We start from the raw sequence: 57,344 nt of genomic DNA, 5'->3' as shown, positions 1-57,344 counted from the left end.
TGCACCGAACGTGAACGCCGCCTGACTCATCGTCCAGGCGGCGTGTCGCGACCGGCTCAGCCGGCGATCTGCGTCTGCTTGCGCCAGCGGATGCCGGCCTCGATGAACTCGTCGAGCTCGCCGTCGAAAACCGACGAGGGATTGCCCGTCTCCTGCTCAGTGCGCAGGTCCTTGACCATTTGGTACGGGTGCAGCACGTACGAACGCATCTGGTCGCCCCAGGAGCCCGTGGTGTCCTGCTTGAGGCCGGCCATCTTCGCCTCCTCCTCCTGGCGCTTGCGCTCGAGCAGCCGCGCCTGCAGCACCCGCATGGCGGACGCCTTGTTCTGCAACTGCGACTTCTCGTTCTGACACGTCACGACGATGCCCGTCGGGATGTGCGTGAGTCGCACCGCGGAGTCGGTGGTGTTGACGCTCTGTCCACCGGGTCCCGACGAACGGTAGACGTCGATCCGGATCTCGTTCTCCGGGATCTCGATGCTGTCGGTCTGCTCGACGACCGGCATCACCTCGACGCCGGCGAAGCTCGTCTGCCGACGACCCTGGTTGTCGAACGGGCTGATCCGGACGAGGCGGTGGGTTCCGGACTCGACGCTGAGCGTGCCGTAGGCGTACGGCACCTTGACGGCGAAGGTCGCCGACTTCAGGCCCGCCTCCTCCGCGTACGACGTCTCGTACACCTCGGTGGGGTAGCCGTGGCGCTCCGCCCAGCGCAGGTACATCCGCAGCAGCATCTCGGCGAAGTCGGCGGCGTCCACGCCGCCGGCGCCGGCCCGGATGGCCACGACGGCCTCGCGGGAGTCGTACTCGCCGGAGAGGAGGGTGCGGACCTCCATCTCCTCGATGGCCTTGTGAAGCTTCACCAGCTCGTCGCCGACCTCGGTGACGGAGCCGGCGTCGCCCTCGGCCTCCGCCATCTCCAGCAGCAGGGTGGCGTCGTCGAGGCGCGAACGCAGCCGCTCCATCTTCGTGATCTCGCCGGAGACGTACGACAGCCGGGAGTTCACGTCCTGGGCCCGGGCCTGGTCGTCCCACAGATCGGGGGCGGAGGCCTCTTCCTCGAGCTCCGCACGGTCCCGGCGCAGCTTGTCGAGGTCGAGCACGTTCTCGATGTTGCGCAGGGTGGCGTCGAGGGCCTTGAGCTGTTCAGGAAAGTCGGCTGCACTCACGACGGTTAAGAGTACGCCGCCCGGCCCCTGTCGTGGCCGGGCGGCCCGTGGTGCGTAGTTCCGCCATCACTCCGCGGGTGCGGCCTTGAGCCAAGTCAGGGCCGCCTTGTGGTACGCGACGGCGAACTCGAGCGCGGCGGCGCCGTAGGCGTCGCCCGCCTTCTTGGCCTCCTTGGCCTGCTCACGAGCCATCGCCAGGGCCTCCGAGTGATACTCGTTGGCACCGGTGTAGAGCGTCTTGAGCTGGCCACCCGCGTGCTGCTGACCGAAGGCGACACGCAGGGCGACCGGGTTGCGGATCGCATCGCGGCCGGGTGCCTCGGCGAGCCACCGGCTGAATGCTCGCTTGCCGGCGGCGGTGATGGCATAGGGCTGGCTGGACCGTGGTCCGGGCTTGCCGAGGCGGACGAAGCCCATCTCGGCGAGGACCGGCAGTTCGCGGTAGACCTGGCTCCGCGTCATCGACCAGTAGGGCCCGAGGCGGCGTTCGGCAGCCGCCATGAGCTGTCCGCCGGTCATCGGCCCATCGTGCAGCAGGCCGAGCAGTGCGGCAGCCGTGGGATTGATTTGAGAGTCGGGCATGCCTTCTAAGCTGCCACTTTGTGGCTCTGGCGTCCAGGATTTCGCCCGATCCGTCCAATTTGCGTCTCCACAAGCGACTGTCCCGCACAGACAGTCCGACCACGAGGGTCATGACCGGGCGTTTCGCCCTTGAGGACGGGTCTCGCGGGGTAGAATGGAGCACGAAAACGGTCAGACGGCGCTCGAAGTCGGGAAGCGCCGCAAAGGCCTCGGATCGTCGCCCTCTCTTCTCTGAAGAAAGGACGACGACCCGTTTACCGGACAATCAGCCCATGTGGGGATACTGCCAGGCCGTCGGCGGTTCGAACGTTTCCTTGATCGTCCGCGGCGAGACCCACCGGAGCAGGTTCAGCACCGAGCCGGCCTTGTCGTTCGTGCCGCTGCCCCGGGCACCGCCGAACGGCTGCTGCCCGACGACCGCGCCCGTCGGCTTGTCGTTGATGTAGAAGTTGCCCGCCGCGTTGCGCAGGGCCGACGACGCCCAGTCGACGATCGTGCGGTCGTTGGCGAAGATCGAACCGGTCAGCGCGTACGGCGAGATCGACTCGGCCTGGGCCACCGCGCCCTCGAAGTCGGCGTCGTCGTAGACGTGCACGCCGAGGATCGGGCCGAAGTACTCGGTCGTGAAGACCTCGTGAGCCGGGTCCGTCGACTCCACCAGCGTCGGGGCGACGAACCACCCCTCGCTGTCGTCGGCCGTACCACCGGCCAGAACCGTGCACGAGGCGCTGTTCTTGATCCGGTCCAGCGCCTCCGCGTGCTTGGCGAACGCCCGGCCGTCGATCACCGCGCCGCCGAAGACCGACAGGTCGGTGACGTCGCCGTACTTGATCGAGGCCACCGTCGCCGCGAGCCGGTCCCGCAGCCCGCCCTCCCAGATGCCACGCGGCACGTACGCCCGCGACGCCGCCGAACACTTCTGGCCCTGGTATTCGTACGCACCCCGCACCAGCGCGGTGTGCAGCGCGTCCGCGTCGGCGCTGGCGTGCGCGAAGACGAAGTCCTTGCCGCCGGTCTCACCGACCAGCCGCGGGTACGACCGGTAGCGGTCGATGTTCGAACCGACCTCGCGCCACAGGTGGCGGAACGTGGCCGTCGAGCCGGTGAAGTGGATGCCGGCCAGGTCCGGGTCGGCGAGCACCACGTCGGAGACCGCCAGACCGTCGCCGGCGACCATGTTGATGACACCGGGCGGCAGCCCGGCCGCCTCGAACAGCCGCATGGTGAAGTGCGCCGAGAACTGCTGGGTCGGCGACGGCTTCCAGACGACAGTGTTGCCCATCAGCGCGGGCGCCGCCGGCAGGTTGGCCGCGATCGCGGTGAAGTTGAACGGGGTGATCGCGTAGACGAAGCCCTCGAGCGGCCGGTGATCGAAGCGGTTCCAGATGCCCGGCGCCGACTGCGGCTGCTCGCTGAGGATCCGCTCCCCGAACGCCACGTTGAAGCGCAGGAAGTCGATCAGCTCACAGGCGGCGTCGATCTCGGCCTGGTAGGCCGACTTCGACTGGCCCAGGATCGTGGCCGCGTTGACGGTGTCCCGCCAGCCACCCGCGAGCATCTCCGCCGCGCGCAGGAAGACGGCGGCGCGCTCGCTGTAGGGCAGGGCACGCCAGCCCGGCGCGGCGCGCTTGGCGGCGGCCACGGCGGCCGCGGCGTCCTCGTGGGTCGAGTTGCCGGTCACGCCGAGCACATGGTGCCGGTTGTGCGGCTGCACGACGTCGATCCGCTCGCCGCCGCCCATCCGCTGCACGCCGTCGATGGTGTTCGTCAACTCGAGACGCTCGGCCGCGAGAGCCTCGACCCGCGCTTGCAGGGAAAGTCGCTCGGGGCTACCGGGCGCATAACCGCGTACAGGCTCATTCCGTGGCACTGGCACGGAAAAGTGGGCGTCCATCACGTACTCCTCGACCTTGTGGGTTCTGCCTCGTGGGGTTCTGCTGAGTCGACATGGTGTGTCGCGGGGTCCATCCTCGCACGCTCGGGCCGCCCCTCCCGGGGCGTCGAGGTGGCCTGTGGATAACGCGTACGCTGATGCCCATGAGTGAGGCGGACAGCGAGGTCACCGGGGTTGAAGCAGCCCAGGAGCGACCGGAACGGGCGTCCTCGCCCGGCATCGTCCTGGCGGTCGCCAGCATGCTGTGGACGGCCGCGATGCTCTGGTCGGCGCGGGTCACCATCACCGGCCACGCGAACGCCGAGATGGAGGTGACCTCCACCGCCTACGCGATGCCCGGAGCGGTCTCCGCGAGCCTGGTCGCCGGCGCGGCCGTCGGCGTGGCGGTCCGGCGATACCTCACCCGCGGCGGGCGCGAGCCCGGCCCCACCGTGCGCTTCGCTCTCCCGATCGGAGCCGGCCTCGCGGTCGGCCTCCTCGGCGCCCTGGCGATCTTCACGATCAACACCGAGGGCTGGATCTACGCGGTCGTCGCCGGCACCATCGCCGCGGCGGCGACGATCGGCGGCACGCTGGCGAGCTTCCGCCACCCCCGCGTCATCGCGGCCGCCTGCGGCGGCGCGCTCGCCGTGTTCGGAGTCCAAGCGCTGCTCAGCTTCGCCCAGGACTCTCTGCTGCCGGCGCTCGGCGCGGGCAACACCGCGGCCTCGCAGGCCAGCGCCGCGGGATACTTCGGATTCGTGCAGGGCGCGCTCGGCGGCCTGGCGGCCGGCCTCGTCGCCTACCGGCTGATGCGCCACGCACGCCGTCGCGGCGGCAGCGACGTGAGGTGGCCGCTCTACGCCCTCGCGGGCGCCGGCCCGGGACTGCTGCTCATCGTCTCCGAGCTTTTGACGCGTACGGCGGGAGCGCGCGTGCTGGAGCTTGCCGGCAAGGTCAGCGAGCTGGAGTTGACCGTGCAGCGGGTGCTGAGCGGGACGCGGCTCAATATCGGGCTGGTCGTGCTCTTCGTGGGGGCGTTCACCGCGATGGTGGCGGTCGGGCGGACCCTCGGCACGCCCGTTGCGGCTACCGAGTCGTCCCCCGAGCCCGTTTCCACGGCGCCGTCCGCGCCTGCGCAGGCCTCTCCCGCGCAGGCGTCGGATTCGGTCGGCACGCGCAAGGACGACTGACCGGTCGGGCGGCTCAGGTCAGCTCGTCGATCTCGCTGACCGCGTACCACTCGAGCTCGTGGTCCTCGGCGCCGTCGACGGTGAACTGGGCGTCGGGATCACCGGCCAGGGCCTCCTCCACCACGTCCGCGGCCGCGGCGACCGCCTCGGCGGCGTCGGTGCCGTCCACGTGGATGGACGCGACCTCCTTGACCGAGACCGGGTGCGGCAGCCGCACGGTGCTCGACCCCAGCTCGACGTCCTCGCGGATCAGCCCGGCCGCGGGCACATCGGCCGACACCACCACCCTGCGGCGTGGCGCCTCCGGCTCGTGCCGCAGCAGCTGGAGGGCGGCCTGGGCGGCGCGGGTGAAGGCGACGTACTCCAGCTCCTCCTCGTCGCCCTCGGCGTACCACTCCCGGAGCGCGGGGGTGACGGCGTGCGCGACCACCGGGCCGTCACCGAGCCGGCCGGAATCCCGGAGAGCGGCCAACATCGGCACAGTGGCGGGCACGTAGACCCGAACCAGATCGGTGATCGGCACTCTCATCCCCCTGGAGACTCAACCGTCCCTGTAGTACACCGCCGCGCACGCTACCGGAAGGCGGTTTCCCGGCCGAACCCTCGGGACCCTGAGCCACTCCTGGGGATGCCGAGGCCCTATCGCAGGCAAACGATGGCAAACTAAAGGTCAGTCCATGCCGCCCCGACGACCGGAGGACCCGTGGAGGCCAGGTTCATGCTGCTGTCCGACGTGGCGGCCGAGCTGAACGTGTCCGACTCGCAGGTCTACCACATGGTCCGCAGCGGAGAACTCCCCGCGATAAAGATCGGCGGACGCGGGCAGTGGCGGGTGGAACGGACGAAGCTCGAGGAATACATCGAGCAGAAGTACGCCGAGACGGCGGCGTGGGTGCACCAGAACCCGCTGACCGAGCGCGAGCAGGACTGAGCCCGGAGCTCCCGCTTCTCGCGGTTTTCCACAGCATCCGAACCTGGCATTGACGCTCCCCCATGTCCTCGAGACACTCCACATCGAAGGCAAACAAAGGCAAACGCAAGGATCGGGGTGCAACATGACGGTCACTGAGGAGAAGCGGACGGCACCACCCCTCCGACTCCGCAGAGCACACCGCGGCGACCCGCCCTTCGACGACGAGCGCGAGCCGGAGCGATGGTGGTCCCCGCACCAGTTGGCCCTGGACTGGTCCCGCCCCACGGTTGAAGTCCCGCCCCTGGGCCGCGACGCCCCGCACGCCTCCTCCGCGCCGACCCACAGGACGGTGGTCTCCGGCGCGTCCGCCGACGCCAAACTGGCGGTCCGCACCTTCGTGAGCTCCTGCGTCGAGGTCCTCAACGGCTACCGCCCGGCAGCTCACCTCCGCAGGCTCGCCCAACCCCGCGAGGCCGCCGCCGTGGTGGCCCAGGGCGTGGCCGCGGCCCGCAAGGTGGCGCAGACCCGCCTCAGGGCACCCGGACTCTTCCACCCACCCGGCAACGCGCGGCCCCGACGCCCAGCCCCCGTCGCGGTGGTCAGATCCACCCTCTGCGAACCCCGCCCCGGCGCGGTCGAGGCGGCCGTGGTGCTGATGATCGGCGACAGAACCCTGGCGATGGCCTTCCGCCTGGAGCAACACAACGAAGCCTGGCTCGCGACCGTCCTCCGCCTGATCTGACCACCTCCCCCCGAGCCGGTCGCCACGACGAAAACACCCACGCCAGGCAGGACAGATTGTCGCGACATCCGGAGCTAGCCCCCGGGGCGTCCGCTGAGCGGTAGAGGCGGCGGCCGTCCTGGGCTCCAAACCGCGTTCCGCGCGGGACCGCATGCACAAGCACCCGGCCTCCACGAACGAGCTCGTGAAGGCCGGGTGCGAGAAAGCGCGATGGGTCAGGCGCCGCCGGGCGCGCCGTGGCAGCGCTTGTACTTCTTGCCCGAGCCGCAGTAGCACGGGGCGTTGCGGGATGGGCCGTTGCCCGCTTCCGCCTGGCCGGAGCCGCGGCCGGCGCGGTGGGCTCCGGTGTGGGCCGGGCCGGCCGGGACCACCGGGGAGCCGAGGCCCAGGGCGGGCGCCTGCGGGCCCTCCTGGATCTGCGGGGCGCCCGCGCCGGCCTCGCCGTCGATGGTCGGGGCGGTGTACTGAAGGTTCTGCGGCCGGCGCCCTCCGCCCAGGCCCTTGGCGCGGACCTCGACGTGCTGCTCCGGCTCGGCGGCGGTGGGCATGGCGCGGGCCTGGGACGGGTCGACCGTGACCGTGGGGGCCTCCTCGACCTGCACCTCCAGGTTGAAGAGGAAGCCGACCGCCTCCTCCTTGATGCCCTCCATCATCTGGTTGAACATGTCGAAGCCCTCGCGCTGGTACTCGACGACCGGGTCGCGCTGGGCGTACGCCCGCAGGCTGATGCCTTCCTGCAGGTAGTCCATCTCGTAGAGGTGCTCACGCCACTTGCGGTCGATGACGGCGAGCAGGACCTGGCGCTCCAGCTCGCGGACCGCCTCCTCGCCCAGCTCGTCCTCGCGGGCCTGGTACGCCCGCTGCGCTTCCTCCTTGACCTGCGCGACGAGGAAGTCCTGGTCGACGCTGTTGCGCTCGCCGCCCGCCTCTTCGACGATGTCCTCGATGGTGCGGCCCATCGGGAACAGCCGCTTGAGGCTGGTCCAGAGCTGCTCGAGGTCCCAGTCCTCGGCGTACCCCTCGGAGGTGGCGGCCGTGACATAGTCGGCGACCACGTCGTCGATCATGTGCTGGGCCTGGTCGTGCATGTCCTCGCCGTTGAGGACCCGCTTGCGCTCGGCGTAGATGACCATGCGCTGCTTGTTGAGCACCTCGTCGTACTTGAGGACGTTCTTGCGGATCTCGGCGTTCTGCGCCTCGATCTGGGTCTGGGCGCTGCGGATCTGGCGGGTCACCATCTTCGACTCGATGGGGACGTCCTCCGGGATGTTGAAGCGGTCCATGACCGCCTCGACCGCGCCGGCACGGAAGCGCTTCATCAGGTCGTCCTGCAACGACAGGTAGAACCGGGACTCGCCCGGGTCGCCCTGGCGGCCGGAGCGGCCCCGCAGCTGGTTGTCGATGCGGCGCGAGTCGTGGCGCTCGGTGCCGAGCACGTAGAGACCGCCCGCGTCGATGACCTCGGCCGCCTCCTGCTCGCAGGCTTCCTTCACCGACGGCATGACCTCTTCGAGCGCCTTCGCGTACTCCTCCGGGCTCTCCACCGGGTCGAGGCCGCGGTGGTGCAGCTCGGCCGCGGCCGCGAAGTCGGGGTTGCCGCCGAGCAGGATGTCGGTGCCACGGCCGGCCATGTTGGTGGCGACCGTGACCGCGCCCTTGCGGCCCGCCTGCGCGATGATCTGCGCTTCCTGGGCGTGGAACTTCGCGTTCAGCACGCTGTGCGGGATGCCGCGGCGGCGCAGGAGCGTCGAGAGGATCTCGGAGTTCTCGACCGACACCGTGCCGACCAGGACGGGCTGTCCGGTGGCGTGGCGCTCGGCGATGTCCTCGATGACCGCGTTGAACTTGGCCTTCTCGGTCTTGTAGATGACGTCCGGGTGGTCGACGCGGATCATCGGCCGGTGCGTCGGGATGGACACGACGCCGACCTTGTAGACCTGGTTGAACTCGCCGGCCTCGGTCTGCGCCGTACCGGTCATGCCGCCGAGCTTGTTGTAGAGGCGGAAGTAGTTCTGCAGGGTGACGGTCGCCAGGGTCTGGTTCTCCTGCTTGACCTCCACACCCTCCTTGGCCTCGATGGCCTGGTGCATGCCCTCGTTGTAGCGGCGGCCGTGCAGGATGCGACCGGTGAACTCGTCGACGATCAGCACCTCGCCGTTGTCGTCGACGATGTAGTCCTTGTCGCGCTTGTAGAGCTCCTTGGCCTTGATGGCGTTGTTCAGGTAGCCCACGAGCGGGGTGTTCACCGACTCGTACAGGTTGTCGATGCCCAGGCGGTCCTCCACCCGGGAGACGCCGCGCTCGGTGATGGCGACCGTGCGCTTGGCCTCGTCGACCTCGTAGTCGCCCTCGCCGTCCTTGCCCTTCTGCAGGCGGCCGACCAGGGCGGCGAACTCGCCGTACCACCGGGCGGAGTGCTCGCCGGGGCCGGAGATGATCAGCGGGGTACGCGCCTCGTCGATGAGGATCGAGTCGACCTCGTCGACGATGGCGAAGTTGTGCCCGCGCTGCACGAGCTCGCCGGCCGACCACGCCATGTTGTCGCGCAGGTAGTCGAAGCCGAACTCGTTGTTGGTGCCGTACGTGATGTCGCACTCGTACGCGGCGCGGTGCTCGGCGGCGGGCCGGTTGGGCAGGATCACGCCGACCGTGAGGCCGAGGAAGGTGTGCACCCGGCCCATCCACTCGGCGTCACGCTGAGCGAGGTAGTCGTTCACGGTGATGATGTGCACGCCGTCGCCGCTGAGCGCGTTGAGGTATGCCGGGAACACACCGGTGAGCGTCTTGCCCTCACCGGTCTTCATCTCCGGGATGTTGCCGAAGTGCAGCGCGGCGCCGCCCATGAGCTGGACGTCGTACGCCCGCTGGCCGAGCACCCGACGCGCGCCCTCACGAGCGACCGCGAAGGCCTCGACCAGCAGGTCGTCGAGCGACTCGCCGTCGGCGACGCGCTGTTTGAACTGCTCCGTCTGCGCGCGCAGCTCGTCGTCGGTGAGGTCGGTGTAATCGTCCTCGATCGAGTTGACCGCATTGGCGATCGCCTTGAGGCGGCGCACCAGGCGACCCTCGCCGGCACGAAGGACTTTTTCCAAAATCGACACGGGTCAACGCTCCCCTAGACAGTCTGCCGAACCATCGTAGGCGTCTTGGTTCGGGCGGCGTGACCCGAGCCTCCCAGTAATCTCGCAAAGAGGACGAAATGGGGCTGAGAGTTCGCTGACAGCGCATCTTCTTCCACGCTGCAACCGAGCGGCGCTCTCGTGCGTCCGGACGAAGGAAAGATCGCCTGCGGCGCTCTGACCTGCGCTTCGACGCAACACGGGCCCGTACCCGGCAAACCGGGAGCGCCGGCCGGAGTCCCGGGCGTGTCCGGGGACGGCCCGGCAGCGGCGAGGCGCCGACCGGGCCGTACAGGATCGATGTCGGCGAGATCGCACCGCGTGGCGGCACGCTGGGGAGGTCCGGCACCTGAAAGATCTCACGAGGCCGGCGGCATCGCGTACCGATGGGCGGGCACTTGCTCGAAGGCCCGCCGAGGCGGGCCGTGACGTCGCTGCGGAGAGGTGGCTTGGTGTGATGGTGCCCGCGATCGCTGGCAACGGCGTACGGCTGCGCGGCCTACGTCCCGACGACCTGGACGACCTGCTGGCCGGCTACAACGACCCGGACCTGCGCCGCTTCGTGGCGGTGCTCCCGGTGCCCTTCACTCGCGCGCACGCCGAGGAGTACATCCACGACCTGGCGCCGAAGCTGTTCGCGTCGGGCGGAAGTTTCTACGCGGTGGCCGACCCCGTCACCGACCGGCTGCTCGGCGCCGTCGGCATCGACCGGGTGCAGCCGGGTCGGGCACAGGCGGAGATCGGTTTCTGGACCGGGCCGTGGGCCCGACGCCGAGGCGTGGCGACCGCGGCCGTCCGCGCGCTGTCCGAGCACGCGTTCGGCACCGGAACGGCCCGGCTGGAGCTGCTCACGCACCGGGAGAACGCGGCGAGTCAGCGGGTCGCGCTGGCGACCGGCTTCCGGCCCGAGGGCCTGCGCCGGGCGGCTCTGCCCGGCCCCGACGGCGTCCGCGACGACGCGCTGGCCTACGCCCGGCTGGCCGACGACCCGCCGGGACCTGTCGAACGGCTGCTGCCCGACCTGCCCGGCGGCGAACTGACCGACGGCGTGGTGACCCTGCGCCCGCTCGCCGGCTCGGATCTCGACTTCTACGCCGAACTCCACACGCAGGAAGACGTCGTCGCCACCACCGTGCCCCCCGTCCCGCCCAGCCCCGACGAAATGCGGCGGCGCTGCGCGTTCGCCCCGTCGCACTGGCTGGCCGGCGACCGCGCGGACCTGGTCATCGTCGACACCGCCACGGGTACGCCGACCGGCGAGATCGGCCTCTACTACCAGGAGCCGCGCACCGGCCAGGCGATGATCGGCTACAGCATGATGCCCGCCTGGCGGGGCCGCGGCTATCCCACGCGCGCGGCCCAGCTCCTGTCGCTATGGGCGTTCGCCGAGACGGGGATCGCCCGCCTCATCGCGGGCGCCCTGCCGACGAACCTGGGATCGCAACGGGTCCTGGAGAAGGCCGGCTTCAAGCGAGAGGCATACCTACGCTCCCGCCTCCCCGGCGCCGAAGGCCGCCGCAGCGACGACATCCAGTTCGTCCTCCTGGCCGAAGACCTCCTCACCGACGGCCCCCGCCTAGACGGCTAACACCCCCGCCAGCCCAGACAACCAGCCCCCGCCAGCCCGGCTCCTGAGCCCCGGCGGCTGACCCGGCTCCTGAGCCCCCGCAGCTGGCCCGGTTGACGAGCTCAGCCACGGCTGGCCCGAGCTCTAAACGATGACCACAACGGATCCCGCCCGTCGGTGTCGAGGGCGGCGAAACGAACCACGGCTGAGCCTCGTTCGTTTCGGTGTCCTCGACACCGACCTCCAGGGGCGGGATCCCCGCCGACCGAAGGAAGGCCATCAGCTCAGCCATCAGCTCAGCCATCGGCTCAGCTCAAGCGCTCGCTTCCAAGCTGAGGATGCCGTAGTCGTAGCCCCGCCGTCGGTAGACGACGCTGGGCCGACCGCTCTCCTTGTCGTGGAAGAGGTAGAAGTCGTGGCCGACGAGCTCCATCTGGAAGAGGGCGTCGTCGACGGTCATCGGGTCCGCGGGGTGCTCTTTCTCGCGGACGATGCGCCATGGCTGGCTGTCGTCGTGCTCCGCCAGGTCGATGGCGGAGGCGGTGTCCTCGACCTGCGGCGTCAAGCTCGGCAGGTCGGTCGGCAGACCGGCGGTGGCGGCGGCCACGGAGACCGGCGCGTGGCGTCCGCGGTGCACGCGCCTGCGGTCCGCGGCACGGCGCAGACGGCCGTCGAGTTTGGTGATGGCGCTGTCCAAGGCGCCGTAGAAATCTTTCGCTGTGGCTTCGGCCCGGATGACGGGCCCACGGGTCACGACCGTGATTTCGACTCGCTGGCAGTTGTCAGACTGCCGTGGGTTGCGCTCGTGGAACAGCTCCACGTCGACCCTGATCAACTTCTGGTCGTAGCGCTCCACTTTTGCCAGCTTGTCGGCGACATGTTCCCGGTAGTGATCGGGAACCTCTACGTTGCGGCCCTTGACGACAATGTCCACTCGTGACCTCCCCCAACGTTTGCACTTCGACGCGGTGTGCTGGTGTCGGCGACGCCGGGAACCACGGAGCGATCCCGCGAACGTGACCGAAACGGCTTGCGAGGACACTCCTTTCCGGTGCGGCGGGTCAGAATCTGGTCGACTTCGCTCCGGTGGCGGGTAAGCGAGTTCGCTTACCCTCGTCACCAAGACGCTAACCTGCCGACGGCCGCCCGTCACCCCTCGTTCGGGGAACGGATCCGGGGACTTTCGGCCGTGACGCCGCTGCGGCGCGGGCCTGGTTCCGCGCCGGCCCACGGACCTTGCGCAGCCGGGTCGCCGCCAGCACTGCAGCACCCGCGACCTGCATGTCCGCCTCCCGGAGCCGTCCCGTCACCGCGGCCAGTGTGGCCCCCGTCGTGACGATGTCGTCGACCACTATCAGGGTGCCTCCGATCGTCCGTCGCCGCCGCGAAATGCGGATCCGGGTACCCCTGATTCGCAGGGAATTCTCAGCGGAGGTCGCCCGTTCGGCTACCGTCAGTGACGCGGAGTCAGGACGCGGGAGCGCGCGAAGCATCCGTCCGACATTCGCCTGCCAACCGGCTGCCCGCAGCCGACTCGCCGCGTGTGCCGCGAGTCGCGCCATGTGGTCGCCGCCGCGCTCGCGTGCCGCCCTTCCGGTGGAGGGAACCGGCACCAGGAGCAGCGGTGAGCGGTGGTCGCTTCCCGCACGGATCGCCGCGTCCGCGATCGCGGTGGCAAGCAACGAGCCCAGCGGACGGGCGAGCCTGTGCCGGTTCCGCTCCTTGTAGGCCAGCAGCACGCCGCGGAGCGCCCCGGCATAGCCGCCCACGGCCACGCAGGCGGGCATTCCAGGCGGTGGGGGCTCCGGCATCGTCGGGTACGGCCGAAGCGCCTCCAGCACCGCCACACAGGCCTCGCAGGCGCCGTGCCGCAACACCACCCGCTCCGCGCCACAGCCGGCACAGGCGCTCGGCAGCACCAGGTCGGCGAGGTCGGCGCCGAGTCGGCTCATCCGGGGCTCCGGAAGCGCCGAGATCTCGCCCGCCGGAGTTCCAGACCGGGAACCCCATATCCTGCCCGCCCGAATCCGAACCGCCATGCTGAAACCGCGCGTCAGCGGAGGAAGAACGGCGCGACTGGCGCTACTCCGGGGACCGGGTCGGGCACCGGCTCCGCCAGGTCGTTCACTTCGATGCGCCCGGGACCCGACAGCGCGTCGAACGCCGCGCCGTTGGCCATGTACTGGACGACGTCCGGTGACCCCTTGCTGCTGACCGGGCTCACCGGGTACGCCGCGAGGTAGGTCACCGCGTCGGTGCCGATGTCCGGCTTGAGTTCGTTGTACTGGGTTCCGTCGATCGTGGTGTCGATGATGGCGACGCGGTTCTTGTCGGCGCGCGTGCCGGCCACTATCAGGGAGGTCTCGGTCCCCCAGTCGACGGCCGACACCAGTCGTAGCGCCGGCACCTGGACCTGCGAGACGTCGGAGAGCTGTGGCCCGTCGGCGCTGGTGTTCAGCGCCGCCATGTACAGCTTGCCGCCGATCGCCAGCGCGATCCGGCGGCCGTCGGGCGCGGCCGCCACGGCCGAGATGAAGCCGGTCGGGCCGGCCAACGGGACCTGCCGTATCGGGGAGCCGTCCGCCGAGAAGCTGTAAAGCCGCCCGCCGATGGTGATCAGGCCGATGGCGCCGGTCTGCGCATCGTCGGACGAGATGGCCCAGACCGGCTGGCCGGTCGAGCCGCCGCGCAACTCCACCCGGTGCAGGCCAGCCTGTTCACCGAGGGGCGCGCTACCCACCCGGAGCACCTGGCGGTTGTTCTCGACGGTGACCAGGGCCGCATAGCGACGAGAACCGGGACTCTGCCCCACGCCGTGCGCTATCGCCGCCGCCCTCACGTTGCGGTTCGCCTCCGGCCGGATCACCGGGATGGCGTCCGTGGCACCCGGCGACCGCGACATCCGCCGGATCTTTCCCTCGTACACGACGAAGCGCTCGGGCGGGTCTGACAGGCGGTATGTCGGGTTGCTGGTGAGGTAGTCGCTGCCGTCGTAGTCCGTCTGCTCCTGGTTACCGATTCTCAGTTCCAGAACGCTGGAGAGGTTGGGCTTGAGCGACCACATGAGCTGGCGCCGCAGCCAGTCCAGCGCCTTCGGATCCTCCGGGGGTTGCACGGATTGCGCGCTCAGGCTGATCTGAAGCTTGTCGTTGCTGACGGCGGGCACGTTGCCGAGCAGGGCGGTGCCCTCGGGCAGCGACACCACCGAGTGGTCCAGCCAGGGCGCCGGTCCCTCGATGAGCCACTTGATGATCTGCTGCGGTTCCTGCTCGGACGGCATGTCCCTGGGCAGGTAGCGCACGTCCGGCACCAGGGCGGTGTGGTCCTGGTTCCAGAAGTAGATCGTGCGGCGCTCGAAGTAGGTGTTGAGCGCGTCGTCGCTCAGCAGCAGGCCTGGCGGCGGCTTGGTGACGTAGAGGCCGGTCTGGTCGGTGATCGTCTTGACGGTGAGCGTGAGCGTCTCGACGCCCCGGTCGGGCTTCGGGTCCAGAACGCCGTTGTGCACGAGCACCCCGACCGTCCGCACCTTCAGGGTCACCTCGTCACTGCCGGGGTTGACCAGCGGGTCCTCGGCCAGGTGCACGATCTTGATCTCGTTGGACGCCCGGAAGGTGGTCGCGGCGGAAGGCGAGAGGAAACTCTTCACCCGCGCGAGCGCGCCGTCGGGATCACCACCGGCGGCCTCGAGGTAGTGCTTCACGAACTCGGCCGTGTCGGTGGTGGACGTCCGATCATGGCGCGGCGGCGCGGCGTCGTCGCCGGAGGCGAAGCCCCGGGACGGGCCCGACCCGATCTGAACGATTTCCGTGTTGTCGGGGATGCCGCAGCCGCCGAGCACCAGGGCTCCGGCCAGTGTGGCGGCCACCAGCGCGGCGGACCGGCGCCGGATGCGCGCCGCGGTCCGTGTCAGGCTCTGCTTCATCGCCCCACCTCCGCGGGCTCGTCGACGTCCTTGCCGTCAGCATCCCGGTCCCCCGGCGGAGCGTCACCCTCCGCGTGGCCGACGGCGGCCTTCGGCGACGTCGGTTCCACGGGCTCGGCAACAGGGTCGGCCGGATCGTCGCCGCCCCCGCCAGGATCAGCACCAGATGCGGCGACGGAAGCGACCGGATCCCGGTCAGACGCCGCAGCGACGGAAACGGCCGGATCCCCGCCAGACGCTGCGGCAACGGAAGCGACCGGATCAACGGTGGGCGACGCGGCGACGGAAGCGGCCGGATCCGCGTCAGGCGCTGCGGTGACGGAAGCGACCGGATCAACGGTGGGCGACGCGGCGAGGGGGGATGCGGAGGTCGCGGCCACCGCGCGGTAGTCGGAATTCGGTGACGCGGTGATCTCGTCGACGGCGCGGTCCCGGGGTATCAGGGGCAGGGGGGCGGCGACCAACCGGTCGCCCGAGCGCACCGGCAGGGTGAGCCGGAACTGGGCGCCGCCGCCGGGTTCTCCCCAGGCCTCGAGCCAGCCGCCGTGCAGGCGGGCGTCCTCGACCGAGATGGACAGGCCGAGGCCGGTGCCGCCCGTCTGGCGTGCGCGGGACGGGTCGGCGCGCCAGAAGCGGTTGAAGACCAGGCGTTCCTCGCCCGGGTGGAGGCCGACGCCGTGGTCGCGCACGGTGATGGCGACCGCCGCCTCGTCGGTGGCCAGGGTGACCTCGACCGGCTTGCGTTCGCCGTGTTCGACGGCGTTGCCGATCAGGTTGCGCAGGACCCGCTCGACCCGGCGGGGATCGACCTCCGCGATGACCGGTGTGTCCGGCAGGCGTAGGTCGATCGTCACGCCCACCCGCTCGGCGAGGCCGGCGAGGCGCTCGGCGACCCGCTCGACGATCGGCACCAGGTCGGTGTGCTCGGCGTCGAGGGCGGCGAAGCCCGCGTCGAATCGGCTGATCTCGAGCAGGTCGGTCAGCAGGCTCTCGAAGCGGTCCAGCTCGGCCTGGAGCAGCTCGGCGCTGCGCGCCACGGCCGGGTCGAACTCGTCGCGCTCGGCGAAGATCAGGTCAGCGGCCATGCGGACGGTCGTGAGCGGCGTCCGCAGCTCGTGCGACACGTCGGAGGTGAACCGCCGCTGGAGCCGGGACATCTCCTCGAGACGCACGATCTGGCGCTGCAGGTTGGCCGCCATCTGGTTGAAGGACGCGGCGAGCAGGGCCAGGTCGTCCTCGCCGTCGACCTTCATGCGCTGATCGAGCAGGCCGGCGGAGAGCCGCTGGGCGGTGCGGGCGGCGACCCGGACCGGCGTCACCACCATGCGGGTGACCAGGCCCGCGACGACACCGAGCAGGACGACCAGCGCGATGCCGGTGACCAGGACCGTCGTGCGGATCTCGTTGGCGGCCTGGTCCTCGGTGGTCAGCGGAACGAGGTAGTAGAGCTCGACGTGGCCGAAACTGGTCGGCACGGGTGAGCCGTACACCAGGTATTTGGTCTGGACGCCGCTCACCTGGGCGGTGCGGATCTGCCGGACCACCAGGCTCTTGCCGGAGACGTCGCGGATCAGCTCCGGGGTGATCAGCGACGTCGTGTCGATCTTGGTGGACGTGACCGGCTTGAGGTCGGCCGGGAAGGTGTCGGCGCGCAGCGACACGATCGCGCCGCCGCTCTCGGCGGGGTCGCCGTCGGCGAGCCGGGTCACCGTGTCGTTGATGGTCGTCCGCAGCTTCGGGTCGCGCACCTGTCGGTGCACCGTGAGCTGCCTGTACGCATAGTCGACCTTGCGCTGCAGCTGCGAGTAGACCTCGTCCTCGGCGCGGTCGAGCAGGATGTCGGTGCTGCGGCCGGCGATGAACCAGCCGAAGCCGCCGACCAGCAGGCTCGACGCGACGAGGGTGAGGGTGACGACCCGCAGGTGCAGGGAGCGCCGCCACGCCCGGCGGGCGGGGGCGGAGACCCTCATCCACCGGCGCACGGCGGCGCGCCAATACCGTCGCACCACCCTGAGGGCGCGGCGGATCGGCATCGGGAGCCAGGCGGGAGCACGCATCGGGGGCAAGGTTAGTCCCTTCGGGGTTTCAAACCCGCCCCACGCCGCTTACCAGCTTCTGACGATTCTCCGGCCACCCAACGATCAGCCGGTGCCGGCCTTGTAGCCGACCCCCCGTACGGTCAAAATGATCTCCGGCCGTTCCGGATCCGGTTCGATCTTGGCCCGCAGCCGCTGGACGTGCACGTTGACCAGCCGCGTGTCGGCCGCGTGCCGGTAGCCCCAGACCTGCTCGAGCAGGACCTCGCGGGTGAAGACCTGGCGCGGCTTGCGGGCGAGCGCGACCAGCAGATCGAACTCGAGCGGCGTCAGCTTCACCTCCTCGCCGTCGCGGGTAACCGTGTGCGCCGGCACGTCGATGGTGATCTGGTTGCCGGGCGGGCCGATGGTCAGCAGCTCCGGCGCGGCGTCCTCGCCTCGGCGCAGCCTGGCGCGCATCCGCGCCACGAGCTCCTTGGGCTTGAACGGCTTGACCACGTAGTCGTCGGCGCCGGACTCGAGGCCCAGCACCACATCGACCGTGTCGCTCTTGGCGGTCAGCATGACGATCGGGATGCCGGACTCGGTGCGGATGGCCCGGGCGACGTCGATGCCGCTCATGCCGGGCAGCATCAGATCGAGCAGGACGATGTCGGGCCTGTTCTCCCGGAAGGCGGCGAGGGCCCGCTCACCGTCGGCCACGAAGGAGGGCAGGAAACCTTCGCTGCGCAGGACGATGCCAAGCATCTCCGCCAGCGCTGGGTCGTCGTCAACGACGAGTACGCGGGCTCTCATGCGATCCAATATTGCACTGTCCCCTTCCGGCCCGTGTGACCGCCCGTCGATCAACTCGGGTGGCGCCGCACGATAATGGCCCGGCGGACGACGGAAATCCAGGCCTCACCGCCGGTGCCGGCCCCCGAATCCGCCGGTGCCGGCCCCCGAATCCGCCGGTGCCGGCCCCCGAATCCGCCGGTGCCGGCCCCCGAATCCGCCGGTGCCGGCCCCCGAATCCGCCCGCGGAAATGTCGGGAGCCGGGCCGAAGTCACCCGCGAGTGCGTGAATCCGCTGCTCAGGCGAACAGCGTCCTACCCCAGAAGTCGTCCGTGCCGGAGACGCCCGGCGGGCAGGCGAACAGCGCCAACGACATCGGCTTCAGGTATTCGTTCATGTCGTCGTGCCGCGCCATGTTGAGCTGCACCGGCACGAACTGCTTGCGCGGGTCGCGCTGGTACGCCATGAAGAACAACCCGGCGTCGAGCCGCCCGAGGCCGTCGGAGCCGTCGACGTAGTTGTATCCGCGACGCAGCATCCGGGCCCCGTTGTTCGTCTCCGGGTGGACGAGCCGCACGTGGGAGGTCTCGGGGAGGGTCTTCACGACGGGCTCGTCGAACTCCCCGGCCATGCCCAGCGGCGCGCCGCTGCCCTTGTGCCGGCCGACGATCGCCTCCTGCTCGGTCAGCGACGAGCGGTCCCAGGTCTCCACGATCATGCGGATCTTGCGAGTGACCAGGTAGGAGCCGCCGGTCATCCACTCCGGGCCGTCGCCGGGGCGCGCCCAGAGGTGCTGCTCGATCAGCTCGGTCTCTTCGGCCTTCAGGTTGGCGGTGCCGTCCTTGAAGCCGAAGAGGTTGCGCGGGGTCGCCTGGCTGCGCGAGGTCGACGACGTACGCCCGAAGCCGAGCTGCGACCACCGCACGCTGACCACGCCCATGCCGATCCGGGCGAGGTTGCGGATGGCGTGCACCGCGACCTGCGGGTCGTTGGCGCAGGCCTGCACGCAGAGGTCGCCGCCGGAGATCGCGGGATCGAGGACGTCGCCGGGGAAGTGCGGCAGGTCGTCGAGGGCCGGCGGGCGCTTCGCGGCGATGCCGAAGCGGTCCTTGCCCTGGGCGTCGCGAAACAGCGTCGGGCCGAAGCCGACGGTCAGGGTGAGGCCGGACGCCGGCAGGCCGAGTGCCTCGCCGGTGTCGTCCGGCGGCGCCTCCGGCATGCCGTTCACGGCCCCGATCTCGCCGGCGTCGCGGCCGGCCGTCATCCGCGCGGCGGCCGCCGTCCAGTCCTTCAGCATGCGGACGAGGCGCTCGCGATCCTTGGTGATCACGTCGAACGCGACGAAGTGCAGGCGGTCCTGGGCGGGCGTGACGATGCCGGCCTGGTGCGCGCCAGTGAACGCGATGGCGCCCTCGGCGCCAGTGCTCACGTCCTCCTGCGTAGCGCCGCGGGCAAGAGCGCCGCCAACTGCGGCGGCACCAGCGATGCCGGCGACGCCGACGCCGGCGAGCGCGATGGCTCGCCGGCGGGACACTGTGCTTTCTCCCATGAGGGGTCCCTACTTCTTCGAGACGACCGCGGCGACCTTGGAAACCGGCTCCGCCAGCGCGTTGATCGCGTCGGAGAGAGCCTTGAGGTCGGCCTTGGTCAGCTGGTTGTGCAGCTTCCAGCCGTCGCCGGCGCGGTGCGCGCCCAGCGCGGCGTCGACGTTGGCGAACTCGGCGTCGAGCGTCTTGACCAGGGCCGGGTCCCGCTCCTCGAGCACCGGGCGCAGCGACGCGATCGCGGCCTTGGAGCCCTCGACGTTGGCGTTGAAGTCCCACAGGTCGGTGTGCGAGTAGCGGTCCTCCTCACCGGTGATCTTGCCGGAGGCGACCTCGTCGAGCAGTTCCTTGGCGCCGTTGGCGAGGTTCAGCGGCGACAGCTTCTCGGCGTTGGCCTTGGCGACGATCTCCTTCACGTCGGCCAGCAGCTGGTCGGCGATCGGGCCGTCCTTGGAGATGTCGGGCTTCGCCGCCCACAGGTCCTTCTCGAGGCGGTGGAAGCCGGTGAACGCCATGCCCTCCTCGATGACCTCCTCGCGCCCGTCGATCTTCGGGTCGAGGTCGCCGAAGATCTCCGCGACCGGCTCGATGCGCTCCCAGTACGTCCGGGTCACGGGGAACAGCGCCTTGGCCTTCGCGACATCGCCGGCCTTGACCGCCGCCACGAACTCCTCGGTCTTGGGCAGCAGCGCGGCGGTCTGGCTCTTCACATAGCGCGAGTAGCTGGCGGTCGCCTCGGCGAGCTTGGCGTCGGCGGTCAGCGGGGAGGCCGAGCCGGAGACGGTGAACGCCGCCCGGATGCCCTTGCCGATCATGCCGGGCTTGCAGGCGGTCTCGTACGACCCGGCCGCCAGCTCGACGTGCAGCTCCCGGGAGAGGCCGGGCGCGATGTTCTCGATCTCGCCCATGACCCGGTCGCCGGGGGCGTACACGTAGAACTCGGTGACCTTGTTGCCGCCGTTGGTGACGGAGAAGACGCTCGTACCCGCCGCGGTGGTGCTCCGGGCGACCTCGCAGGCCGTGTCGGAGGCCTTGACGGCGATCGGACCGCCGGCGGCAGCGGCGGAGCCGGTGCCGGACTCCTTGGTGGCGGAGTCGCAGGCGGCCAGGCTGCCGCCCAGCAGTCCGACGGCGGCCAGCGCGAGCAAGGGGGTGGTACGCATGGAACGGTTCTCCTACGGCTGAGGCGCGGACGCCGGGGTGGGGGTTTCGGTAGTGGGTGCGGGCGCCTTCCCGCGCGCGGGCCAGAGGAAGATCGCGAGTACGGGAATCCCGTACGCGGCCCAGGCGACGGTCTCCAGCACGGACGCCGTGGGGGTGATGTTGAACATGCCGGCGAGCAGGGCGGTGTACCAGGCGCTCGGGTCGAGCACGCCGCTGATGTCGTACGCGAGGGAATTGAGCCCGGGTAGGACGTTCGCTTCCTGGAAGTCGTGCACGCCGTACTTGAGGATTCCCGCGGCGACCAGGATGAGCAGGCCGCCGGTCCAGGTGAAGAAGAGCGAGAGGTTGATCCGCACGGCGGTCGCGTACATCAGCCAGCCGATGACGACGGCCGAGACGATCCCGGCGAGCAGGCTTATCAACGGCCCGGAGCCGGCCGACGCGCCCTGCACGGCGGAATAGAAGATCAGCGAGGTCTCGAGGCCCTCGCGGACCACGGCGAGGAAGGCCATCACGGCGACCGCGACCGACCCGACCGCTAGCGCGTCCTGGAGCTTGCCGCGCAGGTCGCCGGCGATGGATCGGGCTGCCTGACGCATCCAGAAGATCATCCAGGTGACGAACCCGACGGCCAGGACCGAGGTGACCGCCTCGAAGAGCTCCCGGTGCTCGTACTTCTGCAGCAGCGTGGTCGACGTGTAGCTGAGCAGCCAGCCGAAGAAGACCGAGAGGGCGACGGCGAGTCCGACGCCTGCCCAGACCTGCGTGAGACGGTCCTTGCGGCCGGACTTCACCAGGAAGGCGACGAGGATGCTCACCACCAACGTGGCTTCCAACCCCTCGCGCAGGCCGATGAGGTAGGTGGCGAGCATGGCACTCCGTTTGCTAAGGCATCCCTAAGTTAGGTTCGGCACACCTTAGCCACGGTGGAGGGGAATTCGTCAAGTCACGCTGGAGTCGTACCGATCACAAAAGTGTCGTGGCGGGCGGCCCGAAGACCCACCCGCCACAGTGGGTTGTCAGCGGTCGAACTCCCCGTCACGAACGCCGGCGATGAACTGCGTCCAGCCCTCCGCGCCGAATTCCAGGACCGGGCCGGCGACGTCCTTGGAGTCCCGGACGAAGATGGCCGAGGCCACCGCGGCGACCTCCACACAGTGCCCCGCGGCGGCGCTGCGGCTGCTCTTGTGCCAGGTCAGGGTGCGCTGCTGCAATGTCATGCCCTTTCACGAATGAAAACTCATCCGTTTCAACGATGATCAAAACAAATCAGCCGAGTTCGTCGCCTGTTCGAGCGATGAGCTCCCGCGATGCTTCAAGCGGCAACGCCCGTCCGCGCAGGTCGTCGAAGGCGTCCCGATAGACCTGCACGTCGGCTTCCTTCGTCCGCAGCTGACCGCCGACCAGGTCCTCGCAGTGCACGACGGGAGTGCGGGCATCCGCGAACTCGAAGATGATGAACGCCTCGCCCAGGGCGGCGTGGGCGCCGGCGGAAAACGGCAGCACCCGCAACTCGATGCCGGGGCGGTGACTCTCTTCGTACAGCCGCTTGAGCTGACGGCGCAGCACGGCCCGGCCGCCGACCTCGCGGCGCAGCGCCGACTCGTCGAGCACGACGCAGAGCCGGGGCGGGGGCTCGCGGGTCAGCACGGTCTGACGGGCCATCCGCAGGGCGGTGCGCCGCCGCACCGTCTCCGGATCCTGAACGTCGGCGCCGACCTCGATGACCGCGTACGCGTACTCATCGGTCTGGAGCAGGCCCGGCACCACCTGGGCCTCCCACTCGCAGATCGCGGCGGCCTCGGCCTCGAAGGCGACGTACTCGTCGTAGCGGTCCGCGACCGACGACCGGTACGGCGCCCACCAGACCCGGGCCCGTCCCCGGCCGGCCAGCTCCCGCAGCCGCAACCGCTGCTCGCCCGCCGCCCCGAGCACCCGCAGCAACCGTTCCAGGTCGGGGTCGCTGATCCCGGTGCGAGCCGTCTCGATGCGGCTCAATTTGGACTCGGACCAGCCCAACGCGGCCGCCACCTCGGCACCTCGGCGCTCACCGCGCAGCCGGCGAAGCTCATCGCCGAGCTCGCGGCGGGCGGCCATCGATGTCGGTCTTGCCACGCGCCCACCGTACCGGTAACTCTGAGCAACGTGCATGGCACTTTATGCACTTGCAGATCGGCCGATGGCATGTGCTAATGGGAGAAGAGGTACGAACTTGGGTGCGGGCCGCCGGGCGGGAGGCTCCGTGCCCTGCGCATCGCCTGCGGGGGCGGCGCGCGGACAAGGAAGGCGAACCGGCGGCGGCAACCACCGGTTCGCCTTTCGTCTTCTGAGGATCAGTACCGGTAGTGATCGGGCTTGTACGGGCCCTCGACCGCGACGCCCAAATAGGAGGCCTGCTCCTTCGACAGCTCGGTGAGCTTGACCCCGAGCGCGGTCAGATGCAGGCGGGCGACCTTCTCGTCCAGGTGCTTCGGCAACACGTACACGCCGATCGGATAGTCCTCGGTGCGGGTGAACAGCTCGATCTGCGCGATCGTCTGGTTGGAGAAGCTGTTGCTCATCACGAACGACGGATGGCCGGTGGCGTTGCCCAGGTTCAACAGTCGGCCCTCGGAGAGCACGATCACCGAGTGACCGTCGGCGAACCGCCACTCGTCGACCTGCGGCTTGACATTGACCCGCGTGACATCCTTGCGCTTCGCCAGGCCCGCCATGTCGATCTCGTTGTCGAAGTGGCCGATGTTGCCCACGATCGCCTGGTGCTTCATCCGCGCCATGTGATCGCTGGTGATCACGTCGAAGCAGCCGGTCGCGGTGATGAAAATGTCGGCCGTCTCGACGACGTCGTCCATCGTGGCGACCTGATATCCGTCCATCGCGGCCTGCAACGCGCAGATCGGGTCGACCTCGGTCACGATCACCCGGGCGCCCTGGCCACGCAGCGACTCGGCGCAGCCCTTGCCGACGTCGCCGTACCCGAAGACGACCGCCACCTTGCCGCCGATGAGCACGTCGGTGGCCCGGTTGATCCCGTCGATCAGGGAGTGGCGACAGCCGTACTTGTTGTCGAACTTGCTCTTGGTCACCGAGTCGTTGACGTTGATCGCCGGGAAGAGCAGCGTGCCGTTCTGCTGCATCTCGTAGAGCCGGTGCACGCCCGTCGTGGTCTCCTCGGTGACACCCTTGATGCCGGCCGCGACGCGCGTCCAGCGGCGGTCGTCCTCCTTGAGCGACCGGGCCAGGACGCCGAGAATGACCGCGTACTCCTCGGAATCGGCCTTGCCGGCGGACGGAACGGCACCCAGCTTCTCGAACTCGGCACCCTTGTGCACCAGCAGCGTGGCGTCACCGCCGTCGTCGAGAATCATGTTGGGACCCTCGCCGTCGGGCCACAGCAGCACCTGTTCGGTGCACCACCAGTATTCCTCCAGCGTCTCGCCCTTCCAGGCATAGACGGGCACCCCGCCCGGACTCTCCGGCGTGCCGTTCGGCCCGACGACGATCGCGGCGGCGGCATGGTCCTGCGTCGAGAAGATGTTGCATGACGCCCAGCGCACCTCGGCACCCAACGCGGTGAGCGTCTCGATGAGGACAGCGGTCTGGATGGTCATGTGCAGCGAACCGGTCACCCGCGCGCCGCGCAGCGGCTGACTCGGGCCGTATTCCTTGCGCAGCGACATCAAGCCGGGCATCTCATGCTCGGCGAGCTCGATCTCCTTGCGGCCGAACGCGGCAAGCGACAGATCGGCGACCTTGTAGTCGCCCTCGGCCACGGACGTGGGGCGCGTGCTGGTCATCATGCTCCTGATGCTGAAGGTGGCTTCGCAGCGTTCCACTTTACGCGCGGCATTTGTCCGGGTGGTGGGTGGTTGCGCTAATACAAACCAGACCTTTCCAGGTACGGGCACAAACTCCCCAACCGCACCACCCCATGACAGTGGTCCACGGCCAACCCGGTGCGCCGCCGCCGCAACCACCCACGACAGTGACCCACGCCGACCCTGCGACGGCGGGACAGTGACCCACGGCCACCCCGGCGACCCGCTACCCCAAGCCGACGCCCGACGTCACCTCCCCCGACCGGCGTGGCGAAAACGCGGCTTTCACGGTCCCGGACGGATCCTTCGACCCCTACGCCAGCCGGCGCGGCAACACGCTGCTTTCACGGCCCGCAACGGAACCTGCGACCCCAACGCCAACCGGCATGGCAACACGTGACTTGGCAGCCCGGGGTGGATCCTCTGCGAGACTTCGCGGCACAGCGAACGGGGCGACAGGTCAAAGACCTGCCGCCCCGTTCATCCCCCCGGTTTGGTACCGCGCGCGTCGTGGGACCCCCCGATCACCAATGACGCTGCGTGGTTATAGATTCACACTCCGCACACACCCGTGTCAAGCAAATCCTGAAATTTCCCGTTTTGTCTTTCAGTGAGTGAGCTGACATACCACCGAGACGTCAGCCGAGAGCGCTAATCAGGAAGCGACGGCGGCCACGAAGGCCTGCCCTACACCGGCGAGCGTCGCCGGGCCGGTGTCCGCCGGGACGTACGCCGCCGTTCCCGCGGTGATCTCGACCGGCGTGCCGTCGACCGCCTCGGCCACGTACACGTCGCCTCGGGTGCCCAGGACGATGCGGGGCCCCTCCCCCGGCAGGCGCACCGGCGGCGTGACCGGGCCCAGGTCGATCCGGTAGAGGGCGAATTCGCGGACCGGCACCTTCCAGGTCACCACGCCGGGCACCAGTTCGGTCGCCGGCAGGATCGGGTCGTGCAGCACCTCGAAGCGCAGCACCCGCAGCAACTCGTCGACGTCCACCCGCTTCGGCGTCAGGCCCCCGCGCAGAACGTTGTCGCTGGCCGCCATGAGCTCGATGCCGGTTCCCTCGACGTAGGCGTGCAGGTTGCCCGCCGGCATCCAGATGGCCTCGCCGGGCTCCAACCTCACGTGGTGCAGCAGCAGCGCGACCAGCACGCCCGGATCCCCCGGGTAGTGGCTCGCGAGCCTGGTGGCCAGCGCCGACGTCCCGGCGGCGACCGCCTCGTCGATCAGCGCCGCGCGGTCGTCGGCCGGCCAGGTCAGCAGGGTACGGACCGCGTCTGCGAGGCCGGGCGCACCCTTGCGCAGCGCCTCCAGCACCGGCACCAGCCGGTCGATGCCCAGCGCTTCGAGTGCGGCCGCCGACTCGCCGGGGTCACGGAAGCCGCACAGCGCCTCGAACGGCGTCAGGGCCACCAGCATCTCGGGCTTGTGGTGGGCGTCGGTGTAGTTCTTCGGCGCATCCGGGTCGGCCTCCTGCGCGGCGAACGCCCGACGGGCATAGTCGGCGTCCGGGTGCGCCTGCAACGACAGCGGGCTGCCCGCGGCGAGCACCTTCATCAGGTACGGCAGCCGTACCCCGAACTCGCCGGCGACCTCGGCACCCAACTGGCCCTTCGGGTCGCTGGCGATGAGCGCCGCGAGGCTGACCGGCCCGTCGGCCCCGATGACCGTCGACGGGTCACCGGGGTGAGCGCCGAGCCACAGCTCGGCCTCCGGGGTGGGGCTGGGCACCGGCCGACCCTGCAGCTCGGCGATCGACGTCTGCGAGCCCCAGGCGTAGGGCCGGATAACCCCGGTCAGCGGAAGTACAGCAGCCACAGTCAACCCCCGATGATGAGTAGTCACCCGACGCCAGCTCCCCGGCCGCGTCCCGCGACATCGTCGTTACCCCGATACCGCCGCCGCGCAGCCGCAGCCGCAGCCGGCGATTGTCGTTCACCGTCGCCGCCTCCACGGCGGCCACCGGCACGTCCTTGCACCAGCACCACCCCCACGGGCAGTTACTGGCCACGTCCTTGCGGCGCACCACCCACGGCAGCCACCGGCGCGTCCTTGCACCAGCACCACCCACGGGCAGTCACCGGCCGCGTCCTTCCGCCAGCACCACCCACGGGCAGTCACCGGCCGCGTCCTTCCGCCAGCACCACCCACGGGCAGTCACCGGCCGCGTCCTTCCGCCAGCGCCGCTTTCAGGGCAGCGACCGGTGATGCGTTACGCCGGCGCTCGTTCGGCGGTGGCGTCCGTGGAGGATGCCGCCGCGTTCGGGCGGTAGATGTCCGGCTCCAGGTAGATCACCCGGGCGATCGGCAGGGCCTGGCGGATGCGGGTCTCCGCCTGGTCGATGTGCGCCGCCACCTCCGCGGCATGCTCCGACCTCGGCACGGCGATCTTCGCCGCCACGAGCAACTCCTCGGGTCCCAGGTAGAGCGTCTTCATATGGATGATGCGCTCGACCCCGCTGCCCGCCAGCAGCGCCTGCTCGATGGCCCGGACGTCCTCGGGGGTCGCGCCCTCGCCCAGCAGCAGGCTCTTGGTCTCGATCGCCAGGATGATCGCGATGGCCACGAGAAGAATGCCGATCGCGAAGGTGCCGGCGGCGTCCCAGCGTCCGAGGCCGGTGATCAGGGTCATGCCGACACCGATCAGCGCCAGGACCAGTCCGACCAGCGCGCCCAGGTCCTCCAGCAACACCACGGGGAGCTCGGGGGCCTTGGCGCGGCGGATGAACGTGATCCAGGGCGTGTTGCCGCGCACCCGGTTGGACTCGACGATGGCGGTGCGGAACGAGAAGCTCTCCAGCACGATCGCGATGACCAGGACCGCGACCGGCACCCACTGGTACTTGATGATGGGCTCCGGGTGGCTCCACTTGTGGTAGCCCTCGTAGAGAGCGAACAGGCCGCCGATGCTGAACAGCACGATCGAGACGATGAAGGCGTAGATGTAGCGGTCCCGCCCGTACCCGAAAGGGTGTTGGGGGGTGGCTTTGCGCCGTGAGCGTTTACCGCCCAACAGCAGCAGCCCCTGGTTGCCGGAGTCGGCGACCGAGTGGATCGACTCGGCGAGCATCGAGGACGAGCCCGTCAGGATGAACGCGACGAACTTGGTCACAGCGATACCGAGGTTCGCGAGCAGTGCCGCGACGATCGCCTTGGTTCCGCCTTCGGCGCTCACTGCATTCCTTCCGGCATGGGGTTGCTCAGTTCCTTCATCTCGTTGATCGCCGGAACCGCCATCGGGTCCAGGCCGTGGGCAAGCGCCAGATAGATCGACGCGAAGTCCGGCACCGCCACCAGCGAGGCGAGCCGCTCCAGCGCGGAACCGCCCTCGGCGGTCACTACGTCGCAGCGCACGCCGCGGCGCTCGGCGAGGACCTGGACGGCGTCCGCCCGACGCTCCTCGACGGCGACCGGCTCGTCCGCCTCGTCCTGCGGGTTGAGGCCGCCGTCGCGCATGACGACCAGACGCAGCCGGGTGCTCTCGTTGTTGTCGTCGTCGTCGAGGTCGGCGAAAATGTCGCGCGACGACTCCGCCAGCCCGCCGAACGGGCCGTCGAGCAGGCCGACGCGCCCCCGTCCGGCCTCGCCCAGCGCGCCGGCCATCACCGGGTAGCGGGCGTTCGCCGCGAGCGTGTCGGCGAAGCGCCGGGCGGCGACCGTGGCGAGCGGGGACGAGCCCCACACGATCGGCACCGAGCCGGCAAGGTCGAGGGCGAGCGACTTGGCCGGGTTGACGAACGATTCGGCGCCCGGACGGCAGCGCTCGGCGTCGGCGTCGAGGCGGGCCGCGGTCTCGGCGAGATCGGCCTCGTTGACCTTGACCAGGCCAAGGCTGCGGGCGGCGAGCAGCACCGGCACGGCCAGGCCCCACAGGCTGGCCCGGGCGGGCGCGCGCCGCGGCACCGGAATAAACGGAGCCCGGGCCCGCTCGGCGATCGCCTGCAACTCCGAGTCGGGATTGCCGATCGCGACGAGCCGGGCGCCCCGGCGGGCAGCGGCATCGGCCGCCGCCAGCGCCTCGGGGCTACGGCCGGAGGCGGAAACGGCGATGACCACGTCGGCCGCGCCCACCCAGCCGGGCACGCCCGCGCTGCGGTGTCCGATGACCGGTACGGGGCAGCGATGACCCGCGACCGTGGCCAGAATGTTGCCGGTCAGCCCGGCCGTGCCGATGCCTGCGACGACAACCGCGCGCGGCCGCCCCTCGTCGGCGAGCACGCTCAGATTGGCCTCGGCACTCAACGCCGCCGACTCCCGAACCTGAGCCCCCGCGGAGGCCGTGGCGCGCAACATCCCGCCCGGATCGTTGCCGAGCATCGCCTTCTCGTCCTCGAGCAGCGAGTCGTCGGCGACGCGACGCCCGGTCAGTCCGGCTGTGCCGTCTTCGGGGCTTGCCATCAGGCCACCTCTCCACCCTGCTCGGCGGCGCCCGGCAACACGGTCATGCGAGCCGACGCCGGCGCGGCCATACCGGCCGGCGTGAGCGCGGAGGCGTGACCGAGCGACGGATGCCGGAGGTCCGGACTGGCCGGCAGGTCCGGCGACTGCGGATCGAGGGCCACCGAGCGGCTCCTTCTCGTACACGGGCTTTCATTTCGGACCAGGTGATCCTAACCGTGGACGGCCTCGGCCACCGCACAGGCGCTGTAGCCCCATACCCATGCCGGTCACGCCGGGAAACGACCCGCCCACTAGCGGCACCGACCGAAACGACCCTGCCCAGTACGGGTCAGGCCGAAACGGTCCCTCCCGAAACAGACCCACCCAGCAGCAGGCCGACCCAGCAGCAGGACTGGCTGGTAGCTGAGACAGCCGGCAGCAGGCCGCTCCGCGATCAGGCCCGGCCAACAGCCAAGCCCCACCTCCAGCAGCCGGACTCGCCGTCACGCCGAGCCGCAGGCCCCTACCGCGGCAGCAGGCGCGGCCAGCAGCGGATCCGGCCGAAGGCAGCCGACCATCAAGCAGGCCCGATCGCAAGCGGCTCAGGCGGAGGAATGACCGACCCGCGAGCTGGCCCGGCGGCAGCGCCTCAGGCTGAGGCAGGCGGACCCGCGAGCTGACCCGACGGCAGCGCCTCAGGCTGAGGCAGGCGGACCCGCAAGCTGACCCGACGGCAGCGCCTCAGGCTGAGGCGGGATCCGCCCCGGCGGTGGGTTTGGAGCCGGGGCGGGCCTCGTCCAGCAGGAGCACCGGGATGTCGTCGCGCACCTCGAAGACGCGGCCGCATTCGGTGCAGGTCAGCGTCTGCGCGGCCGCGTCGTGGGTCAGCGGCGCGTGGTGCGTGTCCGGGCAGGCCAGGATGTCCAGCAGGTGCGGATCGAGGGCCACCGAACGGCTCCTTGCGGGGTGCGGGTGTTTTCGCGGACCCGGTGATACTAGCCGCGGACGATGGCGAGCACTTCGTCGCGGAGGACGGCCATCCGGTCCGGCTTCGGCGCTTCGACGTTGAGGCGCAGGAGCGGCTCGGTGTTGGAGGCTCGCAGGTTGAACCAGGCACCGTCGCCTAGCTGCACGGTCATGCCATCGAGGTCGTCGAAGGTGGCGTCCGGGAAGGCCGCGCGCACCTCGGCGATCTTGGCTGTGGCGTCCGCCACGGTGGAGTTGATCTCACCGGAGGCGGAGTAGCGCTCGTATTCGGCCGCGAACTGTGACAGCGGCTCCTGCTGGCCGCCCAGAGCGGCCAGCACGTGCATCGCGGCGAGCATGCCGGTGTCGGCGAACCAGAACTCGCGGAAGTAGTAGTGCGCGGAGTGTTCGCCGCCGAATACCGCGTCGGTGCGGGCCATCTCGGCCTTGATGAACGAGTGGCCGACCCGACTGCGAACCGGCTTGCCGCCGCACTCGGTGATGATCTCGGGCACCGCCGCCGAGGTGATCAGGTTGTGGATCACCGTGGCGCCCGGGAACCGCTTCAGTTCACGGCGCGCCACCAGGGCGGTGATCGCGGAGGGCGAGACCGGGTCGCCGTGCTCGTCCACGACGAAGCAGCGGTCGGCGTCACCGTCGAACGCCAGCCCGATGTCGGCGCCGTGCTCGCGGACCGCGGCCTGCAGGTCGACGAGATTGGCCGGGTCCAGCGGGTTGGCCTCGTGGTTGGGGAACGAGCCGTCCAGCTCGAAGTACATCGACACGATCTCCAGCGGCAGCGCCGGGAGCAGCTGGTCGCCCAGCACCGCCGGGACCGTCAAGCCGCCCATGCCGTTGCCCGCGTCCACGACCACCTTCAGCGGGCGGACCTGGCTCAGATCGACCAGCGAGCGCAGGTGCTTCGCGTAGCCCTCGAGCAGGCCCACGTGCTCGACCCGCGACGGCATCCCGGCGACCGCGTCGAGGTCGCCGAGCAGTTCCTCGGCGCGCATCCGGACGATGGCCAGGCCACTGTCCTGTCCGACCGGCTTGGCGCCCGGACGGCACAGTTTGATGCCGTTGTACTGCGCCGGGTTGTGGCTGGCGGTGAACATGGCGCCAGGCAGGCCGAGCGACCCGGAGGCGTAGTAGAGCTGGTCGGTGGAGGCGAGGCCGATGTGGACGACAGCAGACCCGGCGGAATTCGCGCCCATGGCGAACGCGGCCGCCAGGGCCGGCCCGGTCTCGCGCATGTCGTGCGCGATGACGATCTTGTCAGCGTCATCGCCGGACTCCCGCAGCATCTCCACGAAGGCCGTGCCCAACGCCCGGGCCACGGTCTCGTTGAGCTGGTCGGGCACGACGCCACGCACGTCGTACGCCTTCACGAGCTGGGACAGGTCAGTCAACACACACCCCTCGGCCGAGTTCCGTCCCGCCGAGAGTAACGGAGCGTGGGTCCCGGCCAGGCCGCATTCGCCCGGGCGTCACCGTCTGGTGAGATCACCGGAGGCCGTCGCGGCAGGCGCGGTCAGCGAGCCGGGTGGTTTCGGGCAGCCGGAAGCGGGAGGCGAGGCGCAGCGTCAGGTCGCACGCGCCGTCGAGATCCATCCGATGTCCGACAGAGACGAAGACCGGTTTCACACCTGCGCGCGTCCGCAGCACCGCCCCGACCGTCTCCCCGTCGTCGACGAGGTCGGCGCGCGCGCCGCGCTCCTCGCCCGGCTGATCCCACGACCCGATCAGCGGCGTCTTCCCCACCCCGAACGACGGCAGTCCGGTCAGCACCCCCAGGTGGCAGGCCAGGCCGAAGCGCCGCGGGTGCGCCAGCCCGTGCCCGTCACAGACCAGCACCTCCGGCCGCACCGTCAGCTTCCCGAGCGCCTCGAGCAGCGCCGGGATCTCGCGGAAGGCGAACAGGCCTGGCACATATGGGAATGCCGCCCCGCCGCGGACCACCGCCGTGTCGCGAACGCTCAGGTCGGCGGTGTCGAGCACGACCACGGCGGCGGCGAGCCGCTCCCCGTCCTCGTGATAGGCCACGTCAAGCCCGGCGACGGTCGCCGGCCGGACCGGACCGCCACCGATGACCAACTGCGAACGCAGAGCGTCCTGGACAGCCAGGGCTTCCTGCTCCGTTCGCGGCCAAGCGCCCAGCGACCCGGCGGGCGGAGCGCTCGAACGCGACGCGCCCAACGGCCCGGCGGCAGACCCGGCGCTCGAACGCGACGCGCCCAACGGCCGGGCGGCGGGTGAGGCGCTCAAAGCTCGATCCCGGTGAGCACCATGACGCGGGGCTCGGTGTAGTCCTCCATGGCGCTCGCGATGCCCTCGCGGCCCACGCCGCTGTGCTTCACGCCTCCGTATGGCATCTGGTCCGCACGGTAGGACGGCACGTCGCCCACGATCACGCCGCCGACCTTGAGGTGGCGGTGTGCGGCGAAGGCCGTCTGGATGTCGTGGGTGAAGACGCCGGCTTGCAGTCCGTATGCGGAGTCGTTGATGGCGGCGAAGCCGGCCTCGTCGGACGGGACCTCCGAGACCACCACGACCGGGCCGAAGACCTCTTCGGCGACGACCTTGGCGTCGGCCGGAACATCGGTCAGGATTGTCGGCGGGTAGGTGGTGCCGTCGCGCTTGCCGCCGGTGACCAGCGTGGCGCCGGCCGCCACCGCCTCGTCGACCCATGACTCGACGCGGCGGGCCGCATCCTCGCTGATCATCGGTCCCACCTCGACCGACGGGTCGGCCGGGTCGCCGGTGCGCAGCGCCTCCATCGCCCTCGTGAGCCGGGGCAGCAGGTCCAGGCCCTGGTGCACATACACGCGCTGGACCGCGATGCAGCTCTGGCCGGCCTGATAGGTGCCGAAGGTGGCGATGCGCCCGGCGGCCCGGTCGAGGTCGTCATCGTCGCCGTAGTCGCCGCAGACCAGCACCGCCGCGTTGCCGCCGAGCTCGAGGGTGACGTGCTTCTCCGGGGCGGCGCGACGGATCCGCGCGCCGACCGGGCCCGAGCCGGTGAACGACACGATCGGCAGCCGGGGGTCGGCGACCAGGCCGGAGGCGCGGTCGTTGGGCAGCGGCAGCACGGAGAACATGCCGGTAGGCAGGTCGGTCTCCGCGAGGATCGAGCCGAGCAGCAGGGCGGTCAGCGGGGTGGCCGGGGCGGGCTTGAGCACGATCGGCGCGCCGACCGCGAGCGCCGGGGCGATCTTGTGGGCGACCAGGTTGAGCGGAAAGTTGAACGGCGAGATGCCGAGCACCGGACCGCGTGGGACTCGCTTGACCACCGCCATGCGGCCGACGCCGCCGGGGTCGGTGTCGAGGCGTTGCAGGCCACCGGCGAACCGGCGGGCCTCCTCGGCGGCCCAGCGGAACACGGAGACCGCCCGGTCGGCCTCCACCAGTGCCCACTTGACCGGCTTGCCGTTCTCCGCGGTGATCAGCTCGGCGATCTCCTGTCGGCGCTCGGCGAGCCGGCGCGACACGTGGTCGAGGGCGGCGGCGCGCACGTGGGCGGGCAGGCCCGCGGCCTCGTCGGCGACCCCGGCCGCCGCCGCGACCGCGGCTTCGACCTGGTCGTCGTCGGCCCAGGTGGTGCGCCCGACCGTGCGGCCATCCCACGGGTGGCTCACCGTCACCTCGCCGGTGCCGTGCGCCGGAGCGCCTGCCACATAGAAAGCTGTCGCGTTCACGCCGTCAGCCTATGCCCGCCGAAGTCCCCGCGGCCGGGCCTGTGGACAGCGTCCCCGAGGTTATCCACAGGCACATCTTTGCCGGTTGTCCTCCGGGTACGCCCAGGGCCACGATGGTGAGGTCTTGGAGGTGCGTCAATGTCCAATCCCTGGCTGGCCCTCGACCTCGGCACGGATCCGGTCGCCCGGATCACCGAGATCGGCCGCGCCCATGAGCGTTTCATCACCGGACGGTCCGTGCTCTCGGAAGGGCCCGCCGGCCGGGTGCGTCCCGTGGTCGCCGACTCGTGGCGGCGTTCGGCGGGCGCCGCGCTCAGCCCGGACGCCACCGCGCCCATCGAGCTGAGCGACGGGGAGTTGGAGGCTTACCGGGCCGCCCATCCGCTGACCCGGGTGCTGCCGCTCTTCCGGGATCTGCTCGGCTGCCTCACCGACGACGGAGAGCACCTGATGGCGGTCTGTGACGCGCACGGCCGACTGCTCTATGTCGAGGGGCATGGCGCCGTGCTGCGCGGGGCCGCGTCGATGAACTTCGTGCCCGGTGCCCGCTGGGACGAGGCGCATGCCGGGACGAATGCCCCGGGCACCGCGCTCGCCGTCGACCATCCGCTTCAGATCTTCGCCACCGAGCACTTCAGCCGCGGGGTGCAGCGCTGGACCTGCGCGGCGGCGCCGATCCACGACCCGGTGACCGGCAGGCTGGTCGGCGCCATCGACGTTACCGGCGGTGATCACCTCGCCAACCCGCACAGCCTCGCGCTCGTGCGGGCCACCGCGCTCGCCGCCGAGGCCTGCCTGGGTGCCCTGTCGGCGGCCGCCGCGCCGGCGACGACCACGGTGTCGGTGTTGGGGCGCGAAGACGCCGTGGTGGCGGCCGGTGGGCGCAAGCTGCGGCTCGGCCGCCGGCATTCTGAGCTCGTCTGTTTGCTTCTGGTCCACCCCGAGGGCCGTACCGGAGAGCAATTGGGTTTCGATCTTTACAGCGACGACCTCAATCCCGTCACGGTACGCGCGGAGCTGTCGCGGTTGCGCCGGATCCTGGGGCCGCAGGTGCTGGACTCGCGTCCCTACCGGTTGCGCGGCGAGACGTCGGCGGACTTTCTCGATGTGACCCGGTTGCTGGATCGTGGGTGTCTGAGGGAGGCGCTGGCGACGTATGCGGGACCGCTGCTGCCCTCCTCGGACGCGCCGGGCGTGGTTCGGCTCCGCCGCCTCATCGACTCCCGCCTGCGCACGGCGATCCTCGCCGCCGGCGACGCGCGGCTGATCCAGGCCTGGCTCGACACCGCCTGGGGAGCCGAGGACCTGGAGATCTGGGAGGTCTACGCCGCGACCCTGCCACCGCGCTCCCTCGCCCGCGTGCTCGCCGAGAACCGGGTGGCGGTCCTCAGCGAGGAATACGGCCTGCGCAAGCCCCGTCTGCTTGCAACGTCTGTGCAACGTCCCGCTCATTAGCGTCCGCCATGTCCCCACGGATACGGAGGTCGTGCGCCATGACTGTCTACTCCCCGCCCGGTTCCGACGGCGCGATCGTCGCCTACGAGTCCCGGTATGACCACTGGATCGGCGGCGAGTATGTGCCGCCCGTCAAGGGCCAGTATTTCCCGAACCCCTCCCCGGTGACGGGGCAGACCTTCTGTGAGATCGCCCGCGGCACCGCCGACGACGTCGAACGGGCGCTCGACGCCGCCCATGGCGCGGCCGGTGCCTGGGGCCGGACGTCGGCCGCCGAGCGCGCCACCGTCCTCAACAAGATCGCCGACCGGATGGAGGCGAACCTGGAACAGCTCGCGGTCGCCGAGACCTGGGAGAACGGCAAGCCGGTCCGCGAGACCATGGCCGCCGACATCCCGCTGGCGATCGATCACTTCCGCTACTTCGCGGGGGCGCTGCGGGCGCAGGAAGGCACCCTGGGCGAGATCGACGACGACACCGTCGCCTACCACTTCCACGAGCCGCTCGGGGTGGTCGCGCAGATCATCCCGTGGAATTTCCCGATCCTGATGGCCGTCTGGAAGCTCGCGCCCGCGCTCGCCGCCGGAAACGCCGTCGTGCTCAAGCCCGCCGAGCAGACTCCGGCCTCGATCCACTACCTGATGTCGCTGATCGCCGACCTGCTGCCGCCGGGCGTGGTCAACATCGTCAACGGCTTCGGGGTGGAGGCGGGCAAGCCCCTGGCGTCGTCGCCCCGGGTCGCCAAAGTGGCGTTCACCGGCGAGACCACCACCGGGCGTCTGATCATGCAGTACGCCTCCGAGAACATCATCCCGGTGACGCTGGAGCTCGGCGGCAAGAGCCCCAACATCTTCTTCGACGACGTGAGCCGCGCCGACGACGACTTCATGGACAAGGCGCTCGAGGGCTTCGCGATGTTCGCGCTGAACCAGGGCGAGGTCTGCACCTGCCCGTCCCGGGCACTGATCCAGCGGGGCCACTACTCGGACTTCCTGGCCGCCGGCGTCAAGCGCGTCGAGAACCTCCGGCAGGGCAACCCGCTCGACACCGACACCCAGATCGGCGCCCAGGCGTCGAACGACCAGCTGGAAAAGATCCTGTCCTACCTGGACATCGGCCGCCAGGAGGGCGCGAAGGTGCTCATCGGCGGGGGCCGGTCGGACCTCGGCGGCGAGTTGTCGGGCGGCTACTACGTGCAGCCGACGATCTTCGAGGGCACCAACACGATGCGCGTCTTCCAGGAGGAGATCTTCGGCCCGGTCGTCTCGGTGACGTCGTTCTCCGACTACGAGGACGCCATCAAGACGGCGAACGACACCCTCTACGGCCTCGGCGCCGGCGTCTGGACCCGCGACATCAACCTGGCATACCGGGCGGGGCGCGAGATCAAGGCCGGTCGGGTGTGGACGAACTGCTACCACCTCTATCCGGCGCACGCCGCCTTCGGCGGATACAAGCAGTCGGGCATCGGCCGGGAGAACCACAAGATGATGCTCGACCACTACCAGCAGACCAAGAACCTGCTGGTCAGCTACTCCCCCAAGGCCATGGGCTTCTTCTGATGGGTGCCCGCGTCGACGTGACTCCCGCGGCGGCCGCGTTGATCCGGTCGCTGCGGGAGCGGCACGGGCCGCTGATGTTCCACCAGTCCGGCGGCTGCTGCGACGGAAGCGCCCCGATGTGCTACCTCGAGGGCGAGTTCCGTACGGGTGCCAGCGACATCCTGCTGGAAGAGTTGCGCATCGACGGGGTGGACGAGCCGGTGTCGTTCTGGATGAGTGCGGCCCAGTTCGAGACGTGGAAACACACCCATCTCACGGTGGACGTGGTGCCGGGACGCGGCAGCGGATTCAGCCTGGAAGCACCGGAGGGCGTGCGGTTCCTCATCCGCAGCCGGCTGCTCTCCGCCCCACCGCATAGCGGAAGTGATTGACGAGCCGATAACCCCCACCGATTTTTCGGTACGGACGAGCCGCCGCGAGCACCGCGGCGGCTCGATCGGCGTACTCGCCCAGCGCGGCGGCTCGATCGGCGTCCTCGCCCAACGCGGCGGCTCGATCGGCGTCCTCGCGCAGCAGCGCGGCGGCTCGATCGGTGTCCTCGTGCTCGCCCAGCAGCACGCCCCGGAGGAGCGTTTTGTCGTCGCTCGCATGCCATGGCACCTCGGCGAGCGCCTCCACCACGTCGACGAGACCGCCGTCCGTCAACAGCTCCTCCAGACCGCCGGGCACCCGCAGGTCGCCGTCGGGCCGCGGGGGCCCGTCGTCCAGGGCCCGCTCGACGGCGTCGAGGTCGTTGCGCGAGGCTTCCGCCCAGTTCGCCACGGCGACGTACCCGCCCGGCACCGTCACCCGGATCATCTCGGCAAGGGCGTCGTCGGTGTCCTCCGCGAACTGCAATGCGTTGAAGGACGTCGTGAGGTCGAAGGAGGCGTCGCTCCAGGGCAGCTTCTCCGCCCCGCCCAGCCGGACGTCGGTCGTGCCGCGCCGGGCCAGCTCGACCATGCCCGGCGCGGGATCGATACCCGCGGTCACCATGCCGAGCCGACCGCAGTAGGCCAGGAAGTCACCGCTGCCGCACCCGACGTCGAGAACCCGAACGCCTGAGCGGGCCCCGGCGACATCCAGGACCGCACGCCAGGCGGGTTCGGCGAAACCACCCCACAGTTCGGCCCAGCCGGCCGCGACGCTCGACCAGCGGCTCGGGTCTGCTCCGTTCACGTGCCCCCCATGCCACGATCGAGGCTTTCGTTCCTCTTTGGAGTCGCCCTGCGGCGGACAGTCATCGAAAGAGTCGGGAATCTCCCCGAAGTGTGCCAGCCCTTCGCTATGGCTGGTCCCGGTTTGCGCCGCCGCAGCATAGTTGCTTTCCATCAGCGAGTTCCCCGGAGTGGACGGAGTGATGGCGATGCGAACCCCGAAGGTGTTGGTGATCGGCCTGGTGCTGGTCGGACTGGCCGGATGCGGCGCAGCCGGTGGCGCCGGTCGAGAACCCGCCGGGGCCGCCGCCGCGGCGCAGCCGCCCGCCTCCGTGTCCCCCTCCGGCCCGGGGGCATCGGCCGGCCCGGGGTCGCCGGCGAGTTCGGGGTCGCCGGCGGGCCCGGGAGCGCCGGGTGGTGGGGCGCCGGGTGGTGGGGCGCCGGGCACTGGGTCGCCAGCCGGCGGCAAGAAGACACCGCCAGACCTCGGCAAGGTGCACCACGGCGGGCCGGCGAAGAGCCACATGCAGACGGGTCAGAAAGGGGTGGCGTTGACATTTGACGACGGCCCCGACCCGGTGCAGACGCCGAGACTGCTCGACCTGCTCAAGAAAAACGATGTCAAGGCGACCTTCTGCCTGGTCGGCATGCGGGCCATCAAGCACCCCGACCTCGTACGGCGGATCGTCGCCGAGGGACATGCGCTCTGCAACCACACCTGGCACCACGACACGCAACTAGGTTGGAAGAAGCCGGAGAAGATCCGCGCCGACCTGGAGAAGACCAACAACGCCATGCTCGCCGCCGTGCCGAACGCGGAAATCAAGTACATGCGGGCGCCGGGCGGCAACTTCACACCCAGATTCGTCAAGGCGGCCGCCGACCTGGGCATGGCGTCGATCTACTGGCAGGTGGACCCTCGAGACTGGCAGCACACCTCGGGCAGCTCCGGCGCGCACCGGGAGAAGATCATCCGTGAGGTGCAGCGGAACACCGGCAAGGGAGCGATCGTGCTGGCCCATGACAACGGGCAGCCGGACACCATCGACGCCTTCGAGACGCTGCTTCCGTGGTTGAAGAAGCGTTACGAGCTCATCGCCCTGCCATAGGGGCGCGGCACCGGTGGGTGATCGGGCTCGGCTCGGCTGGTTGGCCGGGCTCGGGGTTCAGCTCGGCGGGTGACCGGGCTCGGCTCTGCAAGCCAGGCTCGGGGTTCAGCGCGGCCACTGACCGGGCGCGCTCGGCCGGCAAGCCGGGCTCAGCGCGACGGCGGGAGGGCGACGCGGGGATCAGTGCAGGCGGCGCGGCAGCCAGCGCGAGGGCGGGAAGGCGACCCGGCCAGCCCCACAGTCAGTGCAGGTTGCGCGGGGATCAGTGCGAGGGCGGCGCGGGGGTCAGCGCAGGCGGCGCGGGGATCAGTGCGAGGGCGGGATGACGCGCAGGTGGCCGCGGCGGCCGGTCTGGTGGCCGGGGAGGTTGTCGTGTTCCTCCGGGCGCGGGGGTGGGGCCGGGCGGGCTGCCTCGCGGACGGCGTCTGCCAGGGCGACGAGGTCGTCCGTGGTGGGCGGCGGGGGCGCGAAGTCCCCGTCGTGGCGCACCAGTTCCCAGCCGCGCGGTGCGGTGAGGCTGCGGGCGTGGGGTTCACAAAGGTCGTACGTGTGCGGCTCGGCGAAAGCGGCCAGCGGGCCCACCACGGCCGTCGAGTCGTTATAGACGTAGGTCAGGGTGGCGACCGCCTGTCGGGGACAGCCGTTCCGGGAGCAGCGCCGTGGGGACCTCACGGCGGCACGTTATCTCTAAGCGCGCTCGCGCGGGGCCGATGGTGCCGCGACACGCCGATCCACCATGCATCACGATTTCGACATGACGCTCCGACACGCCGTCCCAATGGGGCGAATTCCCGGTGACGAAACGCGGCCGACACAGCCTGACCACGTACGACGCATTTCGCGGGCTAGGCTGGCCGCGTGACCACCAGTCCCGACCGCCGCCGGGCCGGATCCGATCCCGGCCGGCCCGCGCACACACCCGGGCCCGGCCGTCCCGCTCGCCGTGACCGGCACGGGCGTGGGCTGCGCGGGCGGCTCGTGCCGGCCACCGTGCCCCTGGCCCGGACCAAGGCGGAGATCTTCGACGATCTCGTGCTCGACACGGTCGAAAGCCTGGAGCGTCGGTACGCCAAGGAGCTGGCCGGCGTGGAGTTCGCGGTCGAGGACGTCCCGCCTGATCTGAACGTCTACGACTCCGACGTGCTCGAGGACGGCGAGGTGCCGCTGGCCCGCCTGCTTCCGGGCCGGCCCGGCCGCCAGGAGCTGCCGCCGCGGATCGTGCTCTACCGGCGGCCGCTGGAATTCCGCGCGATGGACCGCGAAGACCTCGCCGACCTCGTCCACGATGTGATCATCGAACAGGTCGCCAACCTGCTCGGCGTCGATCCCGACGAACTCTCGTAGGACGACCCCCCGGCGTCCGAACGAGAGCCGCCGATCACGCCACCCGACGCTTGAGCTTGCGGCGTTCGCGCTCGGAGAGTCCACCCCAGATGCCGAAGCGCTCGTCGTGGCCGAGGGCATACTCGAGGCATTCCGCCTTGACGTCGCAGCGGCCGCAGATGCGCTTCGCCTCGCGGGTCGAGCCGCCTTTCTCCGGGAAGAATGCCTCTGGATCGGTCTGCGAGCACAGCGCCCGCTCCTGCCACTCGGGCGCGTCCCCGAGCAGGTCTACTCCTTCTACCTGCGCTTCCATCGGCGTGCCTCCTTTTCCGCGCCGACAGTGATGTCGGCGCTGACCCCCCACGCACGCGGCGTGTTTCTTGCGGAAAACAAGCGATTCGCGGCGCTTCTTTCCACAACCCCACCCGAAATTACACGCGTGTAAGACGTGCGTCGTCAAGCCGAACCTGATAAATAGGCCCGTTTCCCCGAGGCGCCGTCGCCACCTCACGGTCCCGTTCCAGCCCTATCTCTCAGAGCCGCCGGGAGGTAACGCTCAGTCGGCGCGTCGGGTCCAAATTACCCCAATTTGTAACCTTGCGACCAGTCGCTTCCCAGGATGAGGGGGCCGAGGGCCGCGCTCGGCGGCCGCAAAGCCCGTGATGGTGAGCCGGCGCACAGCCGGCAGACGACGGGCGCGCACTAGCCGCGACCGTAGGGCGTGGTGCACCAGTCGCGGGTCGTAGAGGGGTGCCACTACCACGGCAGTGCACGGGCTCACGGCCTGCACGGGCACACGGCCTGCACGGACACGGCCCGCACCCCGAGACACGGGCTGACACAGCGGCAGACGGCACGCGGGCTGCACAGCGCACGCGACACGCGGACCGCACGCGACACGCGAACTGCACACGGCATGCGGCCCGCGAATTCCCGCGGGCTAGTGGCGGCCGTACACGGTCGTGCGCTGCACCGCGGGTCGCCCGGCCGCCGCGGCCAGTTCCTTCAGCTCCGCGACCGTCCGCGCCGATCCGTGTTCAGAGCCCGCCATCCGGGAGATGGTCTCCTCCATCAGCGTCCCGCCGAGGTCGTTGCATCCGCCGTTGAGCATCGCGATCGTGCCCTCGTCGCCCAGTTTCACCCAGGAGCACTGGATATTGTCGATGCGTCCGTGCAGCAGGATCCGGGCCATGGCGTGCACGACCCTGTTCTCCCGGCGGGTCGGGCCGGGCCGGGCGATGCCCGCCAGATAGATGGGCGCGTTCGTGTGGATGAACGGCAGGGCGACGAACTCGGTGAAGCCGCCGGTGACGTCCTGCACCCCGGCCAGGACCCGGAAGTGGCCCAGCCACTGGCGGGGGTGGTCGACGTGGCCGTACATCATTGTGGAGCTGGAGCGGATTCCTACCTGGTGTGCCGTGGTGACCACGTCGATCCAGGTGGCGGCGGGGAGTTTGCCCTTGGTCAGCACCCAGCGAACGTCGTCGTCGAGGATCTCGGCGGCTGTGCCGGGAATCGTGTCGAGGCCCGCGTCGCGGAGCTCGGTGAGCCAATCGCGCACCGGCACGCCCGCCTTGGCCGCTCCGGTGACGATTTCCATCGGGGAGAAGGCGTGGACGTGCATGCCGGGCACGCGCTGCTTCACCGCGCGCACCAGGTCGGCGTACGCGGTGATGGGCATTTTGGGGTCGATGCCGCCCTGCATGCAGACCTCGGTGGCGCCGTCGCGCCAGGCCTCCTCGGCTCGGTCGGCGACCTGTTCGACCGAGAGCCGGTACGCGTCCGCGTCGCGTTCCCGCTGGGCGAAGGCGCAGAAGCGGCATCCGACGTAGCAGACGTTGGAGAAGTTGATGTTGCGGTTCACCACGTAGGTGACGTCGTCGCCGTTGACCTGCCTGCGCAGGTCGTCGGCGATGCGGGCGAGCTCGTCCAGGGCGGAGCCGTCGGCCTGGAACAGGGCCATCGCCTTGTCCTCGTGCTCCGGAAGCAGCAGGTCGGCGGGGGCCTCGGCGGCCAGCTTGAGCCCGGCCAACACGTCGGTCCCGATGTGCTCACCCCGCGAAGCCGGCGCGGGGGTGAGGTGCGAGGCGACCTCGTCCCAGTCGCCGTAGACCGAGTCGAAGTCGCCGCGGCGGTCGCCGGTGCGGCCTTCGGTGTCGATCGTCGCGAAGAGGTCGGTGCGGCCGCCTCCGAACGCGTCGTCCGGCTCCTGCCACGGCAGGCCGGACGGCATGGCGTCCTCCCGGGCGAGGCCGTCCGGGTCGGCGAGCGCCGCGACGTGGGCGGCGAGCCGCGGGTCGAGCCAGCCCTCGGCGCCGCGGCGCAGGTACTCGGGGTAGATCGTGAGGCGCTCGCGCAGCGCGAAGCCGGACGCCGCCGACATCTGGCGGAGCAGTTCGATCTGCGGCCACGGGCTTTCCGGGTTGACGTGGTCCGGGGTGACCGGGGAGACGCCGCCCCAGTCGTCGATGCCCGCGCGCAGCAGCAGGTCGTACTCGCCGGCGATGAGGTTGGGTGGCGCCTGGAGGCGGGCGCGTGGTCCGAGGATGACGCGGGCCACGGCCACGGTCGCCGCCAGCTCGCGGAGTTCGGCGTCGGGCATGCCGCGCATCGCCGTGTCCGGCTTGGCGCGGAAATTCTGGATGATGACTTCCTGGATGTGGCCGTACTCGCGGGCGGTGCGGCGCATCGCGAAGATGGCGTCGGCGCGCTCGGCCCGGGTCTCGCCGATGCCGATCAGGATGCCGGTCGTGAACGGCACGCCGACCCGGCCGGCGTCGTCGAGCACCCGCAGGCGCACCGCCGGCTCCTTGTCGGGGGAGCCGTAGTGCGGGCCGCCCGGCTCGGACCAGAGGCGCGTCGCCGTCGTCTCCAGCATCATTCCCATGCTGGGCGCGACCGGCTTGAGCCGCTGCAACTCGGCCCAGCCGAGCACGCCGGGATTGAGATGCGGCAGCAGGCCGGTCTCCTCGAGCACGGCGATGGCGCACGACCGTACATAGTCCAGGGTCGAGTCGTAGCCGCGTTCGTCGAGCCATTGCCGGGCCGCCGGCCAGCGCTCCTCGGGCCGGTCCCCCAGCGTGAAGAGCGCCTCCTTGCAGCCCTGCGCGGCGCCCTCGCGGGCGATGGCCAGCACCTCGTCGCGCTCGAGGAACGCCGCGGGCAGCCGGTGCGGCACCGTGGCGAAGGTGCAGTAGTGACACCTGTCCCGGCACAGGCGGGTCAGCGGGATGAAGACCTTCTTCGAGTACGTGACGATGCCCGGGCGCCCGACCTCGCGCAGCCCCGCGTCCCGCACGCCGCCAGCGATCGCCAGCAGCTCGTCGAGCAGGGCGCCCTCCGCCGCGAGCAGAGCGCTGGCCTCGTCGGCGTCGATCGCCTTGCCGTCGGAGGCGCGCTTGAGCGCGCGGCGGATGCTGGCTTCGGTCGGCGGAATGTCCACTGCTACCACCTGTGCAGCCTAGGCCGGAACACGGTCGGCTGTCCGCACGGCGATAGTGGTCTGGGACACGCCGCTCATGAGGTGCGGCGCGGGTCCTCGCCGACGATCTGCGTGCGGTCGTCGGCGGTGTCGCCCGCCGGGATGGCTTGCGTGGGATCGGCGGGGCCCCCGTGGGGTTGCGCCGGCGGCGCGGACGCGGGCGCGGGCGGCGCTGACGCGGGCGGCGCTGACGCGGGATACGCCGGCGGTGCCGGTGCGGGATGCCCCGGGCCACCGTGCGGACTTCCGGGAGCCGGGGCAAACGGACCGGGCGGCGTGCCGGGCGCGGCGTGCCCCGGCGGCTGCGCGGCAAAAGGCTGCCCCGGACCAGGCTGACCGGGTGCGGGCTGCCCCGGACCAGGCTGACCGGGTGCGGGCTGCCCCGGACCAGGCTGACCCCAGACCGGCGGCTGCCCCCACGCCTGCTGCTGACCAGGGAAAGCCTGAGCCTGCCCCGGGTAAGGCTGAGGCTGACCCGGCTGAGGCTGCCCGTACGGCGGCGGCTGCTGACCCCACGGCTGCTGGGGCTGGCCGTACATTCCGGGCTGCGGCGTGGGCTTCGGGGTGTGGAAGAGCGCCCGCCAGATCGAGAAGACCGCGTACGCCGCCACCGCGAAGACGGCGAGCCACGCCACGCGGACCAGCAGCTCCTCGAAGGCCACCCGAACGCTGAAGCCGGCGAACTTGACGGTGGCGATCAGAAAGCCGAAGAGGACCGCGAAGAAGGCGGCCACCGCGTACTCCACGAGGGCCGCGATGGTGATCAGCCGCGCGTGGCGGTGGCGGGGCGTGACGAGCGTCGCCAGCAGCACCGCCGCCAGCGGCATCAGGATCGTCTCGACGTTGATGTAGCTGTAGAAGCTGTTCTGTGCCCGGGTGAGGAAGTCCTGTCCGACGCCGGACGGGATCAGCCGGATGATCGCCACGAAAAGCCACACGGCGGGCGCGGCGACGAGGGCGTACGCGGCGAGGTCGCGCAGCGGACGGAGCACCGGGAGGACCGGGCGTTCCGACTCGGGCTGTGGCGGCGGGGCGCTGGTCACAGCGGCTCTCCTGACGATGCTCGGGGGGCAGTCGGCTCAGCCTAGACCCGAAACGCACGTCACACCCACGACCCGGAGGCCACGGATCCGAGCACCGTACGCGAGGATGGTCGGATGCGGATCGTGGTCCTGACCGGGGGGATCGGCGGAGCCCGGTTCCTGATGGGTGTGCGCGCGTACGCGCGAGACGTCGGTGCCGACGTCACGGCGGTGGTGAATGTCGGTGACGACGTGCGCATGCACGGCTTGCGGATCTGTCCCGACCTCGACAGCGTCATGTACACACTGGGCGGCGCGGCCGACCCCGGCCGGGGCTGGGGACGCGTCGGCGAGAGCTGGGTGATCAAGGAGGAGCTGGCGAAGTACGGCGCCGAGCCCGGCTGGTTCGGTCTCGGTGACAAGGACGTCGCCACGCACCTCGTCCGCACCACGATGCTCAACGCCGGCTATCCGCTGTCGCAGGTGACCGCCGCGCTCTGCGACCGGTGGCAGCCGGGGATCACGCTGCTGCCCGCGACCGACGACCGGCTCGAGACCCACGTGGTCGCCGACGTCGACGGCGAGCGCAAGGCGATCCACTTCCAGGAGTGGTGGGTGCGCTACCGCGGGAACGTGCCGACGCACCGGTTCGTCTTCGTCGGCGCGGAGGCCGCCAAGCCCGCCGCCGGGGTGCTGGAGGCCGTGGCGGGCGCCGATGTGGTGCTCGTGGCGCCGTCGAACCCGGTTGTGTCGGTCGCGCCGATTCTGGCCGTACCGACGCTGAAGGAGGCCTTGGTGGACGGCCCGGCGCCGGTCGTCGGGGTGTCGCCGATCATCGGTGGCGCGCCGGTGCGGGGCATGGCCGACCGCTGCCTGGCCACGCTCGGCGTCGAGGTCAGCGCGGCCGGGGTGGGCGGCCTCTATGGCGCCCGGTCGGACGGCGGACTGCTCGACGGCTGGCTGGTGGACAGCGCGGACGCCGGCGTCGAGATGCCCGGGGTCCGCACCCGGGCGGTGCCGCTGTGGATGACGGACGAGGAGGCGACCCGCTCGATGGTCGTGTCCGCGCTGGAGCTGGCGGGGGTCTCATGATGGACGGCCTGGAGATTTTGCCGGTGCGCGGCATCGGCGACGTGACGGCCGGGGACGACCTGGCCGAGCTGATCACCCGCGCCGCGCCGTGGCTGCGTGACGGTGACGTCCTCGTGGTGACCAGCAAGATCGTTTCCAAGGCGGAGGGTCGGCTGGTCGAGGTGCCCGCCGACGGGCCGGAACGCGAGGCAGCCAGGGCCGAGGTGCTGGCGTCGCAGACCCGCCGGGTGGTGGCCCGGCGCGGGCCGACCGCCATCGTGCAGACCCACCACGGCTTCGTGATGGCGGCGGCCGGGATCGACGCGTCCAACGTCGACAAGACGCACCTGGTGCTGCTGCCGGAGTCGCCGGACGACTCGGCCCGGCGGCTGCACGCGGCGCTGACGGCGCGCGGCCTGCACGTGGGGGTCATCGTCTCGGACACGATGGGCCGGACCTGGCGCAACGGGCTCACCGACGTGGCGCTCGGCGCCGCGGGGATCGAGCCGTTCCGCGACCATCGCGGCGAGATCGATCCCTACGGCAACGAGCTCGAGCTCACCCAGATGGCGGTGATCGACGAGCTCGCGGCCGCCGGCGAGCTGGTGAAGGGCAAGTGCGACCAGGTGCCGGTCGCCGTCGTGCGCGGCTATCCGGGCGCGGGCGCGGCGCCGACCCCGGGCGCGAGCGCGCTGCTGCGCGACGCGGCCAGCGACATGTTTTCTTTGGGTACGGCCGAAGCACACGCCGAGGGACTCCGCACGGCCGCCACGCTGCCGCAGACCGAGAACCACGGCCCGGCGGACGCCGAGGCGGTGCGGCGCGCGATCACCACGGCCGGCCTCGACGACGCGGTGGCCGTGCCGTCGCCGCAGACCCTGCGCTGCACCGCCACGGACACCACGCCGGCCGGACTGATGCGCTTCGGCGCGGACGTGCACCGGCTCCGCTCGGCGCTGGCGGCGGAGGGGCTGGGGTCCGCGGTCGCCTACGACGAGGCCGGCGCCACCGTGGCCGTCTCGGCGGCGACGCCGTGACCCTCTACGACGACGCCCTCGGCGTTCTCAAGGACTGGCGGGCAACCTCGGAGCCGGCCGACACCGCCCGCGCGCACACGATCGAGCTGCTCGGCGCGGGTCCGGTGGCGATGACCCGGGCCCACCGGCCGGGTCACGTGACCGCCAGCACGCTCATCGTCGACGAGCGCCGCCGCGTGCTGCTCTGCCTGCACGGCCGGCTCGGTCTGTGGATGCAGGTGGGCGGCCACTGCGAGCCCGGCGACGCCTCGCTGGCGGCGGCCGCGCTGCGCGAGGCGACCGAGGAGTCCGGCATCGTTGGCCTGCGCCTGGATCCGGAGCCGATCGACGTGGAGGTGCACGCTGTGCGCTGCGCCCCGGCCGACGGGCAGTCGGCGGAGGCGTCCTGGCACCACGATGTTCGGTTTCTCGCGGTCTGCCCGCCGGGCGCCGTCGAGCAGATCAGCGACGAGTCGGCGGAGCTGGGCTGGTTCTCCGCGGACGCGCTGCCGTCCCCGCTGGCGGACGGGGTGGTGCAACAGCTCGCCCCCGCCTTCGCCAGGCTGGGGAACGCCGGTCAGATGTAGTTGAGCTCGCCCTTTTCCTTGAGCTCGTCGACGATCGACTTGACCTCCTGGGCGCGGTCGCGCGGGCAGACCAGGACCGCGTCCGGGGTGTCCACCACGATCAGGTCGCGGACGCCGAGCGCCGCGACCAGGCGGCCCGAGTTGGGGACCACCACGAGGTTCTCGGTCTCGCGCAGGATCACGCCCGGCTTCCCCAGCGCCTCCTGGCCGACGATGACGTTGCCCGCGTGGTCGGAGGCGAGCACCTCGCCGAGGGTGTGGAAGTCGCCGACGTCGTTCCAGCCGAAGTCGCCGGGGACCGTGCCGACCCGGCCGACCGCCGCCGCGCCCTCCATCACCGCGTAGTCGACCGAGATGCGCGGCAGCGTCTGCCACACCTCGCCGAGCACCTCCTCGCGCGACGGGGACTCCCAGGCCTGGGCGATCCGGGAGATGCCCGCGTGCAGCTGCGGCTGCTGCCGGGCCAGCTCCGCGAGGAACACGTCGACCCGCCAGACGAACATTCCCGCGTTCCACAGGTAGGTGCCGGACTTGACGTAGCTCTCGGCCACGTCGTACGACGGCTTCTCCTTGAACTCCTCGACCGCGAGGACGCCGTCGCCGACCGGGCCGCCGCACTGGACGTAGCCGTATCCGGTCTCGGGGCGCGTCGGCGTGATGCCGAGCGTCATGAGCAGGCCCTGCCGGGCGCCGGCCATCGCCTGCTCGATCACCTTGACGAAGCGCTCGCCGTCGGCGATGAGGTGGTCGGCCGCGAAGGCGCCCATCACGGCCTCCGGCTCGCGGCGGGCGATCACGGCCGCGGCCAGGGCGATGGCCGCGCACGAGTCGCGCGGCGAGGGCTCGATGAGGATGTTCTCCTCCGGCACGGCGGTGAGCTGGCGCGACACGGCCGCGGCGTGCGCCACGCCGGTCACGACGTAGACCTGGGAGCAGTCGGTGAGGGGCAGCAGCCGCTCCACGGTCGCCTGCAGCAGTGACGCGTCGGTGCCGGTCAGCGGGTGAAGAAACTTCGGGTGCCCGGCGCGCGACAGCGGCCATAGGCGGGTACCACTGCCACCTGCGGGAATGACGGCGTACAGCCGGCCCGATTTTTCGTCCATGTGCACGGAGTGTAACGAACGATTACGCCGCCACGCGGTTCCAGGTCGCGACATGCACCTCGGCGCTGGATGCCCAGCTGAACTCCTTGGCCCGGTCGAAGCCCGCCTTGGCGAGGGTGAGCCGCCGGGCCTCGTCGTGCAGCAGATCGGCGAGATCGGCCGCGATCCGGTCCGCGTCCTCGGTCGTATACGCCACCGCGTCGCCGCCGACCTCGGGCAGGGACAGCCGCGGCGTGGTCAGCACCGGCGTGGCGCAGGCCATCGCCTCGAGGATCGGCAGGCCGAAGCCCTCGCCGAAGGACGGGTAACAGGCCACCAGCGCGCCGCCGAGGAAGCCGGGCAGGTCCGCATAGCGCAGGTAGCCGGGGCGCAGCAGCCGCAGGTGGTTGGGCACCTCGGCGACCGCGCGGTCGATGTCGTCGTCGTGGCCCTGGCCACCGGCGATGACGAGGGCCGGCGGATGCGGCCAGTCGACGACCGCGCGGGCCCAGCCGCGGATCAGGTTGGGCACGTTCTTGCGCGGCTCCTTGGCGCCGAGGAAGGCGACGTAGCCGGCGTCGCCGAGGCCCAGCCGGGCCCGCACGCGCGCCTTCTCCTCGTCGGTCGGCGCGTGGAACGCGGACTGGTCGACGCCGTGGTAGGCGACGTCGATGCGCGTCGGGTCGGCGTCGAGCAGGCGGATCAGCTCGTCGCGGGTCGCCTTGCTGGGCACGATGACCCGCGCGGCCCGGCGCAATGACGTCTTGATGGCGCTGCGGAAGAAGGTGCGCTTGGTGTTGTCGTAGTGCTCCGGCTCGGTGAAGAAGGTCGCGTCGTGCACGGTCACCGTCACCGGGCAGCCCGCCCGCAGCGGGCAGGTGTAGAAGGGCGAGTGCAGCACCTTGGCGCCCACCTGCTGGCCGAGCAGCGGCAGCCCGGTCTGCTCCCAGGCGAGCCGGGCGGGGCGGTGCGCGACCGCGGACGGCCCGGCGATGACCTCGGCGCTGGGAAGCATGCGGGAGTAACGCTCCGCATCCGAACGCTGGGCCACGACGGCAAGATCGACCCGCTCGGATCCGATCGCGCCGAGGGCACCCAACAGTCCGTCGACGTATCTGCCCACCCCGCCTCGGTCGGCGGGGACGCTCGTAGCGTCGACGAGGACTCGGGGCGGGCGACCGGCGGTCACGTGGCAACTCCTCACATCTGTGGTCCAGACCACTGGCAAGGGTACGCCGCTCGATGCGTGCCGTGTGGACCGCGGCGCCCCCCGACATCTCTTAGTTATGAGCTCTTTCCCAGCTCGTTCCGCGCCGACACCACCTAATCACTGTCAGTAATACGACTATCGTCGGAAACGATGAACGAGACGATTCCAGCGGCCTTCGCGGCCGCGGTGCGCGCGGACCCCACCACTCCCCTGCTGACCTGGTACGACGACGCGACCGGCGACCGCACCGAGCTGTCCGGCGCCACGATGGACAACTGGGTGGCGAAGACGGCGAACCTGCTGGTCGACGGCGCCGGCCTCGGACCGGGCGACTCCGCCGCGGTGCTGCTGCCCCCGCACTGGCAGACCGCGGCGATCCTGCTCGGCACCTGGGCGGCCGGTCCGGCGGTGCACCTCGGACCCGACCCGCGTCCGGTGGACGTGGTGTTCGCCTCCCCCGCCACGGTCGAGGCGGCCGGCACCTGGCCGGCCGGAGACCGCTACGCGACCGGGCTCCTGCCGCTCGCCATGCCGCTACGCCCGGTCCCGTCCGGCTTCGTGGACTACACGATCGAGGTACGCGGCTACGGCGACCGCTTCGTCGCCGTCCAGCCCGTGACGCCGGACGACCCGGCGCTGGGCGCGACGACCCACCGGGAGATCTCGGCGGCGGCGACCGCCCGCGCCCGCGAACTCGGCATCGAGGCGGGCGCCCGGGTCCTGATCGACGCCCGCGCCCACCCCGACCCGCTGGACTGGCTGCTGGCGCCGCTCTCCGTCGGCGCGAGCATCGTCCTGTGCGCGAGCGTGGACCCGGCGGTGATCGAGAAGAGGGTCGCGGCGGAGCAGGTGACCCTCACGCTCTGATCAGGCGTTGCGGCCCTTCGCATACTCCTCGAAGGCCGTCAGCGACTCCGGGTTGGCCAAAGCGCCCTTGGCCGCCGCCCGGTCCGCCGGGGTGCCGGTGAGGATGCGCTTCACGGGCACCTCGAGCTTCTTCGCCGACAGCGTGCGGGGCACCGCCCGTACCTGATGGATCTCGTCGGGGACGTGCCGCGGCGACAGCGCGGCACGCAGCTCTCGCCGGATCCGGTCGCGCAAGGCGTCGTCGAGTTCCAGGCCTTCGGCGAGCACCACGAAGAGCAGCAGCTCATCCTGTTCGTCGAGGTGCACGACGACCGAGTCGGCGATCTCCGAGATGCCCTCCACCACCGAGTAGAACTCGGCGGTGCCCAGCCGCACGCCGCCCCGGTTCAGGGTGGCGTCGGAACGGCCGGTGATCACGCAGCTGCCGTCCTCGCCGATGGTGATCCAGTCGCCGTGCCGCCAGACGCCGGGGAACACGTCGAAGTACGCCTCGAAGTAGCGGCGGCCGTCCGGGTCGTTCCAGAAGCCCACCGGCATGCTCGGCATCGGCGCGGTGATGACCAGCTCCCCCAGCTGACCGATGACCGGCTTGCCCTCCGGGTCGTACGCCTCGACCCGCGACCCGAGGGCCCGGCAGGAGATCACGCCCTCGGTCACCGGCAGCAACGGCGTCCCGCCGACGAAGCCGGTGCACACGTCGGTGCCGCCGGACAGCGACTGCAGTTGCGGGCGGTCGCCGAGCACCTCGTAGATCCAGCGGTAGCCCTCCGGCGGCAGCGGCGCGCCGGTCGAACCCACGCCGCGGATGACGTTCGCCGGGGGCCGCACGCCGGCCTTGCGGCAGGCCAGGATGAACGGTGCGGACGTACCGAAATAGGTGACCCCGGCGTCGGCGGCGAGCCGCCAGAGCGCGCCCAGGTCGGGGTGGCCCGGGTTGCCGTCGTAGAGCACGATCGCCGTGCCGACCACCGGCCCGGAGACCAGGAAGTTCCACATCATCCAGCCGGTGGTGGTGAACCACAGGAAGCGGTCGCCGGGGCCGAGGTCGTGGTGCAGGGCGAGCATCTTCAGGTGCTCGAGCAGGATGCCGCCGTGGCCGTGCACGATCGGCTTCGGCAGGCCGGTGGTCCCGGAGGAATAGAGCACGTAGAGCGGGTGGTCGAACGGCACCGCGGCGAAGGTCAGCGGCTCGTCGCCGTCGAGGCTGGCCCAGTTGCCCTCGGCGTTTTCGGCGTCCAGGTAGGGAATCGTGATCAGGTGCTCGACGCTGGGCAGCGCCTCGCGGATCGCGGCGACCTCGGCCCGCCGGTCGATCGCCTTGTCGCCGTAGCGGTAGCCGTCGACGGCCACCAGCACCCGCGGCTCGATCTGCGTCCACCGGTCGATCACGCTGCGCGAACCGAACTCCGGCGCGCAGGAGGAGAAGATCGCGCCGAGACTCGCCGTCGCCAGCATCAGCACGTAGGTCTCGGGAATGTTCGGGGCGTAGGCCGCCACCCGGTCACCCTCGCCGACGCCCAACCGCCGCAGCCCGGCAGCGACCCTCCGGACCTCCTCGCGCAGCTCCCGGGCGGTGAGGGTGACGGGCTCACGGCTCTGCGAGTACGCGAGAACGACCGGCTCGTCGTCCCCCAGCCCCGGCATCCGCAGCACGTGCTCGGCATAGTTGAGCGTCGCTCCGGGGAACCACCGCGCCCCCGGCATGGCGGCGTCGCCGAGCGTCTCGGTGGGCTCGCTGTGGGCAATGACCTCGAAGTAGTCCCAGATCGCCCGCCAGAAACCGGACAGATCGGTGACCGACCACTCCCACAGCCCGGCGTAGTCGCTGACCTCGACGCCGCGCTCGGCGCGCAGCCAGGTCATGAACCGCCCCATCCGGGAGGTCTCGAGAACGTCCGCCGGAGGCTCCCACAGCACTGTCATCCCGCCACCTTAACGTTCACTCAGCCGGGATCGCCCGGGCGTCCTGGATCGCTTTCCGACGGGCCAGGCGGTGCTCCCGCCGGATGATCGCCTCGCGGAAACGGCGCTCGTCCTCCGGCGTCTCCGGCAGCACCGGGGGCGTCGGTCGCGGCTGACCCGACACGTCGACACCGACGAACACCAGGTAGGCGGTCGCCACGGTGATCGGTTCGCCGTCGGCGGTGTCCCACCGCTCCGCGCTCAGCCGGACGCCGACCTCCATCGAGGTGCTTCCGGTCCAGTTCACCTGCGCGTACGCGTGCACGAGATCGCCCACCCGCACCGGCTCGGCGAACACGATCTCGTCGATCGCCGCCGTCACCGCCGTGCCGCCGCTGTGCCGGGCGGCCGCCGCGCCGGCCACGTCGTCGACGAACTTCATCAGGACGCCGCCGTGCACGGTGCCGTACAGGTTGACGTCCACCGCGGTCATGATCCGGCTCAACGTGACGCGCGAGTGCGAGGTGGGCCGCCCCACCGGCTGGTCACTCATGCCCGTTACGTTAGTTCCTCGCGGTTGTCACCGACGGGTACGGTCCACGCGTGCGTCATCTTCGGTCGATTCTGTATGCGCTGGTGCTGGCCCCCGCGGCATGGATCCTGTGCGGCGTCGGCTTCGACCAGGACCTCACCGGACGCGCCCGCGACAACGGCGGCGTCGAGTCGCTCGGCGGTCCGATGTTGCTGTTGCTGGCCGGGGCGGCGTACGGAATCCTGCTCTTCGCCCCGATCTCCCCGGCGGGGCCGCTCCTGGCCGGCCTCGCCTTCCTCGGCGTCGGCCTCTGGGCCCGAATCGCCCCGGAGGCGTACGCCGGCAGTTGGCCGGCGGACATCACCAAGGACGGCTTCAACGTGAGCACGCCGGGCTACGGGCTGGTCCTGCTGCTGGCGGTGCCGCTGGTGGGCACGGCGCTGAGCGCCCGACGCTGGGCGGGCTACGAGCCGCCGCAGGTGGTGCTGGTGGGCACCATCGGCCGGGCCCGAGGCGCCGCGCCGGTGCCGGGCATGCCGGCTCTGGCGATTCCGCCGCAGCGCATGCCACATCCGGTTTCGCCGGTGGATGACGGGGACGAGAAGACGACTGTGCTGTCCGCGCTGTTCCCGGTCGAATCCACCCAGGACGTGGCGAAATCCGAGGAGCCGACGCGGGATGTCGCCGCGTCCGATGAGCGGACCACCGTGCTGCCCAGCACGGACGGCGAACGAACCACCGTGCTACCCACCGCGGACGACGAACGAACCACCGTGCTGCCCAGCACGGACGGCGAACGAACCACCGTGCTGCGCAGCTCGGACGACGAGCGAACCACCGTGCTGCGCAGCTCGGATGATGAGCGGACGACCCTGCTGCCCAGCTCGGATGATGAGCGGACGACCCTGCTGCCGGCCGGGAATGGCGACAGGACCCAGGTGATCCGGTCGGAGCCGACGGTGGCCGGCCTGGAACGCCCGGCCGACGAGGCGGCGGACGACACCCGGCCGCTCATCCTCCCGTCGCCTCGACCACCGGCCGACGACGAAACCACCCGGCTCCTGTAGCGCTCAAGGAGCTGGCCGAACGTACGTGGCATATCCACCGAAAGGTCTAAGTACCGGGCATTTGCCCCTCACGAGGGCGTGTCGGCCGCAAGGCTGAAGTCGTCATGCGGAAGGGGCTGCGCCTCGAGAAAGGGCCGCGTCATGACCACGCTCCTCATCGCCGAGGATACCGACGACTTACGCATGGTCTTGCAGCGTCTGTTCACGCGCGCCGGGTTTACCGTCCTGGCGGCGGAGAACGGGCAAGCCGCGCTGGAACTCGCGCGCCGGCAGCCTCCTGACGTGGTGCTCACCGACCTGAACATGCCGCAGCTCGACGGGCTGCAGCTGTGTCAGGCGCTGCGTCAGGATCCCGTGCTGCGCGACGTTCCCGTGGCGATTCTCAGCGGCGGGATCCAGCAGGGCGATCCGCGCTTCTCCGATGGGCAGGTTTGCGGGGTTCTGCTCAAGCCGTTCGACAACACCGGTCTCGTCGAGGCCGTGCAACACCTTGCCGAGACCGGCCATCACCAGCACCACAGCGAGTCCTCGACGTGCCCGTACCGGCTCGCGTCCTGACTGTGGGCGGCCTGGACGCTATGAGGGCCGCCGATGCTCCTGCGGGCTCAGGCCCCGGACCCGCTTGAAGGCGGCGCTGAGCGCGAACGCGCTGCCGTACCCGACCTGGCGGGCCACCGCGGCGACGGTCGCGTCCGGCTCGCGGAGCAGGTCGGCGGCGAGGTCCAGGCGCCAGTCCGTCAGGTATTTCATCGGCGACTCGCCAACCAGGGTCGTGAATCGGCGGGCGAACGCCGCCCGGGACGCGCCCACTTTGCCGGCGAGGGTCACGACCGTCCACGGGTACGCCGGGTCGGCGTGCATCAGGCGCAGCGCGGGTCCCACGACCGGATCCTGCTGCGCCCGGTACCAGCCCGGCGTCGTGTCGGCTTCGGCGAGCCAGGAGCGCAGCACCGTGACGAGGAGCAGGTCCAGCAGCCGGTCGAGGACGATCTCCTGACCGAGTTCGTTCTTGGCGATCTCGGCGCCGAGCAGTGCGACGAGTGGCGCCTCCGCGGCGCCGGCGGGGCGGACGAGCAGCGGGGGCAGGGCGCGCAGCAGGCGCTGACTGACCTCGCTGTGCAGTTGGTAGGTGCCGCTCAGCATGATGGCCGCGCCGTCGGCGCTGTCGCCCCAGGTCCGCACCCCGAGGCTCATGTCCTGTGCCATGTCCTCGCCTCGTACGGTGGTGCAGCCCTGCCCCGGATGGATCACGATCTGCACGGGCGTGTCCGGCGCGTCGGCGATCGTGTAGGGCTCCGGCCCGCGAGCGATGGCCACGTCGCCGGGGTGCAGGCGGAGCGGGTGATCGCCGTCGGGCAGAATCCACGCGCTGCCGCGGACCATCGTCACCAGCGAGATCGGTGCCCGATCCTCGATCCGCAGGCACCACGGCGGGTTGAGGATGGAACGGAGCAGGAACGCTCCACGGGCGCGCGGCTGATCCAGCAGCCCGGTGAGGGCATCCACGGCAGCGAGTGTAGACGTCCACGCCAGGGGCGGTCCGGGGTCAGCTCCACACGCCCTGGGCCGCGGTCACTCGGGCGTACTCGGCGAAGTCCTTCGGCCGGCGGCCGAGGGCACGCTGGACGCCGTCGGTGAGGCTGGCGTTGCGCCCGTCGAGGATCTTGTCGAACAGCTCGACGAACTCCGTCGGTTGGCCGTACTCGCGCAGCAGGTCCGCGTACTGTTCGCGGCTGAGCCGGACATAGTGGATCTCTCGACCGGTGGCCCTGGAAAGCTCGTCGGCGACGTCCGCGAAGGTCAGCAGGCGGGGCCCGGTCAGCTCGTAGACCTGGCCGGCGTGGCCGTGCCCGGTGAGTGCCGCGACCGCGACATCGGCGATGTCGTCGGCGTCGACGAACGGCTCGGGCGCGTCGCCGGCCGGCAGGGCGATCTCACCGGCCAGGACGGGGTCGAGGAAGAAGCTCTCGCTGAAGTTCTGGTTGAACCAACTGCATCGCACGACCGTCCAGGCGACACCGGCGCCCTGCACGACCTTCTCGGCTTCCCGGGCCGCCTCCTCGCCGCGGCCGGAGAGCAGCACCAGGCGTTCGACGCCCGCGTCGACCGCGAGCTTGCAGAGGCTGGCGATGGACTCCACCGCACCGGGGAAGGCCAGGTCCGGGTAGTAGGAGATGTAGACGCCGCCGACCCCGTCGAGGGCGGTCGGCCAGGTGGCCTGGTCTTCCCAGTCGAAAGGCGGCTGGGCGGAGCGCGATCCGACGCGCACGTCGCGACCGGCGTCCGCCAGCCGTCGCACCACGCGGCTGCCGGTCTTGCCGGTGCCGCCGATGACGAGGATGGGCTTGCTTGCTCTGCTGTCTGCGGAAGCGGTATCGATCATGACACCAAGTCAACCGGGACGACCGGAGACGAACCATAGTTGGAAGTCTCAGGTGCATACGCGGTCGTCTTCGGCCCCCGCGTGAAGCTCACGCAGGGTCGCGAGGATCAGCCGGCTCCCGTCGGGATCCAGTGCGCCGCTCAGTTGGTGCTCCGTTACCCGCACCCGGTCGGCACCGATGACCGCGGCCGCCGCCGCGTATCCCGGCCCCGCGCCGACGAGGTCGGCCAGCGCGACCGGCCGGTTGTCGGGTCGCCTCGTCCAGTCGAGCAGTCTTGCCGGCGCGTCGTGAGCCGACACCGTGACGGACGACATGGGCAGCGCCAACCCGTGACCGGATGCCTTCAACAAGGCCTCTTTGCGACACCAGTACCGCCCGAAGGCGGCGCGCCGCGCCCGCGGTGGCACCGTCGCGAACCGCAGGGCCTCCGGGCCGGAAAGAACGCGGTCGGCGAGGCTCTCGTGCCGGACGCGACGCAGTTCCTGCACGTCGAGGCCGACCTCGCCGGCCACGCAGACGAGAAGTGCCACCCGGTCCGCGGAGTGCGATACGGAAAAGCTCGCCGCGAGGCCGGGCACGTACGGCTTGCCGTGCTCGCGTCCACAGTGGCGGCAGTCCAGCTCGACCCGCACCGCCGCGGCCGGGCGGCTGAGCAGGTGACCGGCCGTCATGCGCAGCAACGCCCGCCCCGTCACGAGCCGTGCCCGGTCGGCCGGCTCCCGGTACCCGCCGTACCGGTGCCGCTCCCGCTCGTCGAGGAGGTCGCGCAGCTCCGGGCGGTCGACCGGGGCCGCCCAGAGGACGACGCCGCGCGCCGCGCTTGCCATCATGTCGATCCGTCAGACCCCTACGCTCTGGTCCGCGGACCGCGACGCGTCGCCGGTGAGTTGGAGGAACACGTCATCGAGGGTCGGGCGGCGCAACGCGAATCCGGTCACCTCGAGGTTGTGACTCCGCAGCTGCTCCACCGCCAGGGAGATGCCGTCGAGCCCACCCTGGATCGGCACCGACACGGTGCCCTTGTGCTCGTCGACGGTCGACCCGGACACGCTGATCCGCTCCAGCGCCGTACGCACCGC

51 protein-coding genes and 1 pseudogene (1 of these 52 cut by a window edge) are annotated in these 57,344 nt (G+C 70.7%); 15 read left to right on the top strand and 37 right to left on the bottom strand.

Annotated elements, in window-relative coordinates; translation table 11 throughout:
- Nucleotides 1–56 precede the first annotated feature (56 nt).
- The 3 genes from prfB to pruA all read right to left on the bottom strand — a co-directional run bounded on the left by prfB (nt 57) and on the right by pruA (nt 3,645).
- Nucleotides 57–1,169 (bottom strand): peptide chain release factor 2, encoded by a 1,113-nt coding sequence (prfB, locus tag AB0M36_RS15025; protein ID WP_364157087.1) that lies wholly within the window; start codon nt 1,167–1,169, stop codon nt 57–59.
- A 66-nt stretch (nt 1,170–1,235) separates the two neighbouring features.
- The gene (locus AB0M36_RS15020) at nt 1,236–1,751 is read right to left on the bottom strand and encodes a PadR family transcriptional regulator (RefSeq protein ID WP_071802798.1); all 516 of its coding nucleotides are present in this window, start codon (nt 1,749–1,751) and stop codon (nt 1,236–1,238) included.
- A gap of 265 nt (nt 1,752–2,016) precedes the next feature.
- Nucleotides 2,017–3,645 (bottom strand): L-glutamate gamma-semialdehyde dehydrogenase, encoded by a 1,629-nt coding sequence (pruA, locus tag AB0M36_RS15015; RefSeq protein WP_364157083.1) that lies wholly within the window; start codon nt 3,643–3,645, stop codon nt 2,017–2,019.
- Between the two features lie 143 nt (nt 3,646–3,788).
- Here pruA and AB0M36_RS15010 point away from each other — a divergent pair, with 143 nt between their 5' ends.
- Complete coding sequence (locus AB0M36_RS15010) at nt 3,789–4,817, top strand: hypothetical protein (RefSeq protein WP_364157080.1); 1,029 nt, start codon at nt 3,789–3,791, stop codon at nt 4,815–4,817.
- Nucleotides 4,818–4,830: 13 nt separating this feature from the next.
- On the opposite strand, the gene AB0M36_RS15005 is transcribed toward AB0M36_RS15010, so the two are convergent.
- Complete coding sequence (locus AB0M36_RS15005; protein ID WP_364157077.1) at nt 4,831–5,346, bottom strand: hypothetical protein; 516 nt, start codon at nt 5,344–5,346, stop codon at nt 4,831–4,833.
- 189 nt (nt 5,347–5,535) lie between these two features.
- On the opposite strand from AB0M36_RS15005, the gene AB0M36_RS15000 reads away from it, so the two are divergent.
- Both AB0M36_RS15000 and AB0M36_RS14995 read left to right on the top strand, forming a co-directional pair.
- The gene (locus tag AB0M36_RS15000) at nt 5,536–5,748 is read left to right on the top strand and encodes a helix-turn-helix domain-containing protein (protein ID WP_364157767.1); all 213 of its coding nucleotides are present in this window, start codon (nt 5,536–5,538) and stop codon (nt 5,746–5,748) included.
- 124 nt (nt 5,749–5,872) lie between these two features.
- Nucleotides 5,873–6,472, top strand: a complete 600-nt coding sequence (locus AB0M36_RS14995; protein WP_364157074.1) for an Rv3235 family protein — start codon at nt 5,873–5,875, stop codon at nt 6,470–6,472.
- A 215-nt stretch (nt 6,473–6,687) separates the two neighbouring features.
- On the opposite strand, the gene secA is transcribed toward AB0M36_RS14995, so the two are convergent.
- A complete protein-coding gene (gene secA / locus AB0M36_RS14990) occupies nt 6,688–9,573 on the bottom strand; it encodes a preprotein translocase subunit SecA (protein ID WP_364157071.1) in 2,886 nt (961 codons plus the stop codon).
- Between the two features lie 475 nt (nt 9,574–10,048).
- On the opposite strand from secA, the gene AB0M36_RS14985 reads away from it, so the two are divergent.
- Nucleotides 10,049–11,179, top strand: a complete 1,131-nt coding sequence (locus AB0M36_RS14985) for a GNAT family N-acetyltransferase (RefSeq protein ID WP_364157764.1) — start codon at nt 10,049–10,051, stop codon at nt 11,177–11,179.
- Nucleotides 11,180–11,471: 292 nt separating this feature from the next.
- On the opposite strand, the gene raiA is transcribed toward AB0M36_RS14985, so the two are convergent.
- From raiA to AB0M36_RS14890, 19 genes and pseudogenes are all read right to left on the bottom strand, one after another.
- Nucleotides 11,472–12,092, bottom strand: a complete 621-nt coding sequence (gene raiA / locus AB0M36_RS14980) for a ribosome-associated translation inhibitor RaiA (RefSeq protein WP_364157069.1) — start codon at nt 12,090–12,092, stop codon at nt 11,472–11,474.
- A gap of 193 nt (nt 12,093–12,285) precedes the next feature.
- Nucleotides 12,286–13,110 (bottom strand): phosphoribosyltransferase family protein, encoded by an 825-nt coding sequence (locus tag AB0M36_RS14975; protein WP_364157066.1) that lies wholly within the window; start codon nt 13,108–13,110, stop codon nt 12,286–12,288.
- 101 nt (nt 13,111–13,211) lie between these two features.
- A complete protein-coding gene (locus tag AB0M36_RS14970; protein WP_364157063.1) occupies nt 13,212–15,080 on the bottom strand; it encodes an LpqB family beta-propeller domain-containing protein in 1,869 nt (622 codons plus the stop codon).
- A gap of 428 nt (nt 15,081–15,508) precedes the next feature.
- Nucleotides 15,509–17,050 (bottom strand): annotated as a pseudogene (gene mtrB, locus AB0M36_RS14965) (MtrAB system histidine kinase MtrB); the annotation flags it as partial.
- A 171-nt stretch (nt 17,051–17,221) separates the two neighbouring features.
- Entirely contained in the window at nt 17,222–17,911 is a 690-nt protein-coding gene (gene mtrA / locus AB0M36_RS14960) for an MtrAB system response regulator MtrA (RefSeq protein ID WP_071802806.1), read from the bottom strand.
- A 278-nt stretch (nt 17,912–18,189) separates the two neighbouring features.
- The gene (efeB, locus tag AB0M36_RS14955; protein WP_364157060.1) at nt 18,190–19,440 is read right to left on the bottom strand and encodes an iron uptake transporter deferrochelatase/peroxidase subunit; all 1,251 of its coding nucleotides are present in this window, start codon (nt 19,438–19,440) and stop codon (nt 18,190–18,192) included.
- A 9-nt stretch (nt 19,441–19,449) separates the two neighbouring features.
- A complete protein-coding gene (gene efeO / locus AB0M36_RS14950) occupies nt 19,450–20,598 on the bottom strand; it encodes an iron uptake system protein EfeO (RefSeq protein ID WP_364157057.1) in 1,149 nt (382 codons plus the stop codon).
- A 12-nt stretch (nt 20,599–20,610) separates the two neighbouring features.
- On the bottom strand, nt 20,611–21,471 hold the full coding sequence (efeU, locus tag AB0M36_RS14945) for an iron uptake transporter permease EfeU (protein ID WP_364157054.1): 861 nt from the start codon (nt 21,469–21,471) through the stop codon (nt 20,611–20,613).
- A 147-nt stretch (nt 21,472–21,618) separates the two neighbouring features.
- Nucleotides 21,619–21,819 carry a DUF397 domain-containing protein gene (locus AB0M36_RS14940; RefSeq protein WP_364157052.1) on the bottom strand — a complete coding sequence of 67 codons (201 nt, stop codon included), beginning with the start codon at nt 21,817–21,819 and terminating at the stop codon, nt 21,619–21,621.
- Between the two features lie 49 nt (nt 21,820–21,868).
- On the bottom strand, nt 21,869–22,714 hold the full coding sequence (locus tag AB0M36_RS14935; RefSeq protein WP_364157049.1) for a helix-turn-helix transcriptional regulator: 846 nt from the start codon (nt 22,712–22,714) through the stop codon (nt 21,869–21,871).
- 218 nt (nt 22,715–22,932) lie between these two features.
- On the bottom strand, nt 22,933–24,399 hold the full coding sequence (gene ahcY / locus AB0M36_RS14930; RefSeq protein ID WP_364157047.1) for an adenosylhomocysteinase: 1,467 nt from the start codon (nt 24,397–24,399) through the stop codon (nt 22,933–22,935).
- Between the two features lie 673 nt (nt 24,400–25,072).
- Entirely contained in the window at nt 25,073–26,236 is a 1,164-nt protein-coding gene (gene manA / locus AB0M36_RS14925; protein ID WP_364157761.1) for a mannose-6-phosphate isomerase, class I, read from the bottom strand.
- Nucleotides 26,237–26,630: 394 nt separating this feature from the next.
- On the bottom strand, nt 26,631–27,593 hold the full coding sequence (locus AB0M36_RS14920) for a cation diffusion facilitator family transporter (protein ID WP_364157044.1): 963 nt from the start codon (nt 27,591–27,593) through the stop codon (nt 26,631–26,633).
- Nucleotides 27,590–28,816: an SIS domain-containing protein gene (locus AB0M36_RS14915; RefSeq protein WP_364157041.1), complete on the bottom strand. Its 1,227-nt coding sequence runs from the start codon at nt 28,814–28,816 to the stop codon at nt 27,590–27,592. Before AB0M36_RS14915 ends, AB0M36_RS14920 begins: the two co-directional genes overlap by 4 nt.
- Nucleotides 28,816–28,980 carry a hypothetical protein gene (locus AB0M36_RS14910; protein ID WP_364157038.1) on the bottom strand — a complete coding sequence of 55 codons (165 nt, stop codon included), beginning with the start codon at nt 28,978–28,980 and terminating at the stop codon, nt 28,816–28,818. Before AB0M36_RS14910 ends, AB0M36_RS14915 begins: the two co-directional genes overlap by 1 nt.
- A gap of 559 nt (nt 28,981–29,539) precedes the next feature.
- Complete coding sequence (locus AB0M36_RS14905) at nt 29,540–29,746, bottom strand: Trm112 family protein (protein ID WP_364157035.1); 207 nt, start codon at nt 29,744–29,746, stop codon at nt 29,540–29,542.
- Nucleotides 29,747–29,793: 47 nt separating this feature from the next.
- Nucleotides 29,794–31,173: a phosphomannomutase/phosphoglucomutase gene (locus AB0M36_RS14900; RefSeq protein WP_364157033.1), complete on the bottom strand. Its 1,380-nt coding sequence runs from the start codon at nt 31,171–31,173 to the stop codon at nt 29,794–29,796.
- Between the two features lie 94 nt (nt 31,174–31,267).
- Nucleotides 31,268–31,921: a deoxyribonuclease V gene (gene nfi, locus AB0M36_RS14895; protein WP_364157758.1), complete on the bottom strand. Its 654-nt coding sequence runs from the start codon at nt 31,919–31,921 to the stop codon at nt 31,268–31,270.
- 104 nt (nt 31,922–32,025) lie between these two features.
- On the bottom strand, nt 32,026–33,459 hold the full coding sequence (locus AB0M36_RS14890) for an aldehyde dehydrogenase family protein (RefSeq protein ID WP_364157030.1): 1,434 nt from the start codon (nt 33,457–33,459) through the stop codon (nt 32,026–32,028).
- A gap of 138 nt (nt 33,460–33,597) precedes the next feature.
- Here AB0M36_RS14890 and AB0M36_RS14885 point away from each other — a divergent pair, with 138 nt between their 5' ends.
- The 3 genes from AB0M36_RS14885 to AB0M36_RS14875 are packed head-to-tail and all read left to right on the top strand — an operon-like array spanning nt 33,598 to nt 36,847.
- On the top strand, nt 33,598–34,914 hold the full coding sequence (locus AB0M36_RS14885) for a GAF domain-containing protein (protein ID WP_364157027.1): 1,317 nt from the start codon (nt 33,598–33,600) through the stop codon (nt 34,912–34,914).
- Between the two features lie 38 nt (nt 34,915–34,952).
- Complete coding sequence (adh, locus tag AB0M36_RS14880) at nt 34,953–36,476, top strand: aldehyde dehydrogenase (protein ID WP_364157025.1); 1,524 nt, start codon at nt 34,953–34,955, stop codon at nt 36,474–36,476.
- On the top strand, nt 36,476–36,847 hold the full coding sequence (locus tag AB0M36_RS14875; RefSeq protein WP_364157024.1) for a DUF779 domain-containing protein: 372 nt from the start codon (nt 36,476–36,478) through the stop codon (nt 36,845–36,847). Before adh ends, AB0M36_RS14875 begins: the two co-directional genes overlap by 1 nt.
- Here the strand turns inward: AB0M36_RS14875 and AB0M36_RS14870 are convergent.
- The gene (locus AB0M36_RS14870; RefSeq protein ID WP_364157022.1) at nt 36,798–37,634 is read right to left on the bottom strand and encodes a methyltransferase domain-containing protein; all 837 of its coding nucleotides are present in this window, start codon (nt 37,632–37,634) and stop codon (nt 36,798–36,800) included. The genes AB0M36_RS14875 and AB0M36_RS14870 overlap by 50 nt on opposite strands.
- A gap of 187 nt (nt 37,635–37,821) precedes the next feature.
- On the opposite strand from AB0M36_RS14870, the gene AB0M36_RS14865 reads away from it, so the two are divergent.
- The gene (locus AB0M36_RS14865; protein WP_364157020.1) at nt 37,822–38,721 is read left to right on the top strand and encodes a polysaccharide deacetylase family protein; all 900 of its coding nucleotides are present in this window, start codon (nt 37,822–37,824) and stop codon (nt 38,719–38,721) included.
- A gap of 306 nt (nt 38,722–39,027) precedes the next feature.
- Here AB0M36_RS14865 and AB0M36_RS14860 read toward each other — a convergent pair whose 3' ends face one another.
- Nucleotides 39,028–39,393 (bottom strand): DUF3499 domain-containing protein, encoded by a 366-nt coding sequence (locus AB0M36_RS14860; protein WP_364157017.1) that lies wholly within the window; start codon nt 39,391–39,393, stop codon nt 39,028–39,030.
- 306 nt (nt 39,394–39,699) lie between these two features.
- Here AB0M36_RS14860 and AB0M36_RS14855 point away from each other — a divergent pair, with 306 nt between their 5' ends.
- A complete protein-coding gene (locus AB0M36_RS14855) occupies nt 39,700–40,065 on the top strand; it encodes a metallopeptidase family protein (protein WP_184999260.1) in 366 nt (121 codons plus the stop codon).
- Nucleotides 40,066–40,099: 34 nt separating this feature from the next.
- Here the strand turns inward: AB0M36_RS14855 and AB0M36_RS14850 are convergent, their stop codons facing one another.
- From AB0M36_RS14850 to AB0M36_RS14840, 3 genes are all read right to left on the bottom strand, one after another.
- The gene (locus tag AB0M36_RS14850) at nt 40,100–40,357 is read right to left on the bottom strand and encodes a WhiB family transcriptional regulator (protein ID WP_015619224.1); all 258 of its coding nucleotides are present in this window, start codon (nt 40,355–40,357) and stop codon (nt 40,100–40,102) included.
- 627 nt (nt 40,358–40,984) lie between these two features.
- Nucleotides 40,985–43,486, bottom strand: coding sequence for a bifunctional FO biosynthesis protein CofGH (locus AB0M36_RS14845; protein WP_364157013.1), 2,502 nt, complete (start codon nt 43,484–43,486; stop codon nt 40,985–40,987).
- Nucleotides 43,487–43,560: 74 nt separating this feature from the next.
- Nucleotides 43,561–44,568: a hypothetical protein gene (locus AB0M36_RS14840; protein WP_364157010.1), complete on the bottom strand. Its 1,008-nt coding sequence runs from the start codon at nt 44,566–44,568 to the stop codon at nt 43,561–43,563.
- Between the two features lie 114 nt (nt 44,569–44,682).
- On the opposite strand from AB0M36_RS14840, the gene cofD reads away from it, so the two are divergent.
- Genes cofD through AB0M36_RS14825 form a run of 3 tightly spaced genes read left to right on the top strand, consistent with a single transcriptional unit; the run spans nt 44,683 to nt 47,221 of the window.
- A complete protein-coding gene (cofD, locus tag AB0M36_RS14835; RefSeq protein ID WP_364157007.1) occupies nt 44,683–45,639 on the top strand; it encodes a 2-phospho-L-lactate transferase in 957 nt (318 codons plus the stop codon).
- A complete protein-coding gene (locus AB0M36_RS14830) occupies nt 45,636–46,655 on the top strand; it encodes a coenzyme F420-0:L-glutamate ligase (protein WP_364157005.1) in 1,020 nt (339 codons plus the stop codon). The genes cofD and AB0M36_RS14830 overlap by 4 nt, the downstream gene beginning before the upstream one ends.
- Nucleotides 46,652–47,221 carry an NUDIX hydrolase gene (locus AB0M36_RS14825; protein ID WP_364157002.1) on the top strand — a complete coding sequence of 190 codons (570 nt, stop codon included), beginning with the start codon at nt 46,652–46,654 and terminating at the stop codon, nt 47,219–47,221. The genes AB0M36_RS14830 and AB0M36_RS14825 overlap by 4 nt, the downstream gene beginning before the upstream one ends.
- Here the strand turns inward: AB0M36_RS14825 and AB0M36_RS14820 are convergent.
- Complete coding sequence (locus tag AB0M36_RS14820) at nt 47,212–48,324, bottom strand: sugar phosphate nucleotidyltransferase (protein WP_364157000.1); 1,113 nt, start codon at nt 48,322–48,324, stop codon at nt 47,212–47,214. The two genes, AB0M36_RS14825 and AB0M36_RS14820, sit on opposite strands and share 10 nt — an antisense overlap.
- Before the next feature lie 22 nt (nt 48,325–48,346).
- Nucleotides 48,347–49,492: a glycosyltransferase family 1 protein gene (locus AB0M36_RS14815; protein WP_364156998.1), complete on the bottom strand. Its 1,146-nt coding sequence runs from the start codon at nt 49,490–49,492 to the stop codon at nt 48,347–48,349.
- A gap of 171 nt (nt 49,493–49,663) precedes the next feature.
- Here AB0M36_RS14815 and AB0M36_RS14810 point away from each other — a divergent pair, with 171 nt between their 5' ends.
- A complete protein-coding gene (locus AB0M36_RS14810; RefSeq protein ID WP_364156996.1) occupies nt 49,664–50,380 on the top strand; it encodes a TIGR03089 family protein in 717 nt (238 codons plus the stop codon).
- Here the strand turns inward: AB0M36_RS14810 and AB0M36_RS14805 are convergent, their stop codons facing one another.
- Both AB0M36_RS14805 and AB0M36_RS14800 read right to left on the bottom strand, forming a co-directional pair.
- Nucleotides 50,381–52,303: an acetoacetate--CoA ligase gene (locus AB0M36_RS14805; protein ID WP_364156994.1), complete on the bottom strand. Its 1,923-nt coding sequence runs from the start codon at nt 52,301–52,303 to the stop codon at nt 50,381–50,383. It lies immediately after the preceding gene.
- 16 nt (nt 52,304–52,319) lie between these two features.
- Nucleotides 52,320–52,835, bottom strand: coding sequence for an acyl-CoA thioesterase (locus AB0M36_RS14800; RefSeq protein WP_364156991.1), 516 nt, complete (start codon nt 52,833–52,835; stop codon nt 52,320–52,322).
- 50 nt (nt 52,836–52,885) lie between these two features.
- Here AB0M36_RS14800 and AB0M36_RS14795 point away from each other — a divergent pair, with 50 nt between their 5' ends.
- Nucleotides 52,886–53,881 carry a hypothetical protein gene (locus AB0M36_RS14795; RefSeq protein WP_364156988.1) on the top strand — a complete coding sequence of 332 codons (996 nt, stop codon included), beginning with the start codon at nt 52,886–52,888 and terminating at the stop codon, nt 53,879–53,881.
- A gap of 141 nt (nt 53,882–54,022) precedes the next feature.
- Nucleotides 54,023–54,439 carry a response regulator gene (locus AB0M36_RS14790; RefSeq protein WP_364156985.1) on the top strand — a complete coding sequence of 139 codons (417 nt, stop codon included), beginning with the start codon at nt 54,023–54,025 and terminating at the stop codon, nt 54,437–54,439.
- An 18-nt stretch (nt 54,440–54,457) separates the two neighbouring features.
- On the opposite strand, the gene AB0M36_RS14785 is transcribed toward AB0M36_RS14790, so the two are convergent.
- The 4 genes in view from AB0M36_RS14785 to AB0M36_RS14770 are tightly spaced (at most 48 nt apart) and all read right to left on the bottom strand, a layout consistent with a single transcriptional unit that may run on beyond the window.
- On the bottom strand, nt 54,458–55,387 hold the full coding sequence (locus tag AB0M36_RS14785) for an AraC family transcriptional regulator (RefSeq protein WP_364156982.1): 930 nt from the start codon (nt 55,385–55,387) through the stop codon (nt 54,458–54,460).
- A gap of 40 nt (nt 55,388–55,427) precedes the next feature.
- Entirely contained in the window at nt 55,428–56,264 is an 837-nt protein-coding gene (locus AB0M36_RS14780; RefSeq protein ID WP_364156979.1) for an NmrA family NAD(P)-binding protein, read from the bottom strand.
- A gap of 48 nt (nt 56,265–56,312) precedes the next feature.
- On the bottom strand, nt 56,313–57,092 hold the full coding sequence (locus tag AB0M36_RS14775; RefSeq protein ID WP_364156976.1) for a 4'-phosphopantetheinyl transferase superfamily protein: 780 nt from the start codon (nt 57,090–57,092) through the stop codon (nt 56,313–56,315).
- Nucleotides 57,093–57,104: 12 nt separating this feature from the next.
- On the bottom strand, nt 57,105–57,344 hold the 3' end of the coding sequence (locus AB0M36_RS14770; RefSeq protein ID WP_364156973.1) for an ATP-binding cassette domain-containing protein. 738 nt of this gene lie beyond the right edge of the window; 240 of the gene's 978 nt are visible here — the last part of the coding sequence; the start codon falls outside the window, past its right edge; it ends in the stop codon at nt 57,105–57,107.

Origin of the sequence: Actinoplanes sp. NPDC051346, from assembly GCF_040682215.1 — a bacterium.
Taxonomy (GTDB): domain Bacteria; phylum Actinomycetota; class Actinomycetes; order Mycobacteriales; family Micromonosporaceae; genus Actinoplanes.
Note: the sequence above shows the minus strand (reverse complement) of the source record. Positions and strands in the feature narration are given on the sequence as shown.

Coding starts and splice junctions, on each gene's coding strand:
- AB0M36_RS15020 (WP_071802798.1), bottom strand. CDS start 1,751: ATGCCCGACTCTCAAATCAATCCCACGGCTGCCGCACTGCTCGGCCTG.
- pruA (WP_364157083.1), bottom strand. CDS start 3,645: ATGGACGCCCACTTTTCCGTGCCAGTGCCACGGAATGAGCCTGTACGC.
- AB0M36_RS15010 (WP_364157080.1), top strand. CDS start 3,789: ATGAGTGAGGCGGACAGCGAGGTCACCGGGGTTGAAGCAGCCCAGGAG.
- AB0M36_RS15005 (WP_364157077.1), bottom strand. CDS start 5,346: ATGAGAGTGCCGATCACCGATCTGGTTCGGGTCTACGTGCCCGCCACT.
- AB0M36_RS15000 (WP_364157767.1), top strand. CDS start 5,536: ATGCTGCTGTCCGACGTGGCGGCCGAGCTGAACGTGTCCGACTCGCAG.
- AB0M36_RS14995 (WP_364157074.1), top strand. CDS start 5,873: ATGACGGTCACTGAGGAGAAGCGGACGGCACCACCCCTCCGACTCCGC.
- AB0M36_RS14985 (WP_364157764.1), top strand. CDS start 10,049: ATGGTGCCCGCGATCGCTGGCAACGGCGTACGGCTGCGCGGCCTACGT.
- AB0M36_RS14975 (WP_364157066.1), bottom strand. CDS start 13,110: ATGAGCCGACTCGGCGCCGACCTCGCCGACCTGGTGCTGCCGAGCGCC.
- AB0M36_RS14970 (WP_364157063.1), bottom strand. CDS start 15,080: ATGAAGCAGAGCCTGACACGGACCGCGGCGCGCATCCGGCGCCGGTCC.
- mtrA (WP_071802806.1), bottom strand. CDS start 17,911: ATGAGAGCCCGCGTACTCGTCGTTGACGACGACCCAGCGCTGGCGGAG.
- efeB (WP_364157060.1), bottom strand. CDS start 19,440: ATGGGAGAAAGCACAGTGTCCCGCCGGCGAGCCATCGCGCTCGCCGGC.
- efeO (WP_364157057.1), bottom strand. CDS start 20,598: ATGCGTACCACCCCCTTGCTCGCGCTGGCCGCCGTCGGACTGCTGGGC.
- efeU (WP_364157054.1), bottom strand. CDS start 21,471: ATGCTCGCCACCTACCTCATCGGCCTGCGCGAGGGGTTGGAAGCCACG.
- AB0M36_RS14940 (WP_364157052.1), bottom strand. CDS start 21,819: ATGACATTGCAGCAGCGCACCCTGACCTGGCACAAGAGCAGCCGCAGC.
- ahcY (WP_364157047.1), bottom strand. CDS start 24,399: ATGATGACCAGCACGCGCCCCACGTCCGTGGCCGAGGGCGACTACAAG.
- AB0M36_RS14915 (WP_364157041.1), bottom strand. CDS start 28,816: ATGGCAAGCCCCGAAGACGGCACAGCCGGACTGACCGGGCGTCGCGTC.
- AB0M36_RS14885 (WP_364157027.1), top strand. CDS start 33,598: ATGTCCAATCCCTGGCTGGCCCTCGACCTCGGCACGGATCCGGTCGCC.
- adh (WP_364157025.1), top strand. CDS start 34,953: ATGACTGTCTACTCCCCGCCCGGTTCCGACGGCGCGATCGTCGCCTAC.
- AB0M36_RS14875 (WP_364157024.1), top strand. CDS start 36,476: ATGGGTGCCCGCGTCGACGTGACTCCCGCGGCGGCCGCGTTGATCCGG.
- AB0M36_RS14865 (WP_364157020.1), top strand. CDS start 37,822: ATGCGAACCCCGAAGGTGTTGGTGATCGGCCTGGTGCTGGTCGGACTG.
- AB0M36_RS14850 (WP_015619224.1), bottom strand. CDS start 40,357: ATGGAAGCGCAGGTAGAAGGAGTAGACCTGCTCGGGGACGCGCCCGAG.
- cofD (WP_364157007.1), top strand. CDS start 44,683: ATGCGGATCGTGGTCCTGACCGGGGGGATCGGCGGAGCCCGGTTCCTG.
- AB0M36_RS14830 (WP_364157005.1), top strand. CDS start 45,636: ATGATGGACGGCCTGGAGATTTTGCCGGTGCGCGGCATCGGCGACGTG.
- AB0M36_RS14820 (WP_364157000.1), bottom strand. CDS start 48,324: ATGGACGAAAAATCGGGCCGGCTGTACGCCGTCATTCCCGCAGGTGGC.
- AB0M36_RS14810 (WP_364156996.1), top strand. CDS start 49,664: ATGAACGAGACGATTCCAGCGGCCTTCGCGGCCGCGGTGCGCGCGGAC.
- AB0M36_RS14805 (WP_364156994.1), bottom strand. CDS start 52,303: ATGACAGTGCTGTGGGAGCCTCCGGCGGACGTTCTCGAGACCTCCCGG.
- AB0M36_RS14800 (WP_364156991.1), bottom strand. CDS start 52,835: ATGAGTGACCAGCCGGTGGGGCGGCCCACCTCGCACTCGCGCGTCACG.
- AB0M36_RS14790 (WP_364156985.1), top strand. CDS start 54,023: ATGACCACGCTCCTCATCGCCGAGGATACCGACGACTTACGCATGGTC.
- AB0M36_RS14780 (WP_364156979.1), bottom strand. CDS start 56,264: ATGATCGATACCGCTTCCGCAGACAGCAGAGCAAGCAAGCCCATCCTC.
- AB0M36_RS14775 (WP_364156976.1), bottom strand. CDS start 57,092: ATGGCAAGCGCGGCGCGCGGCGTCGTCCTCTGGGCGGCCCCGGTCGAC.